A 56,340-nucleotide genomic window follows, 5' to 3' on the forward strand; every position below is an offset into this window, starting at 1 on the left:
GCCGGGTTCCCAGGCGCTGCGCGCCTGGGAAGTGGCCCGGCTCGCTGCGCTCGGCGGGCGGGGCTTAGCCCCGCTAAGGCCCGGCCTTTGGCCGGGTCCCCTGGCGCTGGGCGCCAGGGGAAGAGATCCCACCTCGCTGGGCTCGGCGCAGCGAGGCTTTGCCTCGCTAGGGCCTGCCCTTCGGGCAGGTTTCCCAGGCGCTGCGCGCCTGGGGGAAGCGAGGCTCTGCCTCGCCAGGGCCGGCCTTCGGCCGGGCCCAGCCGCTCCGCGGCTGGGAAAGGGCCCTGCTTCGCTGCGGGCTGGTGGGTTTCGCTTGGTGGGACTTGAGCTCCCGAGCTTGGAAGCCACGGGATCAGCCGAGTTGGCAGCGGGTTTCGTTGATAAGGGTGGGCTTTGGTGGGCCGTGGGGGTTGTTTTGTTGGGGGCTTCAGGTGGTCTCAGATGGTCTGTCAGTTCTGTGGTGTTGTCAGACACCGTCAGATTGAACGTTCGGTTTGTCATGGCTTGGGGGTTGGGGGTGTGAGGGGTTGGTGACTTTTAGTTACCTGAAGAGAGTGGGAGGAGAGGTGGTTGGACGGGGAGGAGGAGTTCTCTTGTTGTGGGATGGAGTGGGGGAATTAGCAGGTCAGGGTGGTAGAGCGCTTTGTGCTGGAGGGTTTTTGGAAGGGGTTGGGGGTTGGTTGGAGTTTGCTTGAGGAGTGCTCAGCGTTATCTCGGGGAGGGGTGTGGGGGTGTTAACGGCGTTAATGGTTTGGGGGGTAGTGCTTCAAAGTGATCTGGGGATAGAGATAGGAATCAGTCAGATTCTGCGTGGTTATGGACACGCTGTCCGGTGGTTGTTTGGCGGGGGTCTGGGTGTTGGGGGGTCAGGGGAGTGGCTCTGCTTGGGGGTTCACGACGGAGTTCAGTGCGCGCAGCGCGGCAGGGGACGGCCTATAGAGGGTACGGAGATGCGTTTGCGCAGGTCAGGCGGGGTGCGGGGGGAAAGTTATGTCCCCTCAGGAGGGACATAACTCGGGCGATGTGTCGCTGGTGGGGGGACAGAGCGACGGCAAAACGTCAGGGAGACTGACGGTTTTTGGGCTAAAACGTCAGGGAGGCTGACGTTCTTCCGGAGATGTGTCGGTGAACTGCGTCGGTGCAGGGGTGGGTTGGGGGAGGGGGCCCGGTGGGGGCTGAGGGAGGGGGGTGGCTGAGATGTGTCCCTCCTGGGGGGACACAAGACACGCCGAACGTCAACGAGCGTGACATTAGTGTCACCCTTGTTGACATACTCTCTCTGCAGATCAACGAAGTGGAGAGCATCCTCGTGTCATCAGAGCCACAGCGCCGCCGGCCGAGTCCGTCGCGCGCGCCGCGTCCTGATCTCCCCGTTGATGACGCGATTTCGGCGTGGAGTCAGCCGCTGGCTCCGGTCAAGGACCTGGACAGTCTTGCCAGGCGGTATCCGAGCCGGAAGCTCACGCTGGACGGCGAGCGCAAGCCGCTGGAGTTCTACGGGACGCAGAGTCAGCCAAATGCGTTTTCGATGGACAGCCTGGAGTTCTTCCTGGTCATCGCGCAGTACTTCCGTGAAGCGCTGCCGTTGAGGCTGATCCTGCTGCTCATTGCTTGCCAACGGGCGGGGGGGCGGATTCCACTTACCCAGGAGGAGATGGCTACGATCCTTGACGTCAGTCGGACAAAGACGTCGGAGGCGCTGCACACCGTCATGTCTCATGGGATCGTCTTCAAGGTGCGGCGGGGTGTGTACCAGTTCAACCCGCCCTACAGTTACCGGGTGGCTGAGTTCATCCCGGGTACGGAGACGGCGGGTGAGTTCGTGAAGGTGGAGCAGCACAGCACCATCTCGCAGATTCGCAGCGATACGAGCCTGCCCGACCTGGTGCGGTTCCCGTCGCTGGACCACATGCGGCAGGCAATCGAGGAACTGCGGGCCGAACGGTCCAAAGAGCGCGCTGCACGTCGGCTGAGCCGGGCGCAGCGCAAGGAAGAAGGGACAGCTCAGTGAGCACCTTGCGATTCGCTGCGGTCAACGCCGACGGGCTTCTCTCCGACCTCGACCTTCCGCCTGCGGCGTACCGCGTGCTGCTGAAGCTGCGTTCGCTGAGCGAGCCCGGGGGGCGGATCCTCATCGATCAGGCCACCATCGGGGGGCTGCTGGAGCTGAGCCGGCCGAGCGTCAACGCCGCGCTGCGGAGCCTGGAGCTCGCGAAGCTGGTGCGGAAGGTCAGGAACGGGGTCTACCAGATCAATCCGATGCTGGCCGGGTACAACTCGTTCGAGGACGCCGTGGCCGCGGTCAACGGGATGCCGGCCGAGGAGCGGTTGGACGCGCGCGGGTACGTCGCGAGCTACCACGAGGCGGTGGCGGCGTACCAGGACCAGTTGGCCGAGCAGCGGAAGAAGCGGGCGGCGCAGGCCGCGGCGAAGAAGGCTGCGGAGTCGAAGCGGCGCAGGACGTTGCACGCCGTCGGGTAGTGCGGTCGCTGAGGGCCTCTGAGGGGGTCTCAGCGGCGTTGGAGGGCCCCGGGTTTATCCCGGGGCCCTCCTGGGTTTTCAGGGGCGCAGACGGGCTTGTGGGCCCTTTGGGTCTGCCGGAGGGAACGTCAGAACGCGAAGTCGACGTAGTCGATGTCGGTGAACTCGACCAGGAGGGCCGTGGCGCGGGCGCCGTTGTCCTTGAAGTAGATCTCCTGGAGCGCTTCGGCCGTGATGTGGCGGAGCTGGGCCTCGGTGGCGCCGGTGTCCTGGGCGGCGAAGAGGCGGCTCGCGTACTCGGGGGGCAGGTGCTGGGTGATGCGGCGCATGCGGCCGTCGTCGGTGGTGCCGGGGGCGGCGGTGAAACCGAAGCGGGCGCGGGTCTCGATGACCAGTCCGGTCGTGGCCGCGGCCTTGGCGCGGGCGCGCTTGCGGACCAGGGGCTGCCAGCGGCGGCGTACCTCCGCCTCCAGGCGGGCCGCGAGTTCCGGCTTGGGCTGCTTCAGCTGGTTCTTGACGTAGCGCTCCACCGTGCGTTGGGAGATGCCCAGGAGGCTCGCCGCCGATTTCGTGGACTTGAGCTGTTTCACCAGGAAGCGCATCTGGGCGCCCGCGGACCTGGGGATCGGGCGGGTGAAGTGGAGTTCGTCGGCCTTGGTGAGGCTGTCGGAGATGTCGGACATGGATTACTCGCCGTCTGCTGCTGCGTCGTGGCCCTTGATGTGGCGGGCGGGGTTGAGGCGTTCGTCGAGCATCTGCACGGCCCACAGGAGGGGCTGGGTGCCTTCGTGCTTGACCATGCCGGGGCTGACGCCGAGGCGGAAGCCGCCGGGGAGGGGCTTGCCCTCGGGGGTGTGGGGGAGGAAGTCGAGGGGGCCGGGGCCGTCGGAGAGGTAGACCGCGCAGTCGGAGAGGACCGCGATGGGGTGCAGGCCGGCCGCGGTGGCGAGCTTCTGCATCTTGCGGTGCATGTTCACGCGGGCCGTGGAGATGACGGCCGCGCGGATGTCGGGGCGCCAGGTGGGGCGTTCGAGGGCGGGCCAGGCTTCGCCGGGGCGGTAGCCGGCGCCCTGGGGGCGTTCGCGGAGCTTGCCGATGCCGCCCTTGACGGTCGACTTGATGGCGGACAGGACGGCCGTGGCGCTGCCCCGGGGGTGTTCCTTGTACGCGGCCATGGCCCGGAGGAACTCGGGCTCGGTGAGGGCCGGGGTGACACCGAGGTCGGCCATGGTCGCCAGGTAGGCGTCGCGGAGCCGGGTGTACCAGGCGTCGAGGTAGGGGCCGTTCTCGGGGCGGATCCAGGCCTCGGTGGGGTGGACGTCGTGGCCGAGCTCCTGGGCGTAGGCGAGGGTCGGGGTCGCGTACCAGGCGGGGCCGGTGGGCCGCTTGCCGTGCGGGGTGAAGGGGCTGGGGAGGCGCGGGTCGAGCTCGATCGAGGAGAGGTCCGCGAGCCAGCAGCCGGGGAGTTTGGGGTCGAAGCGGGGGGAGGTGGTGTGGATGGCCGGGCCGGTGCCGACCGGGAGGCGGTTCGCGGCCGCCGCGAAGGCCATGTTGACGTCGATGCCGACCGCGTGCGTGCGGGTGCACTCGGCGTCGGTGAGGAGTTCCGGGTCGCGGATCCAGTCGTACGCCTCCTCGTCGAGGACCTCGTCGGGGGTGCGCTGGTGGGCGCGGGGGTACAGGGCGGCGACCACGGGGTGTTCGTCGGGGGCCTCCGGCGGGGCCGGGTCGACGGCGCGGGTGAGCGATCCGGCGACGGGGGCGGAGACCCAGGTACGGGTGGCTTCGTCTCGGGCGGCGCGGGTGGGAGGGCGCAGGGCCGTCATGAGTTCCAGGCCCGTGACGGCGGTCGAACCGCGGGGGGTCAGGACGCGGGCGGCGTAGGTGGTCAGCAGCTCGGCGAGTTCGGGCGCGGGGAGGTCCGGGGTGTCCTCGCCCCAGGCGCGGGCGTCGAGGGCGCCCCAGGGAAGGACGGCGAGCTGAACGCACTGGCGGCCGGTGCCGGGGGTGGCGGGGCGGTAGACGCGGGCCCAGGGGCCGAAGCCGCGGCGGGTGAGCTGCCACTTGGCCTTGGCGAGCTGCTTCACGACGGGGTGGTGGTCGGGGAGGCGCAGGGCGCGGCGGTCTTCCAGGGTGAGGGGGAGACCGAGGGCCTCGGTGGCGGCGGGAGTGAGGACGAGGAGGGGGTCGCCGTCCTTGCCGTTGCGGTGGAGGCGGGGCGCGCGGAGGTCGGCGTCCGGGCCGAGGGCCCAGGTGATGAGGTCGGGCAGGCCGGAGGTCGGGTGGGGGAGGACGAGACCGCCGACGGCGTGGGCGTGGCCGATCCCGTCGAGGACGGCCAGGGGGCCGTGGCCGTCCAGGGGGAGGGGAGGCTTGGGGCGGGAGGTCCGGGGTGCGGGTGCCTGCGGCGCTCGGGGGCGGGGTGCCTGCTGGGGGGCGGGGGCCGGTGAGGGGTGGGTGACCGGGGGTGCGGGGTTGAGGGCGTTAACGGCGTTAACGGGTGCCGGGCTGGGGGGCGGGGTGGGGGTTTCCGCGTTAACGGCGTTAACGCCGTTAACGGTGGGGTCCGGGGTGGGCTCGGTGGGAGCCGCGGCGTTAACGCCGTTAACAGGGATGGTGTTCGGGGTTGGCTCGGGGGGTGTGTCGATGGGGGCCGGGGCCGGGGCCGGGGTGGGTTCGGTGGGTGTGGTGTTGGCGGCCTCGCCGGGGGCGGGGGGTGTGGGGGTGGCGGTGTTAACGCCGTTAATGGGGTGGAGGGCGGCGAGGCCTTCGAGGAGGCGGGCGTAGGCCGCGCGCTTCGGGGGGCGGGGGGCGGTGCGGCCGGTCTCCCAGGAGGTGACCGTCTCGCGGCGGACGGACAGGGCCTTGGCGATCTGGTCCTGGCTCAGACCGGCGGCCTCGCGCAGGCGCTTGCGTTCGTCCGGGTGGGGAAGCCCGTCCTGCGCGGCCGCCTCTTCCAGCAGGGCGTCGACCGCTGCGAAGAGGGCGGTCTGTTCGTTCATCTCGCTCATCACTACCTCCGGGTGCAGCTTATTTGAACCGCACTGTTGAACGCACATGAAACGCACGTGGGGGCGTTAACGGCGTTAACGCCGTTAACGGCGTTACGGCGTCACCGCCCCCGGCGTGGGTGCCCGGCTCAGATGCGCTGCATGAGCAGTTCGGTGACGGCCTTCAGGTCGTCCGGGGTGAGGTGGGCGGTGAGGGCGTCCGCGATGGTCTCCGGGGAGTGGGTGGAGATCGTGATGCGGGGGGACGGGGCGGGGGCGGGAGCCGGCTTCGGGGCGTTAACGGCGTTAACGCCGTTAACGGTCGGGGGCACCGGGCGGGTGCGCTGGCGCGGGGGGTTAACGGCGTTAATGGTCTCGTCGGCGGCCGCGGCCTGGTCCTCCTGGGGGAGGCGGCCGATGCGGCGGGCCGGCTCGACCTTGAGCTCGCCCGTCTCCACCTTCTCCTGGAGGGTGGGGGTCAGGTTGAGCAGGGTCAGGCGCTGGGAGACCCACGCCGCCGTCTTCCCGAGCCGCTTGGCGACCTGGGCCTGCGAGCCGTGGACTTCCACGAGTTCCTGGAGGGCGCGGGCCTGGTCCATGGGGGCCACGTCGACGCGGTGCACGTTGGCGATCAGTGCCGATTCGAGGATGTCCGCCGCGGAGGCGGACAGGGAGTCGTTCACGTGGATGTGCATCGTCTTGAGACCGGCGAGGTGGGCGGCGGCCAGGCGCCGGTTGCCGTCGATGACCACGTACGGGGCGCGGCCCAGGCCGTCGGTCTGGCCCGGGTGCGCCTCCATGAACGCCATGCGGGTGGCGACCGCGAGGGGCTGGAGCTGGCCGCGCACCGTGAGGGACTGGGCCAGCTCGTCGAGGTCCGTGAGGTCCTCGCGGAGGTTGAAGGGGTTGTGGGCGAGGGCCTCGATGGGCACCTCCGACGGGGGGACGACCCCGGAGGTCGGGGCGCCCGTCGCCTCGGCGATGGCCGCGCGGCGCGAGCTGACGCCGACCGGCTGGGCCCGGGCGAACGAAGCCGAGACTCCGAGTTTGTCGGCCTTGCTCATGAGATCTCCCTGGCGAGCGCGCGCAGGGCGACGGCCTGGTCGCCCTTGGGTGCGTAGACGAACAGCGGCTGCTTCACACGTACGGCTTCGCGCTGTTCCTTGAGGTCGGGGACGATCGCCACGACCCGCGGATCCTTTATGTCCATCCAGGCCTGGAGGGAGGAAGTGGCGATGTAGCCGCGGCGGCCGTCGTAGAGGTTCACGACGAGGCCGAGGTAGTCGATGTCGAGGCTGAGGTCGTCGCGCAGATCGTTGATCTGGGAGGTGAGCAGATCGTAGGCGTCGGCCGAGGAGTCCTCGGCCTGTACGACGATCAGGGCCCCGGAGGCGCCCGGCTGTTCGGCGTCGCGGCGGCGGCCGTAGTAGATGGCGGCGTCCATGCTGAGGCCGAGGCTGGGCGGGCAGTCGATGAGGATGACGTCGTAGTCGGACTCGACGGGGGCGAGGGCCCGTTCGAGGGCGGCCTCGCGGGCGCGGACGGTGGAGAGGCGGACGTCGAGCAGGAAGGCGTCCGTGCAGGCGGGCAGGATGTGCAGCCGGTCGCCGAAACGCTCGTCGGGGATGGCGACGATCAGGTCGGAGAGGGGCCCCTTGGCCTCGCCCGCCATGTGGCAGGTGAGGCTGTCGCCGCCGATGGGCAGCGGCTGCTGGCCGAGCTGCTTGGTGAGGTGGCCCTGCGGGTCGAAGTCGACGAGCAGGACGCGCATGCCGAGGCCCGGCAGGTCTTCGAGGTCCAGGGGCGTGGTGGTGGGCACCGCCTGGTCCGGGTGTTCCTGGCCCTCGGCCGGGACGAGGCGCGCCAGCTGGCGGGCGATGCGGACCGGGTGGAGGGTCGAGGGATCCTCCGCGAGGGCCTCCGCGGTGCCCGCGGTGACGGCCGTCTTTCCGACGCCGCCCTTCTGGTTGCACACGACGATGCGGCGCACGACCGCCGGCCGCTGGACGGTGGGGGCCGGGTTCATCTCCAGCCAGAGGCGCACCGCCTGGGCGAGGCCCTGGGTGAGGGAGACGCCGCGGTCCTTGGAGTCCGTACGGAACGACTCCCATTGGCCGACGGGCAGCCACGTCGAGAACGACTCGGCGCCGGAGGTGTCGACGGGGGAGGGGGCGGAGGCGAGGGCGCTCCAGTGGGCGATGCCCTGGTGGACGGCGTCCTGGATGTCGATCCGCAGCTGGGCGGTGCGGATCTTCAACTCCTGACGGAGCCACGGGGGGAGCTTGGAGACGACCTTGTCTCGGTCGTTCTGGGACGAGGGCGAAGTCATGAGAGGGACTTTACTAACGTTCTTGGGTGTTCGTGAGCGCCACGCCAGAGTTTTGCTAACGAAGTGGGCAAAGATGCGACAGGGCGGCCTCGCACCCGCCGTAGCGAGCACCCCCGTGGTTCACCACGGCGTGTGCGAGGCCGCCCTGTCGTACCGTCTGTCGTTCCGCCCTGTCGTGTCGTCAGCCGACCGCGACCGCCCCGGGGTTCTGGGAGCGGGAGTGCGGGATGTCGTCGGCCGGCGGGCAGAGCAGGGCCCGGCAGCCGGGCGAGCCCGAGGGGTCGAAGCGGGCGATGCGGTCGGCGGGCACGATGCCGGGGAGGAGGTGGTTCCACAGGTCGTCGACCCGGGCGTGCAGGTCCTCGCGGCCGGTGCGGACGTGGGAGGTGACCTGGATGCCGGTGAACGAGCCGACGATGAGCGTCGAGAGGTCGTACGTGTTGAGCGAGGGCAGTACGTCGCCGCGTTCCTGGGCCGGCGTCAGACAACCGTGGCAGGTGTCGATCCAGGTGTTGTAGGGCGACGGGTCGGGGTGCGTGAACGATCCGAACTCGATGACGAGGCGGATCCCGGCGCGGACGCGGACGTTGCTGCGCAGCCCGGACGCCATCTGGTGGGTCAGGTCGATGACGGTCTGGAGACCCGGGTCCTCGATCTCGGGGACCCCCTCGGCCACCTGGAACTGCTCGTCGATCAGGGTGCGGGCGAGGGCTTCCTTGGACTGGAAGTGGAAGTACAGGGCGCCCTTGGTCACTCCGGCGTGCTTGACCACGTCGCTGAGGCTGGTGCCGCCGAAGCCGCCGTGATCGAAGGCGATGGCCGCCCCGTCGAGGATGGCCTGCCGGGTGATCTCGGCTCGTCCCTGCCTGACCCTCGCCACGTGGGTTCTCCTGATGCCAGTCCTGTCCGGTGGTACGGGCTCAATGTAGTGCTGCCGCCTCAAAGAAAACCAGTCGCCAAGTACTTTTATGGCAGCGGGAGGTGGGGGTTTGGGAGCGACTGGGAGGGTTTGCGGTGTTACTTATTGCTGGGCTTCCGGGCATGGGGGAGGGCCGGCGGTGTTAACGCCGTTAAGTGGGGGAGTGGGTTCCGATTAACGGCGTTAACGCCGTTAACGGTGATACGGGGGCGAGCGTTAACGGCGTTAACGCCGTTAACGGTGGGGGAGGGTCAGCGGGTGGTCCAGCCGCCGTCCACCGAGAGGGTGGTGCCGACGACGAACGACGCGCGTTCGCTGCAGAGCCAGGCCGCGGCTTCGGCGATCTCCTCCGGCTCCGCGATGCGGGGCAGGACGGCCGAGTTGAGGAGGATCTGCTCCATGTCCGGGTTCTGCTGGAGCCAGAAGTCGATCAGCTCGCTGCGGGTGGTGCCCGGCGCGATGGCGTTGATGCGGATGTTCTGGTCCGCGTACTCGGAGGCGGCGGCCTTGGTCAGGCCCAGGACCGCGTGCTTGGAGGCGATGTACGGGGACGCGGCGGGGGTCGCGACGAGACCCGCGGTGCTGCTGTTGTTGACGATGGCGCCGCCGCCGGACTCCAGCATGGCGCGGATCTCGTGGCGCATGCAGTGCCAGACGCCGCGGACGTTCGTGTCCATGACGGTGTCGTACGCCTCCTCGTCGAGGAGGTGCATGGGGGCGGGAACGGTACCCGTACCCGCGTTGTTGAAGGCGGCGTCCAGCCGGCCGAAAGCGGTCACCGCGGTCTCGACGGCGCGGGCCACGTCCTCGGAACGCGAGACGTCGCCGACGACGTAGCGAGCCTGGTGGCCCGCGGCGCGGAGCTCTTCGGTCAGCTCCGCCAGCTCCGCCTCGCGGCGGGCCATGAGGGTGACCGACGCACCCTCCCGGCAGAACACGCGTGCAGCAGCGGCGCCGATCCCGGCGCTCGCTCCGGTGATCAACGCAGATCTACCCGCAAGCGTTCCCGTGCTGTCCGTCGTCATCATCCGGTGAACGTAACACGGCAACCTTGAACAGAGTGATCCCTGGTCAGAAGCTATTACGTACCCGTTGACCGGTTGTGCGTTCAGGGGCTCCGGCGATAGTCCGGCCTGCCTCCGGCGGCGGCGCCGACTGTGGCCGCCTGGATCCAGAACCCCTGTTCCGGGGATGACCGCGAATGCGGCGAATGCGGTGTGTGGAGCCCCCAATGGTCAAGCAGGAGCGTGCGGCACGCACGCGGGAATCCCTGGTGCGCGCTGCCGCCGAGGTGTTCACCGAGGAGGGTTTCGCCACCGCCTCGATCGCCGGGATCAGCGGAAGGGCGGGGGTGACCTCGGGCGCCCTCCACTTCCACTTCAGCGGCAAGGACGAACTCGCCTCGACGGTCGAAGGGCGCGCCGCCGCCGCGCTGCGGGTGATCATCCGCACGGCCGGGGAACCGGGCCGCTCCGGCAACCCGCTGACCGTGCTGGTCGATTCGACGTACACGCTGATGGCGCTGCTCGCCGGGGACGTCGTCGTACGCGCCGGCTTCGCGCTGTCCGCCGACGTCACCCACCGCAGCCGGGTCGACCTGCGCGGCCAGTGGCGGGAATGGACCGGCGAGCTGATCGAGGCCGCCGGCCGGCGGGGGCTCCTCGCCGAGGGCGTCACCCCGCGGGACGTGACGCCGGCGGTGGTCGCCTCGCTCGTAGGGCTGGAGGTGCTGGGCACCGCCGACCCCGACTGGTTCGCGGCCCCCACCCTCACCCGGGTCTGGTCCGTCCTCCTCCCCGGCATCTCCGGGAAGGAACACGGACCGGAAGACCGCCCAGACGAGCACGAAACAAACTGAACGGTTTGATTTAATCCCCCTCTTGGGTGTTAGATGGCCCTGCTGAGAGCCGGTCCGAGAGGGGGAGCGTCCCCCGCGGAACGCCTGCGTTTCAGTTAAAACCCCAGGTCAAGGTCACTTTTCGAGCGTAACCGGAGTGCCTTCACGGGAAAAACGGCGCAACCGGTTTTGTATTGACAAACCGCTGGGACTGTTTTCTACTGAATCTTGCGACTCATCCAAGGACAGGGGAGTACGACGTGGACATCGATGTACTGGGCGCACTGGCCGTGCGGGAGAACGGAATCTCCATCACGCCGACCGCCCCCAAGCCCCGGCAGGTCCTGGCCCTCCTGGCCCTCCATGCCGACCAGGTCGTGCCGGTCTCGGCGCTGATCGAGGAACTGTGGGGCGTCGAGCCGCCGCGCAGCGCCCGCACCACCCTGCAGACGTACGTGCTCCAGCTGCGCGCGCTCATCGCGACCGCCCTGGAGGGCGGCGACGGCACGCGGACCGCGAAGGACGTACTGGTCACCCTGCCCGGCGGCTACCTGCTCAGCAGCGGCGGCGGGACCAGCGACGTGCGCGAGTTCGACCGCCTCGCCGGCATGGGATACCGGGCGATGGACGCGGGCGACGCCGCGGGCGCGGCGCGGCTGCTGCGGGAGGCCCTCGCCCTCTGGTCGGGGCCGGCCTTCGCCGACGTGCACGGCGGGGTACAGCTCGACATGGAGACGCGCCGTCTCGACGAGACCCGGCTGTGCGCCCTCGACCAGCGGATCGAGGCCGACATGAAGCTGGGCCGCCACCGGGAGCTCCTCGCCGAGCTGACCGTCCTGGCGAGCCGCTACCGCACGCACGAGAACCTGCACGGGCAGTTCATGCTCGCCCTGCACCGCTCCGGCCGCCGCGGCGAGGCGCTGGACGTGTACAAGCGGCTGCGCGCCACGCTCGTACGGGACCTCGGCCTGGAGCCGTCGCCCGCGCTGCGCCGGCTGCAGCGGTCGATCCTGATGGCCGGCCCGGAGGGCATGGCGCCCGCCGTGCCCCTGGCCGCCGGGACGGGAGCGCGGTCGGAGCGGCTCGTGCGGGCCTGAGCCGGCGCCGGTGCCGACCGGAGCCGGGGTGGGGACAGGGCGTGGACGCAGCGGGGGCGGAAGGAGACGGAGCGGTGCAGGAGAGGTCGGAGCGGACCCGTAGGCGGTTGGTCTTCGCCGGGGCCGAGATGTTCCACCGCAACGGATACGCCAACGCGACGCTCGGCGAGATCGCGGGCGCGGCCGGGGTGACGAAGGGGGCGCTGTACTTCCACTTCGCCTCCAAGGACGAGCTCGCCGACGCCGTACAGCAGCGCGGGTGCGGGCTGTTGCACGAAGCGGTGCGCGGCCTGCGGGAGAGCGGAGCCTCCCCCTTGCAGGCGCTGATCGACACGACGCACTGGCTGGCGCGGATGCTGCACGAGGACCCGGCGATCCCGGCGAGCTTCCGCATCACGAAGGAATGCGCGGGACAGCACCTGACGGCCGTGGACTTCCACGGGGCCTGGCTGACCGCGGTCAGCGAACTGCTGCGGATGGCGCGGGACACCGGCGAACTGCCGGTGGACGAACCCCCCGCCGGCATCGGTACCGGCGCGGGCGACGGGGACGGGATGCCGGCCGTGGACCGCTGGGAGAGCGCCGAGGCACTGGTGGCCGCCGCGCTCTGCGGGATCGAGGTACTGGCCGGAACCGGGCTGTCGTACTGGGAACTCCAGCGGAAGGTGGCCGCCCTGTGGGGGCTGCTGCTGCCGAGCCTGGTGGGCGAAGAGCGGGTCGGGGAGTACCGGACGGGCGCAGTCGGCGCGCGCACCCGCGCGATCGGTGTGGAAAGGCGCTACGAGTTCCTGGGGACCGGGGCGTAGCCGCCACCGCGGCCGTCCGCGCGGAGCCGGGCAATGAGTGATTGTTTTCGCAGGTCAAGGTAAGTCGGAAGCGATCGAGGCGACTCGACGGAGTGCGGAGGGGGAGACCGTGAGGATTCAGGTTCTGGGTCCGTTGAGCGCCGAGGTCAACGGAGATTCGATCGTGCCGACGGCGGGCAAGCCGCGGCAGATCCTGGCCCTCCTGTCGCTGTATCCGGGGCGGGTGATGCCGGTGCCGACCCTCATGGAGGAGATCTGGGGCCAGAACCTGCCGCAGAGCGCGCTGACCACCCTGCAGACGTACGTGCTCCAGCTGCGCCGCAGGCTCGGCACCGCCATGGGGCCCGGCCGGCCCGGGGGTGCCAAGGAGGTGCTCACGACACGGCACGGCGGCTACCTGCTCCAGGTGCCGCCGGAATCCGTGGACGTGCACTCCTACGACACGCTGGTCGCGCGGGGACAGGCCGCCTTCGACGACGGCGACGACGAGGGCTCGGCGAAACTGCTGCGGGAAGCCCTCGCGCTGTGGCAGGGACCCGCGCTCGTCGACGTACGCGTGGGGCCGGTCCTGGAGATCGAGGTGCTGCGGCTGGAGGAGAGCCGCCTGGTCACGATGGAGCGGCGCATCGACGTCGACCTGAGACTGGGCAGGCACACCGAGCTCCTCGCCGAGCTGACCGAGCTGACCGCGCGGCACCCGCAGCACGAGGGCATGCACTCGCAGATGATGGTGGCGCTGTACCGGTCCGGCCGGCAGGCGGCGGCCCTGGACGTGTTCCGCCGGCTGCGCCAGCGGCTCATCGGGGACCTGGGCGTAGAGCCGTCCCCGCAGTTGCAGCGGCTGCACCAGGCGATGCTCGCGGTGGACCCGGCGCTGGACGTCGCGGCGGGACCGAAGCGGGGCTCGACCTTCGACCTGTACGCGGCCTGACCCGGGCCCCGGGCCGCCGGGGCCGGGTGGCATCGTGGGGGCATGGAAGATCTTGGCGGGGAACTGGTTCCGTTCCGGCTCGACGTGCCGCAGGAGGACCTCGACGACCTCGCGGCGCGGCTGCGGCGCGTGCGGTGGCCCGACGAACTCGACGGGGCCGGGCGGGACTACGGGATCCCGCTGGCCGAGGTCCGCGAGCTCGTACGGTACTGGCGCGAGGAGTACGACTGGCGGGCCGCCGAGGCACGGCTGAACGACTGGCCGCAGTTCACCACCGTCATCGACGGCACCCGGGTGCACTTCGCGCACCTGCGCTCCCCCGAACCGGACGCCACACCGCTGCTGATGACCCACGGCTGGCCCGGATCGTTCGTCGAGTTCCAACGGGTCGCGGGCCCGCTGACCGATCCGCGGGCGCACGGCGGGGACCCCGCCGACGCCTTCCACCTGGTGCTCCCCAGCATTCCCGGCTTCACCCTGTCCGGACCCACCACCGAGCGGGGCTGGGAGTTCAAGCGGGTCGCCCGCGCCTTCGCCGTACTGATGGAACGGCTCGGCTACCCGGCGTACGGGGTCCAGGGCGGTGACTGGGGAGCCGCGATCTCGCGCGAACTCGGCCGCATCCGGCCCGAGCGGGTCATCGGCGTGCACCTCAACCTGATCCCCGGCGCCGGCGCCACCACCGAGCCCACCGAGGCGGAACTGGCCCCGCTGAGCCCCGCCGAACGGGACCGCACGCGGGCCTCCTGGGAGCGGTACCGCGTCTGGGCGCGGGAACGGCAGGGCTACGCCGACATCCAGGCGACCCGGCCGCAGACCCTCGCGTACGCGCTGAACGACTCCCCGGCCGGGCTGCTCGCCTGGATCGGCGAGAAGTTCGCCGAGTGGAGCGACCCGCGCTGCCTCCTCGACCGGGACCGCACGCTCACGAACGTGATGCTCTACTGGCTCACCGGGACGGCCGGTTCCGCCGCCCGCATCTACTACGAGCGGGCCCACGCGGACCACCACGGGAAGCCGCCCGAGGTGTCGGCCACCCCGACCGCGCTCGCGGACTTCCCCCGGGACAACTTCATCCCGCTGCGGCACGTCGCCGCGCGCACCGACTCGATCGTGCGCTGGACCTCCTACGACCGGGGCGGGCACTTCCCCGCCATGGAGGTGCCGGACCTGCTGGTGGACGACATCCGCGGCTTCTTCCGGGAGCTCGCCGCGTCCGGCCGGACGTCCGGCATGTGAAACTCCGCGAGGGGCCGCCCGTACGGGTGTGATCATCACCCGGTGAACGACGAACAGCGGACCCGGCCCGTACTGACCGGCGACGAACGCGAGACCCTCACCAGCGTCCTGCAGTGGCAGCGCGACACCCTGATGATGAAGTGCGCGGGACTGACCCCCGAGCAGCTGCGGCGCAAGGCCGTGCCCCCGTCGGAACTCAGCCTGCTCGGGCTGGTACGCCACCTCGCGGAGGTCGAGCGCGGCTGGTTCCGCAACGTCGTGGGCGGCGAGGACGTACGCGGCTACTTCCCGCAGAACGAGGCCGGGGAGCGGACGGAGTTCCACGTCGAGGACGCGGACCCGCAGGAGTCCTTCAGGATCTGGGAGGACACCTGCGCGCGCTCCCGGGCCGTCGTGGCCGCGGCGGAATCCCTCGACGTGCAGGGCCGGTACGAGGACCAGGGGTACTCCCTGCACTACGTGCTGGCGCACATGATCGAGGAGTACGCCCGGCACAACGGGCACGCCGACCTGCTGCGCGAGGCGATCGACGGGACCACCGGGGAGTAGCCGCCGGCGGGCGGGCCGCCCCTCAGAACCGGGGGCCCGGGCGGTGGGCCCGTCAGGCCGGGGCGGTGCCGGTGCGGTCCACGGCGTCCAGCGCCACCTGCCAGGGGAAGTGCGGCGGGGCGTCCGGTCCGGCCGGGCCGGGCACGAACCCGCCCTCACCGTAGAGGAGTTCGGCGCCCGCGCCGCGCAGCACCGCCAGCGACTGCTCGAACTGGGGATGCGCGGCGAGCGCGGCGTTCGTACAGGGCATGGCGACCACCGGGGTGCCCTTGCCGAGGGCCTCGGCGGCGACGCCGACGACGAAGCGGTCGGTGAGGCCGAGGGCCCAGGCGTTGACGGAGTTGAAGGTGGCGGGCGCGAACAGCAGGGCGTCCGCGGCCGGCCACACGTCCGGCTCCCCGGGCATCTTGTACTGCCAGCGCACCGGATTGCCGGTCAGCGCGGCGAGACCGTCGAGGCTCCCGGACACCCACCGCGCCGCCGTCGGGGTCAGGCCCACGCACACGTCCCAGCCGCGCGACTGGGCGTCCTCGATCACGTGGGCCACGTCGAAGACGGGCGGGGCGGCGGAACAGAGCAGGTAGAGAGTCCTCGTCATACGGACATGTGATCACATTCCTTGTCCGCGGCCGCCCTTGAGGGGGCACCGGAGCAAGTTTCCGGAGCCGCGCGAAGTTTTCGCCGCGGCACCGATGAGTTCCGGGCGGAGGGCCGGTCATACATCCGAGAGCGGCGGACGAACCGCGCGCGCAGCGGAAGGAAACCGGACGTGACCGAGCCTGTGAAGGGCCCCGCGAGCTACTTCCCCTCCATCGAGAAGAAGTACGGCCGTCCCGTCGAGGAGTGGAAGACGCTCATCCGCTCTTCGCCGCTGACCCGGCACATGGAGCTCGTCTCCTGGCTCAAGGCCGAGCACGGCATCGGGCACGGCCACGCCAACGCGCTGGTCGCCCACACCCTCGCGGAGGAGGGGCAGCACGCGGAGCGGTAGCGGCGTGCGGGGCGGTGGACGCACGCGTATGCGGGTGAGCTCCTCGGCCATGTTCCGTCTCGCGGAGCGGCGGTTGACTGAGGGCATGACGAAGAACGAGAACGAGACGACGAACGAGATGACGAACGACCTCACCGCCGCTGACGCTTCCGTCGGAGGGCCGCTCACCCTCGTCATCGGGGGCAACGGCAAGACCGGCCGGCGGGTCGCGCAGAAGCTGTCCCTCCAGGGCCGGGCGGTCCGCATCGGGTCGCGCGGCGGCGCACCCGCCTTCGACTGGCACGAGCCCGCCACCTGGGGGCCGGCGCTGGAAGGCGTCGACCGGGTGTACGTCACCTACCACCCCGACCTCGCCTTCCCCGGGGCGGCCGAGCAGGTCGGCGCGTTCGCCGAGGTGGCCGTGGCCGCCGGAGCCGGCCGGCTGGTGCTGCTGTCCGGGCGGGGCGAGGAGGCCGCCGAGCACAGCGAACACCTGCTGAAAGCCTCCGGCGCGGACTGGACCGTGGTCCGCGCCAGCTGGTTCAACCAGAACTTCGACGAGAGCTTCTTCCTGGACGCCGTACGGGCCGGGGAGATCGCCCTGCCGACGGCCGACGCCGTCGAACCCTTCGTCGACGCCGACGACATCGCCGACGTGGTGGTGGCCGCGCTCACCGACGACCGGCACGTCGGCAGGACGTACGAGCTGTCCGGACCGCGCCTGCTCGGCTTCACCGAGGTGGCCGCCGAACTGTCGCGGGCGACCGGCCGGGAGATCGCCTACGTCCCGGTGCCGGACGCCGAATACCGGGCGGTGCTGCGCGAGCACGGTCTGCCCGAGGACTTCGCCGACCTGTTCGCGCTGATCCTGGACGGGCGCAACGCGCACCTGGTCCACGGTGTCGAGGAGGTCCTGGGGCGCGCGCCGAAGGACTTCGCGGACTACGCCCGCGAGGCGGCCGCCACCGGCGTCTGGGACGTCTGAGCCGGTGAGGGCGGAGCGCGCGACGGGGAGGATGGGGGCATGGACACGCTGACCGGACTGCTCGACGGGCCCAAGGCCCGCGGCGCCTTCCTGCTGAAGTCCGTCTTCGACCCGCCCTGGTCGCTGCGGGTCGAGGACCGGGCCCCGCTGTCGGTGATGACACCGGTGCGGGGAGCGGCCTGGCTGCTGCCCGACGGGGGCGAGCCGGTCCTGGTCGGGCCGGGTGACGTGGCCGTCGTACGCGGACCCGTGCCGTACACCCTCGCGGACGCCCCGGACACTCCGGTGCGGGTCACCGTCGGCCCCGACCAGCGGTGCAGCACCGGGGACGGCGAGGACGTCACCGACAGCATGGCGCTGGGCGTGCGCACCTGGGGCGCACCGGCCGTCGGCCCCCGGTCGGTGGTGCTGCTGAGCGGTACCTACCAGGCGCCCAGCGAGATCGGACGGCGGCTGCTGGGCGCCCTGCCCACGGTGCTGGTACGCCCCGCGGGCACCGCGGACGCCACCTTGATCACGCTGCTGGCCTCGGAGGTGTCCCGGGACGAGCCGGGTCAGGAGATCGTCCTCGACCGGCTGCTCGACCTGCTGCTGATCGGGGTCCTGCGGGCCTGGCTCGCCGCACCCGGAGCGGGGGCTCCGGCCTGGTACCGGGCCCAGGGCGACCCCGTCGTGGGGGTGGCGCTGCGGCTGCTGCACGAGAACCCCGCGCACGGCTGGACGGTCGCGGAACTCGCGCGCAAGGCCGGGGTGTCGCGGGCCTCGATGGCCCGCCGCTTCACGGGACTCGTCGGGGAGCCGCCGGTCGCCTACCTGACGGGCTGGCGCATCGCACTGGCCGCCGACCTGCTGCGCGAGCCGGACGCCACGGTCGCGACGGTGGCCCGCCGGGTCGGCTACGGCAGCCCCTTCGCGCTGTCGGCGGCCTTCAAGCGGGTACGGGGGGTCAGCCCGCAGGAGTTCCGGGCGGGGGCGGCTCCGCTCACGGCGGTACCGGGGCGCACCGTGGTGCTCCCCTGAGGAGTGCCGTCCGCCCGTGTCCTCTGGCGGTCAGACGAGGGGGAGGACGCCCACCGTCTGGTCGCCGCTGAGCTCGCCCGTCACCTGGAAGCCCAGCCCCAGGTAGAAGGGCTCGGGCGTGCCTTCGGCACCGCTCCAGCAGACGTAGGCCTCGGCCGCGCCGCGGTCACGGAGCTCCCGCAGGACGGCCCGCACCGCGAACCGGCCGTAGCCCTTGCCCTGGTGGCCGGCGGCGACGTTCAGCCGCCAGATGCCGGAGCGCCGTTCGTCCGGGTCCTTCGCGGGGTTCCACACGATGTCGACGAAGGCCATGACGAAGCCGACCACCTCGTCGCCGTCCACGACGGCCCGCGGCCAGGCCACCGGTCCGTGGACGTAGGCCTCCGCCAGCGATTTCACGACGGGGGAGACGAGGTGCTCCTGGGCCGGGGCGACGCGTACCGCGCACACCGCTTCGAAGTTCTCCTCGGTGACGGGCACCAGACGGAGTGATGAGCTGATCATGTTCTCAGCGTACGGTCCGGCGCGGGCCGCCATAAACTGGTGACCTGGCACCACGGCACCGGCGGAAGGCAGCAGTTGACACCCGAGCGGATCCTCGTGACGGGCGGCGCCGGCTTCGTCGGCTCCCACGTGAGCGCCCTGCTGTCGGCGGGCGACGGGCCCGCGCTGCGGCTGCTCACCCATCACCGGCACGCACCGGCCGGCGCGGACGCAGCCGAGGTCGTGACCGGCGACCTCACCGATCCGGCCTCGCTGCGCGGGATCTGCGAGGGCGTCACCACCGTCCTGCACCTCGCCGCCCGCATCGGCGGCACCGAGGAGGAGTGCCGGGCGGTCAACGCCGAAGGGACCCGCGCGCTGCTGGCGGAAGCCGCGCGGGCCGGCGTACGGCGCTTCGTGCAACTGGGCACCGCCGCCGTGTACCGGGACGTTCCGCACCGGGGCGAGGCCGAGGGGGAGCTGGAGGAACGGCCCTCCTCCGCGACCAGCGTCACGCGGCTGGAGGGCGAGCGGATGGTCCTCGCGGCGGGCGGAACGGTGCTGCGTCCGCACCTCGTCTACGGTCGTGGCGACATCTGGCTTGTTCCCGCACTGGTGCAGCTGATGGGAAGGCTGCCGAACTGGGTGGACGGCGGCCGTGCGCGGATCTCGATGATCTCCGTGGACGCGCTCGCGGGAGCCGTCGCGGACCTGGCCCGGCTGCCCGAAGTGCCCGGTGGGCAGGTGCTGCACGCGAGTCATCCGGAGCCCGTGACCTCCCGGGAGCTGATCACCACCGTCGGGCGGGCGCTCGGAATGCCCCTGCCGGAGGGCGACATCACCCTCGACGAGGCGCTGGAGCGGATGGGGGCGGCCGGCGATCCGGCCACCCGGCGCAGGCTCTCCCTGCTGACCACCGACCACTGGTACGACAGCGGGGCGCTGTGGAAGCTGGTCGGTGCCGGACCCGGGCCGCGGCTTCCGGACGGGTTCGAGGCGTACGCCCCCTGGTACAGGGAGCGGCTGGGGCTCTGACCGGTCCGTGGGGGGCGGGGCCGCGGGGGTTCAGACGGTTCCGGTGACGGTGGCCTCGAAGGTCTTCACCTCGCCCTGGTACCCGGTGACCTGGACCACGCGGACGGCAGGGTCCGTCGAGTGGGCGAGCTCGGTCTCGATCCAGCAGGGGAGTTCGAGCTCGGCGTAGTTGTGGAAGAAGGTGTCGATGCCGGTCGGCTTGAAGGGTTCACCTTCCAGGACACCGCAGGACGCCTGGCGGGCGGCCTCGATCAGGACCATGCCCGGGTGGTGGTCGTTGGGGTGCTCGAAGAGGACCGGGTGCCCGAAGTTGGGGCTGAGCAGCCAGCGGCCCGGCCGGTCGCCGGCGGAGAGGACCACGTCGGACGGGAAGACCCGGCCGGCCAGCTCGGCGGGGACCGGGGCCGGGCGCGGGTCCGAGCGGAGCGCCGCGGAGGACGCGGTCGCGTAGTCCCCGCGCAATCTGCGGTAGACCGCCGGGGACACGCAGCTGAAGAGCCCCGTACCGGTGGCGGCGATCCGGTCTCCCCTCCGGATCGTCACCTCGATGAAGCCCGAGAAGCGGTTGCCCTGCCAGGCGAAGTCCCGGCAGACCACGATCATTTCGAGATCGCTGGGGCTGGCGCCTATGAGCATTTCGGCGGGTTCGGTCTTGAAACCGAGGCTCCAGACCAGTGCGTTGTGGGTGAGGGGCACGCCGTACTCGGCGTGGGCCAGCAGGAGGGCCGACTGGCGGATGGTCTCCGCGGCCTGCACCGGGTCGTGGCTGAGACCGTCCGCACTCGTGAAGAAGGTGTGGGCCCGGGGCCACTGGGCGCTCACCCGGAAGACGTCGTCGCCGATGCGCTCGTAACCCGTCAGGAACACCTCGGCGACCGCGCTCCGGTGGACGTACTCGCGGGGAACGGTGCTGGTGAGCGGCTGGGTGTCGTTACAGCGCGTCGTCCACTGACCGCCCGCCGTGCGCGGGGTAGCCGGTGCGGTGATGTTGTTCTCGAACGTGAGCAGGGTCATGGACCTCTCCGCAGAGCCGAGGTGACGGATGAAACGAGCACTCTGAAGACGTAAGATACGTACTCTCCGGTTTTATTTGCAAGGAAATACGGCGTTCCACTTATCGAACGCGCCCCCGTCGAACCCGGGCGGGGACGGCGGCCCGCATGCCACGCCCGCACTTCGGCCGCAGGCCGCACAGGGGTAACTGCGGGGTAGGAGGCCTATCAGAGGGGTGGTCGAGAGGGGGGTAAATCAAGCCATGTGGGCCAGATAAAGAACCGACCAGGCGGTTGTTTCACAGGGTGACTGCGAGTCATCTTCGAGCGGGCACCCGGCGCCGGTGGGCCTTCATGATCAACAAACCCGTCACCGCGCGTGTCCTTCAGGGGGAGTGGAGGGTGGCTCGCGCGCGTGTAGGCGTTATGGTTTGCGGGTTGATAAAATACGGACCTTCTGGTTGGTTTCAATGGGGGGAGGGGGTCCTCTAGGGGATCCGTCCGTAGTTCACCCACTGTGTATCGGAGGCATCGTGGCACGTCAGGAGCGTGCAGTGCGCACGCGTCGTGTGATCTTGGAAGCGGCAGCGGCAGTCTTCGACGAACGGGGCTTCGAGGCCGCGACCATCGCGGACATCCTCGCCAAGGCCGGGGTCACCAAGGGCGCGCTCTACTTTCACTTCGCCTCGAAGCAGGACCTCGCACGCGGCATCCTCGACGAGCAGTTCACCGAGGGGACCGTCCCGCCGCGCGAGGTCAAGCTCCAGGAACTCTTCGACCTCGGCATGGTGCTCGCGTACCGGGTGCGCCACAACCCCCTGCTCAGCGCGGGTACCAGGCTGTCCCTCGGGCCGGACATGCGCGAGATCTTCGGCGGCGGATCCGTGCCCGGCTGGATCCAGGTGACCGAGGACGTGATCCTCCAGGCCAAGGCACAGGGGGAGCTGCTCCCCCACGTGAACACCGCCGAGGCGGCCTGGGCCCTGTCCGCCGGCTGGGCGGGGGTGCAGATCTACTCGCAGACCCTGACCGACCGCGCGGACATCGAGTACCGGGTCTCGGTCTTCTACCAGCACTTCTACCCGAGCATCGCGGTGCCCGCCGTGCTGGCGAGGCTGGATCTGGGGGCCAACCGGGGTTCGCAGGTGGCGGCGGAGATCAGGCTGCTGGACGAGGCGGCCGCGGCCGCGTCGGTCGAGGAGCACGCCCACACCTGAGCCGGGCTCGAGGAGGACTCAGATCCGCTTCGACGATCGGCACAGAACATGGGCGGACGTCCAGCCCACGGCAAACCGCTAGGGCGGTTTGTGGAGTTCTCATGGTCAAGCAGGAACGTGCTGCCCGCACGCGTGAGGTCCTGGTCCGTGCCGCCGCCGAGGTGTTCGCCGAGGAGGGGTTCGTCACCGCCTCCATCGCGGCCATCAGCAAGCGCGCCGGCGTCAGCGCCGGCGGGCTGCACTTCCACTTCGGGAGCAAGACCGCGCTGGCGGAAGCCGTGGCGCACCGCGCCTCCGCGACCCTGCGCACGATCACGGTGTCCCGGAGCTCCGGCGGCAACGCCCTCCAGGCGCTCGTCGACTCCACGCACGAGCTCATGGAGCTGCTGGCCCGCGATCCCGTCGTCAGCGCGGGCTTCGGGCTCTGCGCGGGCACCGGGGCGGTCACCCTGACCGCCCGCGGCGGCGGAGCCGGATGGGACCTGCGCGTGCAGTGGCAGCGCTGGGTCGAGTCCATGTTCCGGGCCGCCCACGAGGAAGGCCGGCTGGCCGACGGGGTGTCCCCGCGGTCGGCGGCCGCCGCCGTCGTGGCGGCGATGGTCGGTTTCGGGGTCCTCGGAGCCGGCGAACCCCACCGCTTCGGACCCTCTTCCGTCACCCGGTACTGGCAGCTGGTGCTCCCGCGGATCGCCGCGCACGGCTCGCTCGGGGAGCTGCTCCCCGCCGGATCCGGCTCGGCCCGTACGTCCCACGCGACCTAGATCAATGCGACCGGATGGCCGGACCAGTCGGTTGGTTCTGGCGCCCCCATACCCCTCGGCGATCTTCCCGAGGGGTTTTTTTCTTGGATCTGAGTGCCCCTGAAAGCGGCTCCAGAGCCCCTTCTGAAGGCTGAATCCGCAGGTCAGAGCTTGTTTTGGTCGTTTTGCGTGACCACAGGCCGAGAGAAACGGCACAGCCGGTTTGGTATTGACAAACCGGCTCAGCTGTTTTTTGCTCATTCCAGCGAAAGTCAAGGGCTCATCCATGGACGAAGCAGGGGAGTACGGCGTGGACATCGATGTACTGGGCGCACTGGCCGTGCGGGAGAACGGGGTCTCCATCACGCCGACCGCAGCCAAGCCCCGGCAGGTGCTGGCACTGCTCGCCCTCCACGCGGACCAGGTCGTGCCGGTCTCGGCGCTGATCGAGGAGCTGTGGGGCGCCGAGCCGCCGCGCAGCGCCCGCACCACCCTGCAGACGTACGTGCTCCAGCTGCGGGCCCTGATCGCGACGGCGCTCAAGGACACCGACGGCAGCCGGACGCCCAAGGACGTGCTCGTCACCCTGCCCGGCGGCTACATGCTGAACAGCGCCGGCGGGACCAGCGATGTCCGTGAATTCGACCGGCTGGCCGGATTGGGCTACCGGGCGATGGACGCGGGCGACGCGGCGGGCGCGGCGCGGCTGCTGCGCGAGGCCCTCGCCCTGTGGTCGGGGCCGGCCTTCGCCGACGTGCAGGGCGGGGTGCAGCTCGACATGGAGACGCGCCGCCTGGAAGAGACCCGGCTGTGCGCCCTCGACCAGCGCATCGAAGCCGATCTCAAGCTCGGCCGGCACCGGGAGCTCCTCGCGGAGCTGACGGTCCTGGCGAGCCGCTACCGCATCCACGAGAACCTGCACGGGCAGTTCATGCTCGCCCTGCACCGCTCCGGCCGCCGCGGCGAGGCGCTCAGCGTCTACCAGCGGCTGCGCGCCACGCTCGTGCGCGAGCTCGGCATCGAGCCGTCCTCCGCCCTGCGCAGCCTCCAGCGGTCGATCCTGATGACCGGCCCGGAAAACCCGGCGGCGACCCCGGCGGCCGCCCGAAAGCGGCTCGCCCAGGTCGGCTGATCCAGTAATCGAAGATCGCAGTCCGCTTAATTGCCGCGGCGGTGTGCCGGACTGCTTCGAAAGTGTGGTGAAAAATCCTTCAAAGGAATTTTCGAGGCGTGAACCGGAAGGGTGTGACCCAGGCTCTCACGCCTGTGATTCCGGGGGTTTGAATCTTAACCGGAATCATGTGGGTGGAATCCGTCAAATGTTCGCGTGCTGCGGAGTTCTGCTCGACGTCGGCTTGAGATCTCGGTGATGAGGCCCCGTGCTGACTTATCGTCATCCGGTCGAATGCTGAAAACCGAGAGTATGTCGACGAAATACGGAGGGGAGACGGGAGACCGTGAAGATTCAGGTTCTGGGTCCGTTGAGTGCCGAGGTCAACGGGGCATCGATCGTTCCCACGGCAGGCAAGCCGCGTCAGATCCTGGCGCTTCTCGCGCTCTACCCGGGCCGGGTGATGCCCGTGCCGACCCTGATGGAGGAGATCTGGGGGACCAAGCTCCCGGAGAGCGCCCTGACCACCCTGCAGACGTACATCCTCCAGCTGCGCCGCCGGCTGGGGACCGCGATGGGGCCGGGCGCCCCGGGCACGGCCAAGGACGTGCTCGCCACCCGGCACGGCGGGTACCTGCTCCAGATCCCGCCGGAGTCCGTGGACGTGCACGCCTACGACGCCCTCGTCGCCGGCGGCCAGCAGGCCTTCGACGACGGTGACGACGAGCGCGCGGCGGACCTGCTGCGCAAGGCGCTGGGCCTGTGGCAGGGGCCCGCGCTGGTGGACGTGCGCGTGGGACCGATCCTGGAGATCGAGGTGCTGCGGCTGGCGGAGAGCCGCCTCGTGACGACCGAGCGGCGCATCGACGTAGACCTGAGGCTCGGCCGGCACACCGAGCTCCTCGCCGAGCTCACCGAGCTCATGGCCAGGAACCCGCAGCACGAGGGCCTGCACTCGCAGGCGATGGTCGCCCTGTACCGCTCGGGCCGGCAGGCGACCGCGCTGGACGTGTACCGCAGGCTCAGGGCCCGGCTGATCGGCGAACTGGGAGTCGAGCCCTCGCAGCAACTGCAGCGCCTGCACCAGGCGATGCTGCGGGTGGACCCGGCACTGGACGTGGTGGCCGGACCCCGCCGCAGCTCCACCTTCGACCTGTACGCGGCCTGAGGCCGCACTCCGTGACGGCGGGGCGGCCGACGGGCGCGCTCCAGCGGGACTGGGCCCGGAGCCCAGTGACTCTCCACCGTGCCGGGCCAGGCTCGCGGCGAGCCGGTCTGCGCCCGAGCGCCGGCGGACGAGGAGAAAGGCAAGCCATGGACCGGCTGGAACTCACCGACCTGACTCGCATCCTGCGGGCCTGGGGAGGCGAGGACGAGTGCGTCGAGCTGAGCGAGGAAGTCCAGGACATGTACTGGGAGGAGCTCGGCTACGACAGCCTGTGCGTCCTGCAGACCATGGGCTCCGTCGAGCGGCGGTTCGACGTCCTCCTCGACGGGGAGCTCCTCGAACTGGCCGACACCCCGCGCCGTTTCCTCGCCGTGGTCAACGGCGTGCTGGGCAGCCGGGCGGGGGTCTGATCCACGGCGGCCGGCCCGACCGGCCGCCCGAGGCGCAGGATGCCGGGCCGTCGCGGAACTCCACCCGTGCTCCACGCGGATTCCAGCGGACCAGTACAGGCTCTGCGTCAAGCGTTGAGAGAGGTGTCTGATGTCTGTCGAGCGAGCACACCGGATGTCACACGCGGTCGACGCGGCCGCGCCGGCCGCAGTCCTGTACGCGCTGGTGGCCGACACCACGCAGTGGCCGCTGCTCCTGCCGGACAGCATCCACGTGGAGCGTCTCGACTTCGACGGGACCACGGACCGGTACTACCAGTGGGCCTTCGTCGACGGGACCCCGCAGCCGTCGCTGTGGCGGCGGACCCTGGACGCGCGGCGCCTGCGCGTCGACTTCCGCGAGGAACGGTCCGCGTCCCCCGTCACCACGACGGGCGGCAGCTGGAGCGTGGAGGAACTGGCCCCCGGCTGGTCCCGGCTGACGCTGGAGCAGGACGTCACCGTCACCGCGGAGCGGGCGGCCGACGCCGAGCGGATCCTCGCGTCCGCGCGGGCCGGTGCCCGCACCGCGCTCGACCGGCTGCGGACCGCGGCGGAGGGCTGGGGGCGCCTCGACGGGGCGGCGCTGTCCTTCGAGGAGTCCGTACGCGTCCAGGGGCCGGCCGAGCCGGTCTACGAGTTCCTCTACGGGGCGGCCTCCTGGCCCGGGCGGGTTCCGCACGTCGTACGCGCCGAGGTGACCGAGGACAGCCCCGGCGTCCAGCACACCACCCTGGTCAACCTGGCCGGTGACGGCTCCGCCTACACCACCGAGGCCGTACGGGTGTGCTTCCCCGCGGCCGGCCGGATCGTCTTCAAGCAGCTGCGGCCGCACGCCCTGCTGAGCGCGCACACCGGCGAGTGGTCGGTGGAGCCGGACGCGACGGGCGTCACCGTGGTCGCCCGGCACGACGTCCTGCTGAACGAGCGGACGGTGGAACGGGTCCTCGGCCCCGACGCCGACCTGGCCCGGGCGCGCCGGTTCGTCCGCGAGGCGCTCGGCGCCGAGAGCAGGGCCACCCTCGGGCCGGCCCAGCAGCACGCGCGGGAATCCGTACGGAGCCTGCGCTCGGTGTGAGGGGCGGGCCCGGCGGCCCCGGCGCGACGGGACGACCGCCCCGGCGCCGGGGCCGCCGGGCGCGTGGGGCCGGGCGGGGCGGCGGTCCGGGTCCGGCCGTGGCCGACCCGGGTGGAGCCGGACCGGAGCCGTACTGGACCCGAGCCGGACCGGAGCGGGTCTACCGCGTCCGGCCGGCGGATCCCGGGGTGTCGCGGGCGGGCAGGACGGCGGGGCCGACCAGACACGGCATGACCACCCGCCAGAAGTCGGCCAGGGTCCGGCGGGAGAGCCACTGCGGGTCGTCCCGGCCCAGGACCGCGAAGCCGTAGGTGGCCGCCACCACCGTGGACACGACGCCCCGGTCCGACAGGCCGGCGGCCAGCGCGCCTTCCGCACGGGCTTCGGTGAGCAGCCGGCGGACGTACGCGTGCCACTCGCCCAGCAGGGCGGACGCCGACACGTACGCGGGTTCCCGGGCGAGCTGGAGGCCGGTCCGGGCCACCACGTCGTACAGGAGGACCCGGGCCAGCGCCTGCGTGCTGTCGGCCAGCGCCTGGAGGGCCGAGGTCCGCTCCGCGTACACCTCGCGGGCGACGGCGCGCAGGGCGCGGGCGGCGGCGGCCTCGACGGCCGCGCCGACCGCCGCCTTGTTCTCGAAGTGGAAGTGGAGCGCGCCCGGGCTGACCCCCGCTCCGGCGCTGATCATGCTCAGTGTCGCGTCCGCGTAGCCGCGCTGCCCGAACACCGCCGCCGCTGATTCGACCAGTGCCCGGCGGGTTCGGACGGCGCGTTCTTGTTTCATCACGCATTGCTCCTGTATCAGTTTCCTATCGATATTAAACCGTCCCGTTGGTATTGGATAGCGCGTGGGGTGGCCTCCGTGGCTGAATGACGGGATATCTGAGCGACCGTTGGCCCGATTTGGAGGGTATGTCGCGCGGGAGAGGAACACTTACAGCCTTTGACAAACCGACGAAGCGGTTTGTATCTTCTTGACGTTGGCTCAACCGAGCTTGAGGGAGGGGGGCAGATGAACCAGCGTTCCTACGCTGTGCTGGAACCTCACACAGCCGCCGCGGGAGTGAACGGCGGGTTCTCGCTTGCGGAGGGTCTGAGGGGGCCACAGAGCGGTCCGGTCCAGTCGGCGCTGTGGCGGATCCTCATCGTCGAGAGCGACGCGGTCGAGGCCGAGACCCTGGCCCGCGGCCTGCGCCGCCACGGCCACGAGGTCGACATCGTCGCCACCGGCAGCGAGGCGCTGCGCAGCTACGCCGACGCCGACCTGGTGCTCCTCGACCTCGAACTGCCGGACCTCGACGGCCTGGAGGTCTGCCGGGGCATCCGTTCCGCACACGAGATCCCCGTGATCGCCGTCACCGCCCGGGGCAGCGAGCTGGACCGGGTCCTGGGCCTCCAGGCCGGAGCGGACGACTACCTGGCCAAGCCCTACGGCTTCCGCGAGCTGATGGCCCGGATGGAGGCGGTCATGCGCCGGTCACGGCCGGCCCGGCCCGTCGCGGCCACCATCACCAGCGGGCCGCTGCGGATCGACGCGGGAACGCGGGAGGTGACCCTGCACGGGGAGCCCGTCGAGACCACGCGCAAGGAGTTCGACATGCTCTACCTCCTCGCCTCCCACCCCGACACCGTCATCCCCCGCAAGATGCTGATGCAGCAGGTGTGGGGGGACTCCTGGTCCCGCCGCACCGTCGACACGCACGTCAGCACCCTGCGCAACAAGATCGGCGCCGGGTGGATCATCACGATCCGCGGCGTCGGCTTCCGCTTCGGCCAGGGCTGAGCCGGCGGACCGACCGGATCCCGAGCCCGAGTCGGCACGACCGCGGACCTGAAGCAGGACCATAAGCAGGGCCAGAAGACCAGAAGCAGGACCAGTAGCAGCGAGCAGAACCAGAGGGCGGAACCGCCTCCGCGGCCGGCGGGGGGACGACGGCCGACCGGGGCGAACCGAGGGGGGAAGGACATGACGGTGACGGCGCTGTGCCACGGGGAGGGCTGCCGCGGCGGCCGCGGCGACGGCCGGACCCGCCGGCGCACGCTCCAGGGCAGCCGGCTGTGCCGGGCCTGCCGGGACCACTTCGCCGCGGGCCTGGGCGAACTGGCGCACCTCTACGAGGAGTGCGGGCGGATGCTCGGCGGCGGAGCCCCCGGCAGCCTGCGCGAGCGGACCACGGGAGGCGAACTCCCCGGACTGCCCTTCAACACGGCCGCGGCCGACGTCCGCTCCCGGATGGTGTCCGTACTCGGCTCCTGGAGCGGCCTGGTCGCGCAGCAGCGCGGCGTCACCTCCCCGCCGCGCACCGTCGCCGCGCTCACCGCCTTCCTGCTGCGCAACGCCGACTGGCTCGCGGCCCATTCGGCCGCCGCGGAGGCCACCGAGGAGATAGCCCGGCTGGTCCGGGCCGGACGGCGCGCCGCCTTCCCCGACCCGGCCCGCGCCGTCCGGATCGGCGTCTGCCCCGAGCCCGGCTGTCCGGGCGGACTGGCCCTGGCCGTCCGTGAAGCGGCGCGGGCCGACGGTCCGGCGATCGTGTGCGACGCCGCCGCGGAGCACCGCTGGACGAGCGACCGGTGGAGCGAACTCAGTCACTGCATGGAGTCGGCGGATCCGGCCGGCACCGCCCCGGCGGCCACGGCCACCGAACGCTGGCTGACCGCCGCGGACATCGCGCGGCTGTGGCACGCGCCGACGGGCACCGTCTACCGGCTGGCGAGCGAGGAGCGCTGGCGCAGGCGCAACCGCGCGGGCCGCACGTACTACAGCGAGACCGATGTCCGTGCCTGCTTCAGCCGCCGTGCGGCGCGCGGCTGACACCCCTCGCGCACGACGACGCGCAGGACCGCGCACGGCATCCGGCGGGGCCCGGGTCGAGCCTTCTGACCTGTACTTGACCTGCGCTTGGCCGCGTTCCGACGCAGCGGACCGGCCCTTGTGGAACCTGACCGAGTCCTGAATCCGGCGCCATTGAATGCCCTCTCGTCTCCGAAGAACCTTGTAGTCAAGATCCGGTGCACTGTCTCCGGAGGCGAATTCGAGGAGACCTGATGGACGCCCCTGTGATCGTCGTCGGCGCGGGCCCGGCGGGCATGACGCTCGCCGGCGAACTGCGGCTGGCGGGAGTCGCCGTCGTCGTCCTGGAACGCCTGGACCGGCGTACGGGCGAATCGCGCGGCCTCGGCTTCACCGCACGCACCCTGGAGACCTTCGACCAGCGGGGCCTCCTCGGGCGGTTCGGCGAGATCGAGAAGAGCACGCTCGGTCACTTCGGCGGTCTCCCCCTCGACTTCGGGGTCCTCGACGGCGCCTGCCAGGCGGCCAAGACCGTGCCGCAGTCCGTCACCGAGACCCACCTGGAGGACTGGGCCACCGGCCTCGGCGCCGACGTCCGGCGCGGCCACGAGGTGCTCTCGGTACACGACGACGGGGACGGCGTCGACGTCGAGGTGCGCGGACCGGACGGACACCACACCCTGCGCGCCGCCTACCTGGTGGGGTGCGACGGCGGTCGCAGCACCGTGCGCAAGGCGGCCGGCTTCGACTTCCCGGGCACGGCGGCCACCATGGAGATGTACCTCGCCGACGTCAAGGGCATCGAGCTGAAGCCCCGCATGATCGGCGAGACCCTGCCGGGCGGCATGGTCATGGTGGGCCCGCTCCCCGGCGGCACCACCCGCATCGTGGTGTGCGAGCGCGGCACCCCGCCGCGGCGGCGCGAGAGCCCCCCGTCCTTCGAGGAGGTCGCCGCCGCCTGGCAGCGGCTGACCGGCGAGGACATCTCGGCCGCCGAACCGGTGTGGGTCAGCGCCTTCGGCGACGCGACCCGGCAGGTCACCGAGTACCGGCGCGGCCGGATCCTGCTGGCCGGGGACGCGGCGCACATCCACCTGCCCGCCGGCGGGCAGGGCATGAACACCGGGATCCAGGACGCGGTCAACCTCGGCTGGAAGCTCGCCGCGGTGGCCCGCGGCACGGCTCCGCCGGCCCTGCTCGACACGTACCACTCCGAGCGGCACGCGGTCGGCCGGCGGCTGCTGATGAACACCCGGGCCCAGGGCCTGCTGTTCCTGAGCGGCGCGGAGGTACAGCCGCTGCGGGACTCGCTGCGCGAGCTGATGGAGTACGAGGACGTGCGCCGCCACCTCGCGGCGATGGTGACCGGACTGGAGATCTCCTACGACGTGGGCAAGGGCGGCCACCCGCTCCTCGGCCGGCGCATGCCGCACCTGGAGCTGAGCGGCCCGGGCGGCCGCACCTCCAGTACCGAACTGCTGCACCCCGCCCGCGGCGTCCTCCTCGACCTGGCGGACAACCCGCGGCTGCGGCAGCGGGCCGCCGCCTGGGCCGACCGGGTCGACACCGTCACGGTCCGGCCCCACGAGGCGTCCGCAGCCGACGGCACGGACGACACCACCGCCCTGCTGATCAGGCCGGACGGGTACGTGGCCTGGGCGGCGCCGGGCAGCCACCACGACCTTCCCATGGCGCTCGAACGGTGGTTCGGCGCCCCCTGACGACCGGCGCCCGGCGGCCGCCCCCGACGACCGGCCGCCACGGTAGGCCCGCGCGACGGCCGGCCCTCCCGATGCCCGGTACCCCCTGACGACCGGCGCATCCGGCGGTCGGACGAGCACGTCACGAGGAGAGACCCACATGGCAACGCCGCATGCAACGATCGCGCGCCCCGACGCCGGACACGGCGCGGACCGCCGCGATCCGGCCGAGGAACGCCGCGGCATCGTCCGGGCCGCCCGGACCGTCCTGGCCCGCGAGGGCTGGACGCGCTGCACCGCCGAGGCGACGGCGGCCGAGGCGGGCGTGGCGCCGGGCGCCGTGAGACGGCACTTCCCGGAACAGGAACAGCTGCTGCTGAGCGTGCTGCTGGACAGCTCCGTCACCGTCGCCGCCGCGCTCGCGGCGGTGGCCGACAGCTACCTGGAGGAGATCACCGACCTGGAGCAGGACCTCGTCGCGCTCGGCCGGGCGTGGCTGGCGCCGCTGGAGGCCTTCCGCGAACACTTCGCGATCGTCCGCCACATCAGCGCGGAGGTCACCCGCCTCCCGGTCGAAGCGGTCCAGAAGTGGCAGGACGCCGGACCCCGTCAGGCACGCCGCGAGCTCGCCCGCCGGCTCCAGGGCGTCGCGGCCCGCGGCCTGCTCGACATCCCCGACGCCGACCAGGCGGCGGAACGTTTCATCCTGCTGGTCCCCTCCACCGTCGTCCAGCGCTCCTTCCTGGGCGCGCTGCCGCTGCCGGAGGCCGAGGCCGACGCACTCATCGCGGACGGCGTGGCCGACTTCATCCGCCTGTACCACGCCTGAAGAACGCCCCCCTCACGGAAGAGAGAGAACGGATGCAGCACAGCAATCTGATCGTGGCCCGGATGGACAGCATGTCGAAGGACCAAGTCGCCCACCTGTTCACGGAGTTCGACAAGACCGACATGCCGGAGCGGATGGGGACCCTGCGGCGCCGGCTGTTCATGTACAAGGGCCTCTACTTCCACCTCCAGGACTTCGCCGACGACGACGGCGGCCAGCGCATCCAGGACTCCCGCACGGACCCGCGGTTCATGAAGATCAGCCACGACCTGATGCCCTTCATCCAGCCCTACGACCCGGCGACCTGGCGCACCCCCGCCGACGCCATGGCCACCCGCTTCTACGACTGGACGGCCTCCTGATGACGCTCCGCCAGGCCGACACGAGGGGAGGGCAGCACCGGTGGCTCGCCGGGTAGTGATCACGGGGATCGGAGTGCTGGCGCCGGGAGGCATCGGCACCAAGGACTTCTGGAGCCTGCTGAGCTCGGGACGTACGGCGACACGGGGGATCACCCTCTTCGACCCCGCCCCGTTCCGCTCCAAGGTGGCCGCCGAAGCCGACTTCGACCCCGAAACGCACGGGCTGACCCCGCAGGAGATCAGCCGCATGGACCGCGCCGCCCAGTTCGGCGTGGTGTCGGCCAGGGAGGCGCTCGCCGACAGCGGCCTCGACCTCGCCGGCTTCGACCCGTACCGGACCGGGGTCAGCCTCGGCACCGCGGTCGGCGCCGTGGGCAGCCTCGACCGCGCGTACCGGCTGGTCAGCGACGACGGCCGGCTCGCGCCCGTCGACCACGGCTACGCGCCGCGCCACCTGTACGACCACTTCGTGCCCAGCTCGTTCGCGACGGAAGTGGCGTGGGCCGTCGGCGCGGAAGGCCCGGCCACGGTGGTCTCCACCGGCTGCACCTCCGGCATCGACTCGGTCGCGCACGCCGTCGACCTGATCCGCGAGGGCACCGCCGACATCATGATCACCGGCGCCGCCGACGCCCCGATCACGCCGCTCACCCTGGCGTGCTTCGACGCGATCAAGGCGACGACCACGCTCAACGACCAGCCGGAGACCGCCTCGCGGCCCTTCGACGCCTCCCGCAAGGGGTTCGTCCTCGGCGAGGGCGCCGCGGTGTTCGTCCTGGAGGAGCTGGAGAGCGCCCGCCGCCGCGGCGCGCACGTCTACGCGGAGATCGCCGGGTACGCCTCGCGCTCCAGCGCCTTCCACATGACCGGACTGCGCCCCGACGGCCGCGAGATGGCGGAGGCCATCACCGTGGCGCTGGACGAGGCACGCCTGAACCCCGCCGACATCGACTACGTCAACGCGCACGGCTCGGGCACCAAGCAGAACGACCGGCACGAGACGGCCGCGTACAAGCTGGCCCTCGGCCCGCACGCGTACGGCGTGCCGGTGAGCTCCGTGAAGTCGATGATCGGGCACTCGCTCGGCTCCGTCGGATCCATGGAGATCGCCGCCTCCCTCCTCGCGATGGAGCACCACGTCGTGCCCCCCACGGCGAACCTGCACACCCCCGACCCCGAGTGCGACCTCGACTACGTCCCGCTCGTCGCGCGGGAACACCGCACCGATGCCGTCCTGACCGTCGGCAGCGGATTCGGCGGGTTCCAGAGCGCGATGGTGCTGGCCCGGCCCGACAGGAGGACCGCATGAGCGGCAGGACCCTGGTCACCGGCATCGGCGTGGCCGCGCCCAGCGGGCTCGGCGTCGAGGACTTCTGGGCGGCGACCCGCATCGGCAAGAACGCCATCGGGCCCGTCACCCGCTTCGACGCCTCGCCCTACCCGTCACGGCTCGCGGGCGAGATCCACGGCTTCGACGCCAAGGACCACCTCCCCGGCAGGCTCGTCCCGCAGACCGACCGGGTGACCCAGCTCGCCCTGGTCGCCGCCGACCAGGCCTTCGCGGACGCCGGGGTGGCGCCGGGCGACATCGACGCGTACGACATGGGCGTGGTCACCGCGGCCGGCTCCGGAGGCTTCGAGTTCGGCGAGAACGAGCTCCGCAAGCTCTGGGGCGAGGGCCCCAACCACGTCAGCGCCTACCAGTCCTTCGCCTGGTTCTACGCCGTCAACAGCGGACAGATCTCCCTCCGCAACGACCTGCGTGGCCCCGTCGGCGTGGTCGTCGGCGACCAGGCGGGCGGCCTGGAGGCCCTCGCCCACGGCCGCCGCCAGCTCCGCAAGGGCGGCAGGCTGATCGCCACGGGCGGGTTCGAAGCGTCGGTCTGCTCCCTCGGCTGGGCCGCCCACCTCGCCGGCGGCCTGATGTCCACCGGCGACGCACCCGAGCGGGCCTACCTGCCCTTCGACGAGGCCGCCTGCGGCTACGTACCGGGTGAGGGCGGGGCGCTGATCGTCCTGGAGGACGAGGACAGCGCCCGGGCCCGGGGCGCCCGCACCGTCTACGGCGAACTCGCGGGCTACGGAGCCACGCTCGACCCCCGCCCGGGCAGCGGACGCGAGCCCGGCCTGCGGCGGGCGCTGGAGACCGCCCTCGCGGACGCGGACTGCGATCCGGCCGAGGTCGACGTGGTCTTCGCCGACGCGGCGGGCACCCGGGACCTCGACCGGCAGGAGGCCGACACCATCACGGCGGTCTTCGGCCCGCGCAGGGTCCCGGTCACCGCGCCCAAGACGATGACCGGCCGGCTCAACGCGGGCGGCGCGCCGGTGGACGTGGTCTCGGCGGTCCTCGCCATGCGGGAGGGCCTCATCCCGCCGACCACGAACGTCGAGCTGTCCCCCGCCTACGACCTCGACCTGGTCGCCGGCCGGCCGCGGACCGCGTCCGTGCGCACGGCGGTCGTCCTCGCACGCGGCCGCGGAGGCTTCAACTCCGCCGTCGTGGTGCGCGCCGTCGACTGACGGCTCCCGAACCGGCGCCCGTCTCCGGCACCCCGGGAGGCGGGCGTTCTCTGTGCCCCGCGGCCATGTCCCGGTCGCGGCATTCCGATGAAGGGATCCATTTTGTCCAAGCAGGAATTCACCTTTGAGGACCTCAAGCGCATCCTCCTGGAGGGCGCCGGGGCCGACGAGGGCGTCGACCTCGACGGCGACGTCCTCGACACCGACTTCGAGGCGCTGGGCTACGAGTCGCTGGCACTCCTGGAGACCGGGGGCCGGATCGAGCGCGAGTTCGGCATCACCCTCGACGACGACGTCTTCGCCGACCACACCACGCCGCGTTCCCTGGTCGGGGCCATCAACGAGAGCCTCAAGGCCCTCGTCGACGCCTGACCGGGACGGCCGCGGGCCGGCCGGCGCTTCGACGGAGCAGCGTTCGGACCGGCCCGCGCCCGGCCACCCGGGCGGCCGCCGCCCGCGCGCGGCGGCCGCCCTTCCTCACCCTCCCCCCTTCCTTCTTTGGAGAAGAGACACATGTCGGATCAGCGCGAACGGGTCGCCGTCGTCACGGGTGCCACGAGCGGGATCGGGCTGGCCGTCGCCCGTCTCCTGGCCGCGCAGGACCACCGGGTGTTCATCGGTGCCCGCAGCGCCGACGCGGTCGCGAAGACCGTCGAACAGCTCCGCGGCGAAGGCCTCGACGTGGACGGCGCCGTCGTCGACGTCCGCTCCACCGAGGACGTCCGTACCTGGATCCAGGCCGCCGTCGACCGCTTCGGCGGCATCGACGTCGTCGTGAACAACGCCGGCCGTTCGGGCGGCGGCGTGACGGCCGACATCGCGGACGAGCTGTGGCACGACGTCATCGACACGAACCTGAACAGCGTCTTCCGCGTCACCCGCGAGGCCCTGACCACGGGCGGCCTGCGGGAGAAGAACCGCGGGCGCATCATCAACATCGCCTCCACCGCGGGCAAGCAGGGAGTGGTCCTGGGCGCCCCGTACTCGGCGTCCAAGCACGGAGTGGTCGGCTTCACGAAGGCGCTGGGCAACGAACTGGCGCCCACGGGCATCACCGTGAACGCCGTCTGCCCCGGATACGTCGAGACCCCCATGGCCGAACGGGTCCGCCAGGGGTACGCCGCGGCCTACAACGCCACGGAGGAAGCCGTCCTGGAGAAGTTCCAGGCCAAGATCCCCCTCGGGCGGTACTCCACCCCCGAAGAGGTCGCCGGTCTCGTCGGCTACCTGGCTTCCGACACGGCCGCCTCCATCACCTCGCAGGCCCTCAACGTCTGCGGCGGCCTCGGCAACTTCTGATCGCCCCGCGATCGGCCGACCCCGTACGCCGTATCCCGTATCCCGTCCGAGTTCCGACCCGAGTTCCGAATCCGAGTTCCGAGGAGTCATCAGCATGTCGCAGCCCGGCCTGCGCGAGGTGGAGCACGAGATCACGATCTCGGCCCCGGCCGCCGCCGTCTACCGCCTGATCGCCGAAGTCAGGAACTGGCCGCGGATCTTCCCGCCGACCATCTACGTCGACCAGACCCCCGACGGCCCCCACCAGGAACGCATCCGCATCTGGGCCACGGCCAACGGAGAGCCCAAGAACTGGACCTCGCGCCGCACCCTGGACCCCGAGGGCCTCGTCATCACCTTCCGCCAGGAGATACCCGCACCCCCCATCGCGGCCATGGGCGGCACCTGGATCATCGAGCCCCTGGGCGAGGACGCCTCCCGGGTACGTCTCCTGCACGACTACCGGGCCGTCGACGACGACCCCGGCAGCCTCGCCTGGATCGACAAGGCCGTCGACCGCAACTCCCGCACCGAACTCGCCGCCCTCAAGACCAACGTCGAGCTCGCCCACGCCGCCGAGGACCTCACCTTCTCCTTCGAGGACACCGTCCAGATCGACGGCAGCGCCAAGGACGTCTTCGACTTCGTCAACGAGGCCGACCTGTGGCCCCAGCGGCTCCCGCACGTCGCCGTCGTCCGCCTCACCGAGGACACGCCCGGCCTCCAGGAACTGGAGATGGACACCACCCACTCCAAGGACGGCTCCACCCACACCACCAAGTCCTACCGGGTGACCTTCCCCCACGAGAAGATCGCGTACAAGCAGACCGTGCTGCCCGCCCTGATGACCCTGCACACGGGCTACTGGACCTTCGCCGAGAACGACCGCGGCGTGGCGGCCTCCTCGCAGCACACCGTCACCATCAACACCGACAACATCGCCAAGGTGCTCGGTGAGCAGGCCACCGTCGAGGACGCCCGCGAGTTCGTCCGCAACGCCCTCAGCACCAACAGCCGCGCCACCCTCGGCCACGCCAAGCGCTACGCCGAAGAGGGCGGCCGGGCCGGACACACAGAGAACAAGGGCTGATCATGTCTGGGGACTACACCGACACCCAGGTGATCGTGGTCGGCGCGGGCCCCGTCGGGCTGCTGCTCGCCGGGGAACTGCGGCTGGCGGGCGCGGACGTGGTGGTCCTCGACAAGCTCACCGCGCCGACCACCGAATCGCGGGCGTCCACCCTGCACGCCCGCACGATGGAGATCCTCGACACCCGGGGCCTGCTCGACGCGCTGGGCGACGTCCCGAACGATCCCGCCGGCCACTTCGGGGGGATCCCCTTCGGACTCGCCCTGCCCGGCCCCTACCCGGGGCAGTGGAAGGTGCCGCAGACCCGACTGGAGGAAGTCCTCGGGCAGTGGGCCGAAGACCTCGGCGCCGACGTCCGGCGCGGCCACGAGGTCACCGGCCTCACCACGGCCGGGGACCGGGTCGTCGTCGACGTCCAGGGCCCCGACCAGGCACCCGCGCGCCTGCGGGCCGCCTACGTGGTCGGCTGCGACGGGGAGGACAGCGCCGTGCGCCGGCTGGGCGGCTTCGAGTTCCCCGGCACCGACGCCACCCGCGAACTGCTGCGCGCGGACGTGACCGGCATCGACGTACCCGGCCGCCGCTTCGAACGGCTGGAGGGCGGACTCGTCGTCGCCGCCCGGCGCCCCGACGGGGTGACCCGGGTGATGGTGCACGAGTTCGGGGCCGCACCCCGGCGCGGACAGCCCTCCTTCGAAGAGGTCGCCGACACCTGGAAGCGCATCACCGGCGAGGACATCGGCGACGGCACCCCGCTGTGGGTGAACTCCTTCGGTGACGCCTCCCGGCAGGCCGCGCACTACCGCCGCGGCCGGCTCCTGCTCGCGGGAGACGCGGCGCACCAGCAGATGCCGATCGGCGGCCAGGCCCTCAACCTCGGGCTCCAGGACGCCTTCAACCTCGGCTGGAAGCTGGCCGCCACCGTCACCGGCCGCGCCGGCGACCACCTCCTCGACACCTACCACGAGGAACGCCACACGATCGGCCAGGCCGTCCAGAGCAACATCAGGACCCAGGCGCTGCTCCTGCTCGGCGGGGGCGAGGTCGACGCGATCCGGGAGGTCTTCGCGGAACTGACCGGGCACGAGGACGTACGGGCCCACCTGGCCGGCATGATCTCGGGCCTGGACGTCCGCTACGAGGTGGCCCCGGGCGGCGGTCCGCTGCTCGGCCTGCGGCTCCCGAAGACCGGGGCGATGGCCGCCGTCGGCGCCACCACCACCTCCGAACTGCTGCGGTCGGGGCGGGGCCTGCTGCTCCTCGCCCCGGACGACGAGCCACGGCGGGCGGCGCTGCGCGCCGCCGCCGAGCCCTGGGCGGACCGGGTGACCGTGGCGGCGGCCGCCCCCGCGGAGGGCGCCGGCGCGACGGCCCTGCTCGTCCGGCCGGACGGCCACGTCGTCTGGGCGGACGACTCCGGCGGCGAGGAGCTCACCTCCGCCCTGGAACGGTGGTTCGGGCCGCTCCCGTCCCGGGCCCCGCAGCGGAGCGCCGCCGTGCTCGGGCCGGTGGCGGCGTCGCCGGCCGTGCGGGTGCCGAGGGACCGCAGGAGCGGTGCGGACCGGCTGACGGGCCGGACCGCGCTGGTCACCGGTTCGAGCCGGGGCATGGGCCGGGCGGCCGCGGTACGGCTCGCGGAGGAGGGCGCGCTCGTCGCCGTCCACTACACCAGTGACGAGGCGGCCGCCCGTTCGGTCGTCGCCGAGGTCGAACGCGACGGCGGGCGCGCCTTCGCGGTACGGGCCGAACTGGGGGTCCCCGGAGACGTGGACGGCCTGTTCGACTCCCTGGAACGGGACCTGCTGGACCGCACCGGCAGCACCGACCTCCACGTCCTCGTCAACAACGCCGGGGTGATGGGGGGCGTGGGACCCGCCGACATCACCCCCGACCAGTTCGACCGGATCTTCGCGGTGAACGCCAAGGCGCCCTTCTTCCTGATCCAGCGGGCGCTGCGGAACATGCCCGACGGCGGCCGGATCATCAACATCTCCTCCGGCCTGACCCGGTTCGCGAACCCGGACGAGATCGCCTACGCGATGAGCAAGGGGGCGCTCGAACAGCTCGCCCTGCACTTCGCGAAGGCGCTGGGCCCGCGGGGCATCACCATCAACTCGGTGGCGCCCGGCATCACGCGCAACGACAACCCGGTGTTCGACGTACCCGAGGCCGTCGAGCAGATGGCGGCCCTGTCCGCCTTCAACCGCGTGGGCGAGCCAGAGGACGTCGCCGACGTGGTGGCCTTCCTCGCGACCGACGAGGCGCGCTGGATCACCGGCTCCTTCGTCGACGCCACCGGCGGCACGCTGCTCGGCTGACCCGCCCCGTCCGCGCGCACGCCCACCGCGCGGACGGCCACAGACCGCCGGCGCACATCCCGCGCCGCGCCGGCGCCGGGGCGGGCGCCGGGGATCCCTCCCCGGCGGCCCGCCCCTCCCCTTTTCCTCCCCTTTTCCTCCCCTTTTCCTCCCCTTCGAGCGAAACGCGAGCATGCAGTCCTCGACGCCATCCGCGCCCTCCGGCGGGCGGCCCCGGGCCCGCTGGGCCCTGGTGGCCGTCCTCGCCGCGAACATGCTGGTCGACGCTCTGGAGGTGTCCGCGACCCTGGTGGCCCTGCCGTCCGTCGGCGCGGACCTGGGCCTGTCCGTACCCCGCGTGCAGTGGGCCGTCAGCGGATTCGCGGCGGGTTTCGCGGGGTTGCTGCCGCTGGGCGGCCGGCTCGTCGAACGGTTCGGCCGCCGCCGCGTCTACCTCGCCGCGCTGTTCGTCTTCGCCGTCGCCTCACTGGCGGGGGCGCTCACCGACACCGCGGCCCTGCTGACCGTCACCCGGGTCGTGAAGGGCGGCTGCGTCGCGCTGACCGCGCCGACGGGACTCGCCATCATCGTGTCCGCCGTGCCCGAAGGCGCCGCCCGCCGCCGGGCGATGTCGCTGTACTCCTTCTTCGGCGCCGCCGGGTTCTGTTCGGGGCTGCTGCTGTCCGGGCTGCTCACCGAGGCCGACTGGCGCTGGACGCTCGCCTTCCCGGCCCCCGTCGCGCTGCTGCTGCTGGCCGCCGGTACGCGGCTGATCCCGCGCGAAGGCGCCGCGCCCGCACCGTCGGCGCCGGACCCGTCCGGGCGGTACACGGTGGCCGCCGGTCTAGGCCTGACCGCCGTGGTCCTGCTCCTCGTGTACGCCCTGGCGCACGGGTACGGCCCCGGCCGGGACCTGCCCGCGGCGGCCGCCGCCTCGGCGACGGCCCTGCTGCTCGGGGCGGTCCTGCTGCGGGCCGAACGGCGCGCGGACCGCCCTCTGGTGCCCGTCGAACTGCTCCGCCACGCACCGCTGCTGCGCTCCGCGGCCGCCGCCGCCGCGCTCAACGGCTCCTACGTCGCCTTCCTCCTGATCGCCGCCCTCCAGCTGCGGGGAGCCGGCTGGGGCCCCTGGCAGACGGCCCTCGCCTTCCTGCCGGCCGGTGTCCCGCTCGCCCTGACGGCGCTGCACTCCGCCCGGATCGCCGCCCGGCTGGGTCCCGCGCGGGCCGTCGCCGCCGGCGCGGCCGCCGCCCCCGTCGGCTACGCCCTCCACCCGCGGGCCGTGGACGCCGCCACGGGCTACACCGACCTGCTGCCGGCGACGGCCTTCGTCGGCGCCGCCTTCGTCCTCGCCTTCACCGCCCTGCACCTCCAGGCGACCGGCTCCGTCCCCGCCGCGCTCCAGGGCGCCGCCGGGAGCCTCTACCAGACCTGCGTGCAGCTGGGCGCCGCCCTCACGGTCGCGCTCGCCTCCGCGCTGTACACGGCGGGTCCGGGCCGCGCGCTCGGGCTGGTCACCGTCGTCGGAACGGCCGGCGCCTGCGTCGCCCTCGGCGGCCTGCACCGGCCCGCCGGGCCGCCCCGCCCACAGAGTTGTCCACGAAAGGAAGCACCACCATGTCCACTGAGCCCCTGCGCCTCGCCGTCATCATCAGCAGCGTCCGCGAAGGCCGCTTCGGACCCGTCCCCGGCTCCTGGTTCGCCGAGCAGGCCCGCCGGCGCGAGGACCTCGTCGTCGACGTGATCGACCTGACGGAGCACCAGCTGCCGGCCGCCCTGTCGAGCGAGCCCTCCCCGGAGGCCGTCGAGGCCCTCGCCGCCGTCTCCCCGCGGCTCGAACAGGCCGACGCCTACGTGGTCGTGACGCCGGAGTACAACCACAGCTTCCCGGCCTCCCTCAAGCACCTCATCGACTGGCACTACACGCAGTGGCGCGCCAAGCCGGTCGGCTTCGTCTCCTACGGCGGCCTCGCCGGCGGCCTGCGCGCCGTGGAGCAGCTGCGCCCGGTCTTCGCCGAGCTGCACGCGGTCACCGTCCGCGACGCGATCAGCTTCCACTCCGCGTGGGAGCAGTTCGGCGAGGACGGGCAGCCCAAGGATCCGCAGGGCCCGGCCAACGCCGCCAAGGTGCTCCTCGACCAGCTCGCGTGGTGGGGCACCGCCCTGCGCGACGCCCGGGCGAAGAGCCCGTACCAGGCCTGACGCCAGGCTCCCGGCCCCGCAGTCCCGACCACGGGCGGACGGGGACGCAACCTCCCCGTCCGCCCCGAACCGGAAAGCCTCATGAACACACTTCACATGTCACAGACCTACGAGACCGACACCGGCCTCGTCCACATGACCCGGCCCGACATGACGGTGCTGGCCACGGCCGGACTGCGCGAACGCACCCGGATCCTGGAGCAGTACGTACGCGAGGAGCTGGGCCGCATCCTCGGCATCGAACCCCACCTCGTCGACACCACCGGCCGCCCCATGGGCTGCCTCGGCATCGGCTCGATCTCCGGGATCGAACTCCAGTACCGGATGGAGTCGACGCTCGGCGTCGACGTGAACCTGCAGCGCCTGCTGCTGGCCAACAGCGCCCAGGAACTCATCGACTGCCTCGCCGGCCAGCTCGGTCCGGAGGCACACCTGCACGGGGCCCCGGTGCCGGCATGACCCTGACGACGCTGCTGCCCGTCGGGCGTCCGGTGGTGAACCACCAGGAGCTCGCACCGCCCGACTTCACCCTGTCCGCCGACCGGGTCGACCTGTGGCTCGTACGCCGCCCCATCGGCGACGACGCCGAGGCCCTCGCGATCGGCGAGCTCGACGCCAAGGAGCAGGCGCGCACCGAGTCCTTCATGCGCCGCGCCGACGGCCTGCTCTACGCCGCCGCCCACGTGGCGGTGCGCCGGCTCCTCGGACGCTACACGGCCACGGCCCCCCAGGACGTGCGCTTCATGCGGGAGCCCTGCCCGGGCTGCGGCGAGCCGCACGGCCGCCCCGCCCTGTCGCCCCCGCCGCCCCCGCTGCACTACTCGCTCTCGCACAGCGGGGGAGTCGCGATGGTCGGCGTCGCGACCGTGCCCCTGGGCGTCGACGTGGAGAAACTCCCCGGAGCCGAGACCGTGGACATCTGCTCCCGGGCCCTGCACCCGGACGAGCAGAAGGAGATCGCCGAGGCCGAGGGCGGCGAGGCGCGCCGGCAGCTGTTCGGGCAGATCTGGACGCGCAAGGAAGCGTTCCTCAAGGGGCTCGGGACAGGGTTGAGCCGATCCCCCGCCGAGGACTACCTCGGCACCGACCACGACCGTCATCCGGACGGCTGGACCATGGTCGGCGTTCCCGCCGACGCCACCCACGCCGCCGCCGTCGCGGTGGCCGGACCGGCCCCGTCCGTGGTCGACGTCCGCTGGGTGCCCGACGCCTGGCTGTCCGTCGGCCACACCGTGTGCGGCGCCCCGGCCCCGGAGCAGGACCGTACGTCTCCCGCCAGTCGACCGTAGAAAAGGACGTGACCGGATGACCCGCACCGCCTTCCTCTTCCCGGGCCAGGGCTCCGAATGCGCCGGCATGGGCAGGGAACTGCTCGCCCTGCGGCCGGACCTCGCCGACACCTACTACCGCACCGCCGACGACCTCCTCGGGATACCCCTGGCCCGGATCTGCTGGGAGGGCTCCCCACAGGACCTGGAGGACCCGGCGGTCGCGCAGCCGGCCGTCTTCCTGACGAGCCTGGCCGTACTGGAGGTGCTGCGCGGCGAGGGCGTGGAGCCGGACGCGGTCGCCGGGCACAGCCTGGGCGAGTACGCGGCGCTGGTGGCCGCCGGCGTCCTGGAGTGGACCGAGGCGCTGTGGCTCGTCCGGCTGCGCGGCGAACTCGTCGCCACGGTCGGGGACCGCATCGGCAGCGCCACGGCCGCGGTGATCGGCCTGCGCCGCACGGACCTGGCGCGGATGTGCGCCGAGGCCCGGGCCGCCACCGGCGAGATCGTCGAGGTGGCGGGGGAGAACGAGCCCCGGCAGACGGTGGTGTCCGGGCAGGCCGAGGCGGTGGCCCACGTCGCCGCGGCCGCCGGCGCGGCCGGGGCGCGGGTGGCGCGGCTGCGCACCGGCGGCCCGTTCCACTCCAGCCTGCTGGGCGAGGCCGAGGCGGAGTTCACCGAGACGCTGATCGCCACCGAGTTCCGCGACCCGGCCGTCCCGCTGGTCTCCGGCGTCACCGGAGGCTGGGTGACGACCGCCGCGGAGGCCGTCGTCGCCCTGCGCACCCAGCTCACCAGCCCGGTCCGGTGGACCGGGGCCGTCGGGACGCTCGCCGCCTCCGGCGCGGACCGGTTCGTGGAGGTGGGCCCCGGCCAGGTGCTGGGCGGTCTGGTCCGCCGGATCCTGCCCGGCGCACACGTCCACTCGACGCACACCGCGGAGCGGCTGGCGCGGGTCGTGGACGCGCACACCGCCACCACAGTCTGACCATCGACCCACAGAAAGGGTGGGAGAACCATGCCCACAGCGGACGACACGATCCGGTCCCGGATCGACGAGCTCAGCGGGATCAAGGAGTCCGCACGCGACGGCGACGGGGACGCGACCTCGCGCCAGCACGCGAAGGGCAAGCTGACCGCCCACGAACGCATCGCGCTGCTCCTGGACAAGGGTTCCTTCACCGAGGTGGAGCCGCTGCGGCGGCACCGCGCCACCGGGTTCGGCCTGGAGGCGAAGAAGCCCTACAGCGATGGTGTGATCACCGGCTGGGGCACGGTCGACGGCCGGACGGTCTTCGTCTACGCCCACGACTTCCGGATCTTCGGCGGGGCGCTCGGCGAGGCCCACGCCGAGAAGATCCACAAGATCATGGACATGGCCGAGAAGGCCGGCGCCCCGCTGGTCTCCCTCAACGACGGCGCGGGCGCCCGCATCCAGGAAGGCGTCTCCGCCCTCGCCGGGTACGGCGGCATCTTCAAGCGCAACACCCGGGCCTCCGGGGTCATCCCGCAGATCTCGGTCATGCTCGGCCCCTGCGCCGGCGGCGCCGCCTACTCCCCGGCGCTCACCGATTTCGTGTTCATGGTCCGCGAGACCTCACAGATGTTCATCACCGGCCCCGACGTGGTCAAGGCCGTCACCGGTGAGGAGATCACCCAGAACGGCCTCGGCGGCGCCGACGTCCATGCGGGGACCTCCGGCGTCGCGCACTTCGCGTACGACGACGAGGAGACCTGCATCGCCGAGGTCCGCTACCTGCTGGCCCTGCTGCCCTCCAACAACCGCGAACTGGCCCCCGTCGAGCACTCCGGAGACCCGGCCGACCGGCCGAACGAACCGCTCCTCGACCTGGTCCCCGTACAGTCCGGGCAGGCCTACGACATCCGCAAGGTCATCGAGGAGGTCGTCGACGACGGCGACCACTTCGAGGTCCACCCCGCCTGGGCGCCGAACCTCGTCTGCTCGCTGGCCCGCCTCGACGGGCACGTGGTCGGCATCGTCGCCAACAACCCAGCCGCGATGGCCGGCGTCCTCGACATCGAGGCCTCCGAGAAGGGCGCGCGGTTCGTCCAGTTCTGCGACGCCTTCAACATCCCCCTCGTCACGCTCGTGGACGTACCCGGCTTCCTGCCGGGCGTCGACCAGGAGCACAACGGCATCATCCGGCGCGGCGCCAAACTGCTGTACGCCTACTGCAACGCCACCGTCCCGCGCATCTCCCTGGTCCTGCGCAAGGCGTACGGCGGCGCGTACATCGTCATGGACTCCCGCTCGATCGGCGCCGACCTGGCGCTGGCCTGGCCCACCAACGAGATCGCCGTGATGGGAGCGGAAGGCGCGGCCAACGTGGTCTTCCGCCGCGAGATCAACGCCGCCGAGGACCCGGAGGCCGCCCGCGCGCAGCGGATCGCCGAGTACAAGGACCAGCTCATGCACCCGTACTACGCGGCGGAGCGGGGCCTGATCGACGACGTGATCGATCCGCGCGACACCCGGTCGGTACTGATCCGGTCCCTGGCCATGCTGCGCGCCAAACACGCCGACCTGCCCGCCCGCAAGCACGGAAACCCGCCGCAGTGAGCGCCGGCGGCACGGCACGGAACGAGGAGCCCATGGACGCGCCACAGCTCGGCCACCTCATCCGGGTGGTGAAGGGACGGCCCGACGCCGAGGAACTGGCGGCGCTCACCGCCGTCGTACTCGCCCGGGCGGCGGCCCACGAGGGCCAGCACGGCGGTACGGCCGGCGGCGGGCCGGCCCTGGCCGGCTGGAACCGGCCCGAACGGGTCCGCGGCTTCCTCGGTCCGCGCACCTGGCGCGACAACTCCCACGAGGCGCGATCCGCCTGACGGCGCCCCCACCCCACCCCTTCCTCGTCCTTCCCCCGCAAGGAGACACGAACATGACACCCCTCGTCCCAGAGGTCCTCGACCGGACGCCTCGCGAGGTGGCGGCATGAGGCTGCTCGTCACCGGCGGCGCCGGATTCATCGGCTCCCACTTCGTCCGGACCCTGCTCGACGGCGGATACACCGGCCACGAGGCGACCCGGGTCACCGTCCTCGACAAGCTCACCTACGCGGGCAACCTGGACAACCTGCCGGTCGAGCACCCCCGGCTGGACTTCGTCCGGGGCGACGTCTGCGACGGGGCACTGCTGCGCGAGCTGCTGCCCGGCCACGACGCGATCGTCCACTTCGCGGCCGAGTCGCACGTCGACCGTTCCGTGGACTCCGCCGCCGAGTTCGTCCGCACCAACGTCGGCGGTACGCAGACCCTGCTCGACGCCGCGCTCGCCACCGGCGTACGGCGCGTCGTGCACGTCTCCACCGACGAGGTCTACGGATCGATAGCCGAGGGCGCCTGGACGGAGGAGTGGCCGCTGCTGCCCAACTCCCCGTACGCCGCCTCCAAGGCCTCCTCCGACCTGATCGCGCGCTCGTACTGGAAGACGCACGGACTCGACGTGTCGATCACCCGCTGCTCCAACAACTACGGGCCGTACCAGCACCCCGAGAAGCTGATCCCGCTCTTCGTCACCAACCTGCTCGAAGGCCTCCAGGTCCCGCTGTACGGCGACGGGCGCAACGTCCGCGAGTGGCTGCACGTCGACGACCACTGCCGGGCCATCGCCCTCGTCCTCGAAAAGGGCCGCGCCGGCGAGGTCTACAACATCGGCGGCGGCAACGAGCGGACCAACGCACACATCACCGAACGGCTCCTCGCCCTGTGCGGCGCGGACGCCTCCGCGGTCCGCCGGGTCGCCGACCGCAAGGGACACGACCTGCGCTACGCCCTCGACGAGACCAAGATCCGCGAGGAGCTCGGCTACGCACCGCGCGTCCCCTTCGAGCAGGGCCTGGCCGACACCGTCGCGTGGTACCGCGACAACCCCGGCTGGTGGAAGGCCGCGAAACACCAGAGCGACGACATCGGCCGACAGCGCCGGGAAGGAACCACGTCATGAACGTCCACAAGGGGCTCATCCTCGACGAGACCGCGAAGTTCCACCAGGACGCCCAGGACCAGCGGCCCTTCGTCCCCGGAACCACCGAGATCTGGCCGGCCGGCGCGGTCCTGGACGAGCGCGACCGCACCGCCCTGGTCGAGGCGGCACTGGAGATGCGCATCGCCGCGGGGCCCAGCTCCCGCAAGTTCGAATCGCGCTTCGCCCGCAAGCTGGGGCACCGCAAGGCGCACCTGACCAACTCCGGTTCCTCCGCGAACCTGCTGGCCATGACGGCCTTCACCTCACACCTGCTGGAGGACCGGGCCCTCAAGCGGGGCGACGAGGTCATCACGGTCGCCGCGGGCTTCCCCACCACCGTGAACCCGATCATCCAGAACGGCCTCGTCCCGGTCTTCATCGACGTCGAGCTCGGCACCTACAACACGACCGCCGAGCGGGTCGCCCGGGCCATCGGCCCCAAGACCCGCGCCATCATGATCGCGCACGCCCTCGGCAACCCCTTCGAGGTCGCCGAGATCGCGCAGCTGGCGCAGGACCACGACCTGTACCTCATCGAGGACAACTGCGACGCCGTCGGCTCCACCTACGACGGACAGCTCACCGGCACCTTCGGCGACATGACGACGGTGAGCTTCTACCCGGCCCACCACCTCACCATGGGCGAGGGCGGCTGCGTCCTGACCTCGAACCTGGCGCTCGCGCGGATCGTCGAATCACTGCGCGACTGGGGCCGCGACTGCTGGTGCGAGCCGGGCGAGACCAACAAGTGCCTCAAGCGCTTCAAGTACCAGATGGGCACCCTCCCCGAGGGCTACGACCACAAGTACATCTTCTCCCACGTCGGCTACAACCTGAAGGCCACCGACATCCAGGCGGCCCTCGGCCTGACCCAGCTCGACAAGCTCGACGACTTCTGCGACGCCCGCCGCCGCAACTGGCGCCGGCTGCGCGACGGACTCGACGGAGTGCCGCACCTGATCCTCCCCGAGGCCACCCCGCGCAGCGACCCGAGCTGGTTCGGCTTCGCGATCACCGTGGACCCCGAGGCGCCCTACACCCGGGCCGCCCTCGTGGACTTCCTGGAGGACCGCAAGATCGGCACGCGCCGCCTGTTCGCCGGCAACCTGACCCGCCACCCGGCCTACATCGGCCAGCCGCACCGCATCGTCGGCGACCTCACCAACAGCGACATCATCACCGACCAGACCTTCTGGATCGGCGTGTACCCGGCCCTGACCGACGAGATGCTCGACTACGTCATCTCCTCCGTCAAGGAGTTCGTGGGAGGCCGCTCGTGACGGGCCCCGCCACCGCCTCCCCGGTACGTTCCGCACCCGTCCTGGGCCGCCGCGCCGACGAGGGCCTCCCGGCGCGCCTGGCCCGCTCGGCCCGCGCCCTCCAGGGCGCGGTGGCGCACACCGCCGACGTCCACGACTGGCTGGCGGAGCGCCGCCGGGCGCACCGCTTCCGGGTGGACCGCATCGCCTTCGCCGACCTGGACGGCTGGTCCTTCGACCCGGACACGGGCAACCTCGGACACCGCAGCGGGAAGTTCTTCACCGTCGAGGGACTGCGGGTCACCGCCGCCTCCGACGGCCGCGAGCGGACGTGGCACCAGCCGATCATCCGCCAGCCCGAGGTCGGCATCCTCGGCATCCTGGTCAAGGAGTTCGACGGCGTCCCGCACTTCCTGATGCAGGCCAAGATGGAGCCCGGCAACCGCAACCTGCTCCAGCTGTCGCCGACCGTGCAAGCCACCCGCAGCAACTACACCAAGGCCCACCAGGGCGCCGACGTCCGCTACATCGAGTACTTCACCCAGGCCGGCCGCGGCCGCGTCCTCGCCGACGTGCTCCAGTCCGAACACGGCTCGTGGTTCTACCGCAAGAGCAACCGCAACATGCTCGTCGAGGCGGTCGGCGACGTGCCCGAGCACGACGACTTCCGCTGGCTGACCCTCGGCGAGATCGGCGAGCTGCTGCGGCAGGACAACGTGATCAACATGGACGCGCGCACCGTACTGGCCTGCGCGCCCCTGCCCGACGCCGATGCCGTCTCCCTGCACTCGGACACCGAACTGCTGTCCTGGTTCACCACCGAGCGCTCCCGCCACGACGTCAGCGCCGAACGGGTACCGCTCGCCGGCATCCCCGGCTGGAAGCGCGGCGAGCGGTCCATCGACCACGAGGAGGGCCGGTACTTCGGCGTCGTCGCGGTCGGCGTCCAGGCAGGCAGCCGCGAGGTCGCCAGCTGGACGCAGCCGCTGTTCGAACCGGCCGGGGTGGGCGTCACCGCCTTCCTGACCCGCCGCATCGCCGGCGTGCCCCACGTCCTGGTCCACGCCCGCGTCGAGGGCGGGTTCGCCGACACGGTGGAACTCGGCCCCACGGTCCAGTACACGCCGGGGAACTACGACCACCTGCCGCGCGACGAGCGCCCGCCCTTCCTCGACCTCGTCCTCGGCGCCGATCCCGCCCGGATCCGCTACGAGGCACTGCACTCCGAGGAGGGCGGCCGGTTCCTGAACGCCGAGAGCCGCTACCTCTTCCTCGACACCGACGAGGACCAGGCCCCGCTCGACGCGCCCCCCGGCTACCTGTGGGCCACCCCGGCGCAGCTCACCACCCTGCTGCGGCACAACCACTACCTCAACGTGCAGGCGCGCACGCTGCTGTCCTGCCTGGCCTCGGGGGCGGTAACGCTCTGATGGAGCCCGTTCGCATCGGCGTGCTCGGCTGCGCCGACATCGCCCGCCGCCGGATGCTGCCCGCCCTGCGGGCGGCGTCCGGCACCGCACTCGTCGCGGTCGCCAGCCGCGACGCCGCCAAGGCCCGCGACACGGCCGCCGAAGCCGGCTGCGAGGCCGTCACCGGCTACGGGGCCCTGCTGGAGCGCCCGGACGTCGACGCCGTGTACGTCCCGCTCCCCGCGGCCCTGCACGCCACGTGGGTGGAGGCGGCCCTGCGCGCGGGCAAACACGTCCTCGCGGAGAAACCGCTCACCACCGACCTCGCGGACACCCGGCGGCTCACGGCACTCGCCGGGGCCGCCGGCCTGGTGCTGCGCGAGAACGTGATGTTCGTCCACCACTCCCAGCACGCCGCCGTCCGCGCCCTCGTGGCCGGCGGAGCCATCGGTGAACTGCGCTCCTTCAGGGCCGAGTTCACCGTCCCCCGGCTGCCCGACTCGGACATCCGCTACGACGCCGCCCTCGGCGGCGGCGCCCTGTGGGACACCGGGGTCTACCCCGTCCGGGCCGCCCTGCACTTCCTCGGCGACCGGCTGGAGACCGAGGCCGCCGTCCTGGTCCGGGGCGGCCCCGGCCGGGCCGTCGACACGGCCGGCACGGCCCTGCTCCGCACCCCCGAAGGGGTCACCGCGCAGCTGTCGTTCGGACTCGACCACGGCTACCGCAGCGCCTACGAGATCACCGGCAGCGAGGGGCGCGTCACCGTCGAGCGGGCGTTCACCCCGCCCGCCGGACACCCGCCCACCGTCCGCCTCGAACGCCGCACCGGCGTCGAGGAGATCGGCCTCGCCCCGGACGACCAAGTGCTCCGCACCGTCGCGGCCTTCGCGGCCGACGTCCGCGCCGCCGCCGGCCCGGAAGCGTCCCTGCTGCGTCAGGCGGAGCTGCTCGACCGGATCCACCGGAGCGCCCACGTCGTGTGAGGGCGCCACCCCGCGGGGGCGCGGCGGACCACGGTCCGCCGCGCCCCCGCCCCCGTACTCCGCCCATCTGGAGAGGCCATGCCTTCGACCTACGACGACATCGCGGACCTGCGCGCACAGGTGAGGATCCTGCGGGACCGCGCCGACCTGCGCGAGCTGTTCGACCGGTACGTCACCGCCCTGGACACGTACGGGGAGGCCGAGCACTACGGGCCCGGCTTCGCCGAGCTCTTCACCGAGGACGTCACCTTCGCCTTCCCGATCGGCACGGCAGCGGGGATCGAGGGCTTCACCGCCTTCCAGCGGGAGGCCGGGGCGCGGTGGGCGCGCACGCACCACCTCAGCGCCAACCACTCCATCGACCTCGACGGGGACCGGGCCACCCTGCGCGTGCAGCAGCTCACCGCCCACGTCCACCGCGGCGGGCCCGGCTCCGCGCGGCGGTTCGAGGTCGGCGGGCACTGCGTGGCCGGCGCCGTACGGACCGACTCCGGCTGGAGGCTGAACCGCGTCGCCTTCCACGTCGTGTGGGACTCCGGCGACCGGCTGCCCGAGCTCGACGGAGCGCGGCTGTGAGAACCCGGTGAACGCCGTGCAGATCGCCGGCTACTGGGTGCCCGCCCGGGAAGCCGTACCCGAATCCGTGCACGCGGCGTCACGGCAGTGCGCGCCGCCGCTGACCGCGCTCCTGCGCCGCCGGGCCCTGTGGGCGCTCGCCGTCGCCCGGGGACGGGCCGCGCGCCGCCGCTGACCGTCCCTCTCCTTCGACCCGCGCCCGGTCCGCCGGTCGGCCGGTCCGCCGGTCGGCCGATCCGCCGATCCGCCTGGAGGTTTCCGCATGGCCCCTGCACCGCCGCCCGGCGCGCCCGGAGTCCGGGCCGTCACCCTCGACGCGGACGGGATCCCGTTGTCCGGGCTGCTCGCCCTGCCCCCGGGGGCCGCGCCCCGGGCCCTGCTGGTCGCCCTGCACGGCGCCGGGATGAGCGCGGGGTACTTCCACAGCCGGGCCCGACCCGGACTGTCCCTGCTGGAGCTCGGCGCCTCGCTCGGACACGCCGTACTCGCCCTGGACCGGCCCGGGTACGGGGCCTCGGCCGCGGTCCTGCCCGAGGGGCAGGACCTGGCGGGGCAGACCGCCACCCTGCTCGCGGCCCTGGACGGCTTCGCCCGCGTGCAGGACTTCGGCGCGGGCACGTTGCTCGTCGCGCACTCCAACGGCGGCCGCCTCGCGCTGTCCGCCGCGGCCGCACTGGGCACGGACGGACCCGGCGGCGGACCCGGACCCGGCGGCGGACCCGGACCGGGCGGCCTGCTCGGCGTGGACGTGTCCGGCATCGCCCGGCGCTTCGCCGTGGAGCCCGGGCAGCTGCCCGTCTCCGGCGGCCGGGTGCAGTGGCGCCGCCACTGGGGGGCGCTGCGGTTCTACCCGCCGGACGCCTTCCGGCTCGGCCAGGAACTGCTGCGGCCCGTGCCCGCGGTGGAGGCCCGGGAGATCCTGCGGTGGCCCGAAACGTACCCCTCCGTCGCGGCCCGGGTGCGGGTCCCGGTCCGCTTCACCTTCGCCGAGCAGGAGCAGTGGTGGAGGCACGACCGAGCGGCAGTGGAGGAATTACTCGCTCCGCTGTCGATGGCGTCCACTGAAGTGGCCCGCCAGCCCGGAGCCGGCCACAACATCAGCCTCGGGTGGGCCGCCCGCACCTACCACCTGCGGGTTCTGTCCTTCCTGGAGGAGTGCCTGCTCGCCCGGGACGTCGCCCGTACCCCGGTTCCGGCGCCCCCTGACAGAGACCTGAAGAAGGTTGACGTGGATCTGACATAAAGCCCGTTGACCCGTGGATCGGTACCTACGAGGCTTTTCGTGAGCATCCCGTGACGTGTAACGAAATCCGTCATACCGGGACACGTCTACTCGTTCTGCCGGTACCCGTTTGATTCATCCTGATTCATCCCGAAAAGGAACACACATGAGTGACGTGAAGGACCTGGTGCAGGTCGCCGGAATCATCGACGCCGAAGAGGCCAAGCTGCTGGCCGAGGAGGGTGTCGACTGGTTCGGTTTCCCGCTCCGCCTCCCGTCGGGCAAGGACGACATATCCGAGGCCGCGGCCACGGAGATCATCGCCGGCCTGACCGCCCCTCAGGAGGGCGTCCTCATCAGCTACCTGACCGACGCGGACGAGATCAGCGCGTTCACCACCCAGCTCGGCGTCAAGGCCGTCCAGCTCCACGGTGACGTGGAGCCGGAGCAGCTGCGCAAGCTCAAGGCCAACCGCCCCGACCTGTACGTTCTGAAGAGCCTGGTCGTGAAGGAGGACAACGCCGAGGAGCTGCTCCAGCTCGTCGACGACGTCGCCGAGTGGGTGGACATGTTCATCACCGACACCTTCAACCCGGCCACGGGTGCCAAGGGCGCCACCGGCCTCACCCACGACTGGAACGTCAGCGCGGAGCTCGTCCGCCGCTCGCCCAAGCCCCTGATGATGGCCGGCGGTCTGAGCCCGGAGAACGTCGCCGACGCGATCCGCTTCGTCAAGCCCGCCGCCGTCGACGCCCACAGCCTCCTGGAGGGCCCCGACGGCCGCAAGGACCGCGCCAAGGTCGCGAAGTTCGTGGCCGAGTCGCGCCTCGCCTTCGCCGAGATCGCTTCCTGACCTCGGCGGCACCCCCCGACCACGTGGCTGTGGCGGCCCGGGGGACCCTCGCGGGTTCCCCGGGCCCGGGCCGCAGTCCGTCTCCACCGACCGACGAGAAGCAGGTTCTCATGGCGACCGGCCACCACAACGTCCACCCGCTGCCGCAGACCAACCAGCTGCGGGCGATGCACACGATCATCCGCGACCGCGGGGCCTCCCGCGCGGACTTCGTGTTCTACTCCCGGCGCATCATCCGCCTCCTCCTGGAATCGGCGCTCGACCAGCTGCCGTTCGACAAGCACGAGGCCACCACGCCGGTCGGCGAGACCTACGACGGACTGAAGTTCGCCGCGAAGCTCTGCGCGGTCCCCGTGATCCGGGCCGGCGACTCCATGCTGGACGAGCTCCGCAACGTCGTGCCCGACGTCCGCGTCGGAAAGATCCTCATCCAGCGGGACAAGACGACCAAGCTCCCGCACCTCTACTACAAGAACTTCCCGGACGACATCGCCGACCGGCACATCCTGCTCCTGGAGCCGATGCTCGCCACCGGCGGCAGCGCCAACGCCGCCATCGAGGTGCTGCTGGAGGCGGGGGTCCGCGAGGAGAACATCGTCTTCGTCAACTTCATCGCCGCGCCCGAGGGCATCGAGGCCGTCCACCGCGTGCACCCGGCCGTCAAGATCGTCACCTCCTCGGTCGAACAGCGCCTCAACGAGAACGCGTTCATGATCCCGGGCATCGGCGACTTCGGCGACCGCTACTTCGGCACGACGGACTCGGCCGTGGTCCGATGAAGAGCAGCCGCACGCTCGCGGACTCCGCGCTCACGGCGCTCGCGCCGGCGATCTGGGGTTCGACCTACCTGGTGACCACGGAGCTGCTCCCCGAGGGCCGCCCGCTGCTGGCCGCCGTGCTCCGCGCCCTGCCCGCGGGCCTGGTACTGGTGCTCATCGGCCGGACGCTGCCGCGCGGCATCTGGTGGTGGCGGGCCCTGGTCCTGGGCGTCCTGAACATCGGCGCCTTCTTCTACCTGCTCTTCGTCGCGGCCTACCACCTGCCGGGCGGCGTCGCCGCGCTGGTCATGTCCATCCAGCCGATGCTGGTGCTGCTGCTGGGCGCCGTACTGCTGAAGGACAAGATCAAGCGGGTCCACGTCATCGCCTGCGTGCTCGGCGCCGCCGGCGTGGCCCTGCTGGTCCTCCAGCCGAACGCCGGCCTCAACGCCACCGGTGTCATCGCCGGTCTGCTCGGCGCGGTCAGCATGGCCTCCGGCATCGTGCTCACCAAGCGGTGGGGCCGCCCCGAAGGCGTGGGCCTGCTGCCCTTCACCGGCTGGCAGCTGACCGTCGGCGGACTGGTCCTGCTCCCGATCGCGCTGATCGGCGAGGGCCTGCCCGACGAGATCACCGCCGACAACCTGTGGGGCTTCGCCTACCTGGGCATCATCGGGGCCCTGTTCGCCTACGCGATCTGGTTCCGCGGTGTGCAGCGGCTGCCCGCCCTGGCCGTCTCGTTCCTGAGCTTCGCCTCGCCCCTGGCGGCCACCCTGCTCGGCTACTTCGTCCTCGACCAGTCGCTCTCGCCGCTCCAGATCGCCGGAGCCCTGACCGTGGTCGCGGCCGTGATCCTGGCCCAGCCGAGGTCCGGCAAGCCCAAGCCGGAGACCGAGGCCGAGCCCGCCCCCTCCAGCCCGCGGGAATCCGTCCAGGCCACCTAGGCCCGGCTTCCCGCTCCCCGAAGCTCCCCGCCCGGCCCCCGCCCCCCGGGCAAGGGCGCGGAGTGGTGGTGGCACACCGCGGCCTCCCCCGTCCGCGGTGTGCCGCCCACCCCATGACCAGCCGTGACACGACGACCCGTGAGAGGACCGAGTCCGTGCCCCACATCCACGTCAGGCACTACCCGAGGGACTTCACGGCCGAACAGCTCAGGGCGATCGACGAGGCGGTCACCGCCGCCGTGACGCGCACCTTCGCCACCGGCGAGGACACCGTCTCGATCTCCCTGGAGCCGGTCACACCGGAGGACTGGGAAACCCAGGTCCTCGACGAGATAGCGGCCCGCCGGGATCTGCTCCTCAAGCCGCCCGGCTACTGGAACGAGAGTTGAGAGAACCCCGATGAGCGCAAGCAGCGGCATCCCCGTCGTCTACACCGAGGAGGTCCGCGAGGCCCTCCACGACGGCGCGGCCGTCGTCGCCCTCGAGAGCAACGTCATCACGCACGGCCTGCCCTACCCGGACAACGCGGCCACCGCCCGCAAGGTGGAGGACGCCGTACGGGCCGGCGGCGCCGTGCCCGCGACGATCGCCCTGGAGGCCGGCGAGATCCGGGTCGGCATGTCCGAAGCGGACATCGAGCGCTTCGCCTCCCTGCCGGGCATCCCCAAGGTGTCCAGCCGGGACATGCCCGTCGTCCTCGCGCGGGGCGGCCTGGGCGCCACCACGGTGGCGACCTCCGTCGTCGCGGCCGAGCTCGCCGGTATCCCCTTCTTCTCCTCCGCCGGCATCGGCGGCGTGCACCGCGGCGCCCAGGACACCTGGGACGTCTCCTCGGACCTCATCCAGTTCACCCGCTCCAAGGTCGCCGTCGTCTGCGCGGGCGCGAAGATGATCCTCGACCTCGGTCTGACCCTGGAGTACCTGGAGACGCAGTGCGTCCCCGTCGTCGCCTACCGCTCGGACGACTTCCCCGCCTTCTACTGCCGGACGAGCGGCCACCGGGCGCCCCACCGCCTGGACGACGAGCAGGAGATCGCCCGCGCCGTCGAGGCCCACTGGGCGCTCGGCAACAACAGCTCCTTCCTGATCACCACCCCGGTCCGGGAGGAGGACGCCATCGACTCCGCCGAGGTCGACACGGCCATCCGCGCCGCCGTCGCCGAGGCCACCCGCGACGGGGTCTCCGGCCAGGGCATCACCAAGTACCTGATGCGCGCCGTCGACGCCGCCACCGACGGCCGTTCCGCCCGCGCCAACATGGCCGTCCTCGCCACCTGCGCCGAAGCGGCGGGCCGACTCGCCGTCGCCCACTCCCGGCACCTCGCCGAGCGCGCGGGCCGCTGATCCGCCGCGCCCTTCCGGCGTTCCCGAACCACCTCCGTACCACGCGTTGAACCTGAATCTGGAGAGACACATGTCCGAGAAGCTGTTCGAGCCGGTCACTCTGGGGAAGCTGGCCCTGAGCAACCGAGTGGTCATGGCACCCATGTCCCGCAACCGCGCCACCGCCGAGGGCCTGGCGACCGAACTGATGGCCACCTACTACGGCCAGCGGGCCGGAGCCGGCCTCATCATCAGCGAGGGCATCCAGCCCAGC

At 71.9% G+C, this 56,340-nt stretch carries 59 protein-coding genes (1 of these 59 only partly in view); 49 read left to right on the plus strand and 10 right to left on the minus strand.

The features are described from left to right. Positions 1-1,294 precede the first annotated feature (1,294 nt). Positions 1,295-2,011 carry a hypothetical protein gene (locus tag ABZZ17_RS26895; RefSeq protein ID WP_030242136.1) on the plus strand — a complete coding sequence of 239 codons (717 nt, stop codon included), beginning with the start codon at positions 1,295-1,297 and terminating at the stop codon, positions 2,009-2,011. Then, positions 2,008-2,481: a MarR family transcriptional regulator gene (locus ABZZ17_RS26900; protein ID WP_356879392.1), complete on the plus strand. Its 474-nt coding sequence runs from the start codon at positions 2,008-2,010 to the stop codon at positions 2,479-2,481. Before ABZZ17_RS26895 ends, ABZZ17_RS26900 begins: the two co-directional genes overlap by 4 nt. A gap of 128 nt (positions 2,482-2,609) precedes the next feature. Here the strand turns inward: ABZZ17_RS26900 and ABZZ17_RS26905 are convergent, their stop codons facing one another. The 6 genes from ABZZ17_RS26905 to ABZZ17_RS26930 form a co-directional block, all read right to left on the minus strand. Further along, the gene (locus tag ABZZ17_RS26905) at positions 2,610-3,164 is read right to left on the minus strand and encodes an XRE family transcriptional regulator (RefSeq protein WP_356879393.1); all 555 of its coding nucleotides are present in this window, start codon (positions 3,162-3,164) and stop codon (positions 2,610-2,612) included. A gap of 3 nt (positions 3,165-3,167) precedes the next feature. Beyond that, positions 3,168-5,483, minus strand: a complete 2,316-nt coding sequence (locus ABZZ17_RS26910; RefSeq protein WP_356879515.1) for a helix-turn-helix domain-containing protein — start codon at positions 5,481-5,483, stop codon at positions 3,168-3,170. Positions 5,484-5,620: 137 nt separating this feature from the next. Next, positions 5,621-6,535: a ParB/RepB/Spo0J family partition protein gene (locus tag ABZZ17_RS26915; protein WP_356879395.1), complete on the minus strand. Its 915-nt coding sequence runs from the start codon at positions 6,533-6,535 to the stop codon at positions 5,621-5,623. Continuing rightward, a complete protein-coding gene (locus tag ABZZ17_RS26920) occupies positions 6,532-7,800 on the minus strand; it encodes a ParA family protein (RefSeq protein ID WP_356879397.1) in 1,269 nt (422 codons plus the stop codon). Before ABZZ17_RS26920 ends, ABZZ17_RS26915 begins: the two co-directional genes overlap by 4 nt. Before the next feature lie 181 nt (positions 7,801-7,981). Next, the gene (locus ABZZ17_RS26925) at positions 7,982-8,680 is read right to left on the minus strand and encodes a ScbR family autoregulator-binding transcription factor (RefSeq protein ID WP_356879399.1); all 699 of its coding nucleotides are present in this window, start codon (positions 8,678-8,680) and stop codon (positions 7,982-7,984) included. 290 nt (positions 8,681-8,970) lie between these two features. Further along, a complete protein-coding gene (locus ABZZ17_RS26930) occupies positions 8,971-9,744 on the minus strand; it encodes a glucose 1-dehydrogenase (protein ID WP_356879517.1) in 774 nt (257 codons plus the stop codon). A gap of 206 nt (positions 9,745-9,950) precedes the next feature. On the opposite strand from ABZZ17_RS26930, the gene ABZZ17_RS26935 reads away from it, so the two are divergent. From ABZZ17_RS26935 to ABZZ17_RS26960, 6 genes are all read left to right on the plus strand, one after another. After that, positions 9,951-10,577: a ScbR family autoregulator-binding transcription factor gene (locus ABZZ17_RS26935; RefSeq protein WP_356879401.1), complete on the plus strand. Its 627-nt coding sequence runs from the start codon at positions 9,951-9,953 to the stop codon at positions 10,575-10,577. A gap of 239 nt (positions 10,578-10,816) precedes the next feature. After that, positions 10,817-11,653: an AfsR/SARP family transcriptional regulator gene (locus tag ABZZ17_RS26940; RefSeq protein ID WP_356879403.1), complete on the plus strand. Its 837-nt coding sequence runs from the start codon at positions 10,817-10,819 to the stop codon at positions 11,651-11,653. A gap of 74 nt (positions 11,654-11,727) precedes the next feature. Further along, complete coding sequence (locus ABZZ17_RS26945; protein ID WP_356879405.1) at positions 11,728-12,459, plus strand: ScbR family autoregulator-binding transcription factor; 732 nt, start codon at positions 11,728-11,730, stop codon at positions 12,457-12,459. A gap of 109 nt (positions 12,460-12,568) precedes the next feature. Continuing rightward, positions 12,569-13,390: an AfsR/SARP family transcriptional regulator gene (locus ABZZ17_RS26950; protein WP_356879407.1), complete on the plus strand. Its 822-nt coding sequence runs from the start codon at positions 12,569-12,571 to the stop codon at positions 13,388-13,390. 42 nt (positions 13,391-13,432) lie between these two features. Next, positions 13,433-14,629 (plus strand): epoxide hydrolase family protein, encoded by a 1,197-nt coding sequence (locus ABZZ17_RS26955; RefSeq protein ID WP_356879409.1) that lies wholly within the window; start codon positions 13,433-13,435, stop codon positions 14,627-14,629. Between the two features lie 42 nt (positions 14,630-14,671). Then, positions 14,672-15,178 (plus strand): DinB family protein, encoded by a 507-nt coding sequence (locus ABZZ17_RS26960; protein ID WP_356879411.1) that lies wholly within the window; start codon positions 14,672-14,674, stop codon positions 15,176-15,178. Positions 15,179-15,230: 52 nt separating this feature from the next. On the opposite strand, the gene ABZZ17_RS26965 is transcribed toward ABZZ17_RS26960, so the two are convergent. Next, positions 15,231-15,776, minus strand: a complete 546-nt coding sequence (locus ABZZ17_RS26965; RefSeq protein WP_356879413.1) for a flavoprotein — start codon at positions 15,774-15,776, stop codon at positions 15,231-15,233. 171 nt (positions 15,777-15,947) lie between these two features. On the opposite strand from ABZZ17_RS26965, the gene ABZZ17_RS26970 reads away from it, so the two are divergent. From ABZZ17_RS26970 to ABZZ17_RS26980, 3 genes are all read left to right on the plus strand, one after another. Continuing rightward, positions 15,948-16,169, plus strand: a complete 222-nt coding sequence (locus tag ABZZ17_RS26970; RefSeq protein ID WP_356879415.1) for a DUF4287 domain-containing protein — start codon at positions 15,948-15,950, stop codon at positions 16,167-16,169. A gap of 118 nt (positions 16,170-16,287) precedes the next feature. Further along, positions 16,288-17,133, plus strand: coding sequence for an NAD(P)H-binding protein (locus ABZZ17_RS26975; protein WP_356879519.1), 846 nt, complete (start codon positions 16,288-16,290; stop codon positions 17,131-17,133). A gap of 39 nt (positions 17,134-17,172) precedes the next feature. Further along, positions 17,173-18,153 (plus strand): AraC family transcriptional regulator, encoded by a 981-nt coding sequence (locus ABZZ17_RS26980; protein ID WP_356879417.1) that lies wholly within the window; start codon positions 17,173-17,175, stop codon positions 18,151-18,153. Positions 18,154-18,183: 30 nt separating this feature from the next. Here ABZZ17_RS26980 and ABZZ17_RS26985 read toward each other — a convergent pair whose 3' ends face one another. Continuing rightward, on the minus strand, positions 18,184-18,657 hold the full coding sequence (locus ABZZ17_RS26985; RefSeq protein ID WP_356879419.1) for a GNAT family N-acetyltransferase: 474 nt from the start codon (positions 18,655-18,657) through the stop codon (positions 18,184-18,186). Between the two features lie 39 nt (positions 18,658-18,696). Between ABZZ17_RS26985 and ABZZ17_RS26990 the strand changes: the two genes are divergently transcribed. After that, positions 18,697-19,671 (plus strand): NAD(P)-dependent oxidoreductase, encoded by a 975-nt coding sequence (locus tag ABZZ17_RS26990; protein ID WP_356879421.1) that lies wholly within the window; start codon positions 18,697-18,699, stop codon positions 19,669-19,671. Between the two features lie 30 nt (positions 19,672-19,701). Here the strand turns inward: ABZZ17_RS26990 and ABZZ17_RS26995 are convergent, their stop codons facing one another. Next, positions 19,702-20,685 carry a ScbA/BarX family gamma-butyrolactone biosynthesis protein gene (locus ABZZ17_RS26995; RefSeq protein ID WP_356879423.1) on the minus strand — a complete coding sequence of 328 codons (984 nt, stop codon included), beginning with the start codon at positions 20,683-20,685 and terminating at the stop codon, positions 19,702-19,704. 532 nt (positions 20,686-21,217) lie between these two features. Between ABZZ17_RS26995 and ABZZ17_RS27000 the strand changes: the two genes are divergently transcribed. From ABZZ17_RS27000 to ABZZ17_RS27025, 6 genes are all read left to right on the plus strand, one after another. Continuing rightward, complete coding sequence (locus ABZZ17_RS27000) at positions 21,218-21,880, plus strand: ScbR family autoregulator-binding transcription factor (RefSeq protein ID WP_356879425.1); 663 nt, start codon at positions 21,218-21,220, stop codon at positions 21,878-21,880. Positions 21,881-21,981: 101 nt separating this feature from the next. Next, on the plus strand, positions 21,982-22,641 hold the full coding sequence (locus ABZZ17_RS27005; RefSeq protein WP_356879427.1) for a ScbR family autoregulator-binding transcription factor: 660 nt from the start codon (positions 21,982-21,984) through the stop codon (positions 22,639-22,641). A 289-nt stretch (positions 22,642-22,930) separates the two neighbouring features. Next, the gene (locus ABZZ17_RS27010; RefSeq protein WP_356879521.1) at positions 22,931-23,752 is read left to right on the plus strand and encodes an AfsR/SARP family transcriptional regulator; all 822 of its coding nucleotides are present in this window, start codon (positions 22,931-22,933) and stop codon (positions 23,750-23,752) included. A gap of 325 nt (positions 23,753-24,077) precedes the next feature. Next, positions 24,078-24,899, plus strand: coding sequence for an AfsR/SARP family transcriptional regulator (locus tag ABZZ17_RS27015; protein WP_356879429.1), 822 nt, complete (start codon positions 24,078-24,080; stop codon positions 24,897-24,899). A gap of 146 nt (positions 24,900-25,045) precedes the next feature. Further along, entirely contained in the window at positions 25,046-25,309 is a 264-nt protein-coding gene (locus tag ABZZ17_RS27020) for an actinorhodin polyketide synthase (protein ID WP_356879431.1), read from the plus strand. A gap of 130 nt (positions 25,310-25,439) precedes the next feature. After that, positions 25,440-26,405, plus strand: coding sequence for an SRPBCC family protein (locus ABZZ17_RS27025; protein WP_356879433.1), 966 nt, complete (start codon positions 25,440-25,442; stop codon positions 26,403-26,405). A 160-nt stretch (positions 26,406-26,565) separates the two neighbouring features. Here ABZZ17_RS27025 and ABZZ17_RS27030 read toward each other — a convergent pair whose 3' ends face one another. Further along, positions 26,566-27,189: a ScbR family autoregulator-binding transcription factor gene (locus ABZZ17_RS27030; RefSeq protein WP_356879435.1), complete on the minus strand. Its 624-nt coding sequence runs from the start codon at positions 27,187-27,189 to the stop codon at positions 26,566-26,568. Positions 27,190-27,417: 228 nt separating this feature from the next. Here ABZZ17_RS27030 and ABZZ17_RS27035 point away from each other — a divergent pair, with 228 nt between their 5' ends. The 31 genes from ABZZ17_RS27035 to ABZZ17_RS27185 form a co-directional block, all read left to right on the plus strand. Beyond that, positions 27,418-28,188, plus strand: a complete 771-nt coding sequence (locus ABZZ17_RS27035; protein ID WP_356879437.1) for a response regulator transcription factor — start codon at positions 27,418-27,420, stop codon at positions 28,186-28,188. Between the two features lie 183 nt (positions 28,189-28,371). Further along, the gene (locus ABZZ17_RS27040; RefSeq protein WP_356879439.1) at positions 28,372-29,220 is read left to right on the plus strand and encodes a hypothetical protein; all 849 of its coding nucleotides are present in this window, start codon (positions 28,372-28,374) and stop codon (positions 29,218-29,220) included. Positions 29,221-29,453: 233 nt separating this feature from the next. Beyond that, positions 29,454-30,920, plus strand: coding sequence for an FAD-dependent monooxygenase (locus tag ABZZ17_RS27045; RefSeq protein WP_356879441.1), 1,467 nt, complete (start codon positions 29,454-29,456; stop codon positions 30,918-30,920). 139 nt (positions 30,921-31,059) lie between these two features. Continuing rightward, positions 31,060-31,728, plus strand: coding sequence for a TetR/AcrR family transcriptional regulator C-terminal domain-containing protein (locus ABZZ17_RS27050; RefSeq protein ID WP_356879443.1), 669 nt, complete (start codon positions 31,060-31,062; stop codon positions 31,726-31,728). Between the two features lie 32 nt (positions 31,729-31,760). Beyond that, positions 31,761-32,090, plus strand: a complete 330-nt coding sequence (locus ABZZ17_RS27055) for a TcmI family type II polyketide cyclase (protein WP_356879445.1) — start codon at positions 31,761-31,763, stop codon at positions 32,088-32,090. 40 nt (positions 32,091-32,130) lie between these two features. Beyond that, complete coding sequence (locus ABZZ17_RS27060) at positions 32,131-33,399, plus strand: beta-ketoacyl-[acyl-carrier-protein] synthase family protein (protein WP_356879447.1); 1,269 nt, start codon at positions 32,131-32,133, stop codon at positions 33,397-33,399. Next, positions 33,396-34,613: a ketosynthase chain-length factor gene (locus tag ABZZ17_RS27065; protein WP_356879449.1), complete on the plus strand. Its 1,218-nt coding sequence runs from the start codon at positions 33,396-33,398 to the stop codon at positions 34,611-34,613. Before ABZZ17_RS27060 ends, ABZZ17_RS27065 begins: the two co-directional genes overlap by 4 nt. A 102-nt stretch (positions 34,614-34,715) precedes the next feature. After that, a complete protein-coding gene (locus ABZZ17_RS27070; protein WP_356879451.1) occupies positions 34,716-34,985 on the plus strand; it encodes an acyl carrier protein in 270 nt (89 codons plus the stop codon). A gap of 141 nt (positions 34,986-35,126) precedes the next feature. Beyond that, a complete protein-coding gene (gene fabG / locus ABZZ17_RS27075; RefSeq protein ID WP_356879453.1) occupies positions 35,127-35,912 on the plus strand; it encodes a 3-oxoacyl-ACP reductase FabG in 786 nt (261 codons plus the stop codon). Between the two features lie 94 nt (positions 35,913-36,006). Continuing rightward, positions 36,007-36,981, plus strand: a complete 975-nt coding sequence (locus tag ABZZ17_RS27080; protein WP_356879455.1) for an aromatase/cyclase — start codon at positions 36,007-36,009, stop codon at positions 36,979-36,981. Between the two features lie 2 nt (positions 36,982-36,983). Continuing rightward, positions 36,984-39,299: an SDR family oxidoreductase gene (locus ABZZ17_RS27085; RefSeq protein ID WP_356879457.1), complete on the plus strand. Its 2,316-nt coding sequence runs from the start codon at positions 36,984-36,986 to the stop codon at positions 39,297-39,299. Between the two features lie 172 nt (positions 39,300-39,471). Next, complete coding sequence (locus ABZZ17_RS27090) at positions 39,472-41,022, plus strand: MFS transporter (RefSeq protein WP_356879459.1); 1,551 nt, start codon at positions 39,472-39,474, stop codon at positions 41,020-41,022. Continuing rightward, positions 40,929-41,480 (plus strand): NAD(P)H-dependent oxidoreductase, encoded by a 552-nt coding sequence (locus ABZZ17_RS27095; RefSeq protein WP_356879523.1) that lies wholly within the window; start codon positions 40,929-40,931, stop codon positions 41,478-41,480. Before ABZZ17_RS27090 ends, ABZZ17_RS27095 begins: the two co-directional genes overlap by 94 nt. A gap of 96 nt (positions 41,481-41,576) precedes the next feature. After that, a complete protein-coding gene (locus ABZZ17_RS27100) occupies positions 41,577-41,939 on the plus strand; it encodes an acyl carrier protein (RefSeq protein WP_356879461.1) in 363 nt (120 codons plus the stop codon). Beyond that, positions 41,936-42,769: a 4'-phosphopantetheinyl transferase superfamily protein gene (locus tag ABZZ17_RS27105; RefSeq protein WP_356879463.1), complete on the plus strand. Its 834-nt coding sequence runs from the start codon at positions 41,936-41,938 to the stop codon at positions 42,767-42,769. Before ABZZ17_RS27100 ends, ABZZ17_RS27105 begins: the two co-directional genes overlap by 4 nt. A 16-nt stretch (positions 42,770-42,785) precedes the next feature. Further along, positions 42,786-43,736: an ACP S-malonyltransferase gene (locus tag ABZZ17_RS27110; RefSeq protein WP_356879465.1), complete on the plus strand. Its 951-nt coding sequence runs from the start codon at positions 42,786-42,788 to the stop codon at positions 43,734-43,736. A 30-nt stretch (positions 43,737-43,766) separates the two neighbouring features. Beyond that, positions 43,767-45,329: an acyl-CoA carboxylase subunit beta gene (locus ABZZ17_RS27115; protein WP_356879467.1), complete on the plus strand. Its 1,563-nt coding sequence runs from the start codon at positions 43,767-43,769 to the stop codon at positions 45,327-45,329. 32 nt (positions 45,330-45,361) lie between these two features. Next, positions 45,362-45,598: an acyl-CoA carboxylase subunit epsilon gene (locus tag ABZZ17_RS27120; RefSeq protein WP_356879469.1), complete on the plus strand. Its 237-nt coding sequence runs from the start codon at positions 45,362-45,364 to the stop codon at positions 45,596-45,598. A gap of 106 nt (positions 45,599-45,704) precedes the next feature. After that, positions 45,705-46,715: a dTDP-glucose 4,6-dehydratase gene (gene rfbB, locus ABZZ17_RS27125; RefSeq protein WP_356879471.1), complete on the plus strand. Its 1,011-nt coding sequence runs from the start codon at positions 45,705-45,707 to the stop codon at positions 46,713-46,715. Continuing rightward, entirely contained in the window at positions 46,712-48,016 is a 1,305-nt protein-coding gene (gene rfbH, locus ABZZ17_RS27130) for a lipopolysaccharide biosynthesis protein RfbH (protein ID WP_356879473.1), read from the plus strand. Before rfbB ends, rfbH begins: the two co-directional genes overlap by 4 nt. Before the next feature lie 41 nt (positions 48,017-48,057). Next, positions 48,058-49,425, plus strand: coding sequence for an NDP-hexose 2,3-dehydratase family protein (locus ABZZ17_RS27135; RefSeq protein ID WP_356879525.1), 1,368 nt, complete (start codon positions 48,058-48,060; stop codon positions 49,423-49,425). Next, positions 49,425-50,390, plus strand: a complete 966-nt coding sequence (locus ABZZ17_RS27140) for a Gfo/Idh/MocA family oxidoreductase (protein ID WP_356879475.1) — start codon at positions 49,425-49,427, stop codon at positions 50,388-50,390. The genes ABZZ17_RS27135 and ABZZ17_RS27140 overlap by 1 nt, the downstream gene beginning before the upstream one ends. 78 nt (positions 50,391-50,468) lie before the next feature. After that, entirely contained in the window at positions 50,469-50,966 is a 498-nt protein-coding gene (locus ABZZ17_RS27145) for a nuclear transport factor 2 family protein (protein ID WP_356879477.1), read from the plus strand. Between the two features lie 7 nt (positions 50,967-50,973). Continuing rightward, entirely contained in the window at positions 50,974-51,141 is a 168-nt protein-coding gene (locus ABZZ17_RS27150) for a hypothetical protein (RefSeq protein ID WP_356879479.1), read from the plus strand. A gap of 87 nt (positions 51,142-51,228) precedes the next feature. Then, a complete protein-coding gene (locus tag ABZZ17_RS27155; RefSeq protein ID WP_356879481.1) occupies positions 51,229-52,209 on the plus strand; it encodes an alpha/beta hydrolase in 981 nt (326 codons plus the stop codon). A 145-nt stretch (positions 52,210-52,354) separates the two neighbouring features. Next, positions 52,355-53,041: a phosphoribosylanthranilate isomerase gene (locus ABZZ17_RS27160; protein ID WP_356879483.1), complete on the plus strand. Its 687-nt coding sequence runs from the start codon at positions 52,355-52,357 to the stop codon at positions 53,039-53,041. A 110-nt stretch (positions 53,042-53,151) separates the two neighbouring features. Beyond that, positions 53,152-53,820, plus strand: a complete 669-nt coding sequence (gene upp, locus ABZZ17_RS27165) for a uracil phosphoribosyltransferase (RefSeq protein ID WP_356879485.1) — start codon at positions 53,152-53,154, stop codon at positions 53,818-53,820. Continuing rightward, a complete protein-coding gene (locus ABZZ17_RS27170; protein ID WP_356879487.1) occupies positions 53,817-54,743 on the plus strand; it encodes an EamA family transporter in 927 nt (308 codons plus the stop codon). The genes upp and ABZZ17_RS27170 overlap by 4 nt, the downstream gene beginning before the upstream one ends. Positions 54,744-54,898: 155 nt before the next feature. Next, positions 54,899-55,132: a tautomerase family protein gene (locus tag ABZZ17_RS27175; RefSeq protein ID WP_356879489.1), complete on the plus strand. Its 234-nt coding sequence runs from the start codon at positions 54,899-54,901 to the stop codon at positions 55,130-55,132. A 10-nt stretch (positions 55,133-55,142) separates the two neighbouring features. Beyond that, complete coding sequence (locus tag ABZZ17_RS27180; RefSeq protein ID WP_356879491.1) at positions 55,143-56,087, plus strand: pseudouridine-5'-phosphate glycosidase; 945 nt, start codon at positions 55,143-55,145, stop codon at positions 56,085-56,087. Positions 56,088-56,157: 70 nt separating this feature from the next. Next, a protein-coding gene (locus tag ABZZ17_RS27185; protein WP_356879493.1) for an alkene reductase crosses the window boundary here: on the plus strand, positions 56,158-56,340 show its 5' end (the start). The gene runs 900 nt beyond the window's last position; the window shows 183 of its 1,083 coding nt (coding positions 1-183); its start codon is at positions 56,158-56,160; its stop codon lies beyond the right edge, outside the window.

The sequence above is a fragment of the Streptomyces sp. NPDC006512 genome, assembly GCF_040611935.1.
GTDB lineage: Bacteria > Actinomycetota > Actinomycetes > Streptomycetales > Streptomycetaceae > Streptomyces.

Coding starts and splice junctions, on each gene's coding strand:
- ABZZ17_RS26905 (WP_356879393.1), bottom strand. CDS start 3,164: ATGTCCGACATCTCCGACAGCCTCACCAAGGCCGACGAACTCCACTTC.
- ABZZ17_RS26910 (WP_356879515.1), bottom strand. CDS start 5,483: ATGAACGAACAGACCGCCCTCTTCGCAGCGGTCGACGCCCTGCTGGAA.
- ABZZ17_RS26915 (WP_356879395.1), bottom strand. CDS start 6,535: ATGAGCAAGGCCGACAAACTCGGAGTCTCGGCTTCGTTCGCCCGGGCC.
- ABZZ17_RS26920 (WP_356879397.1), bottom strand. CDS start 7,800: ATGACTTCGCCCTCGTCCCAGAACGACCGAGACAAGGTCGTCTCCAAG.
- ABZZ17_RS26930 (WP_356879517.1), bottom strand. CDS start 9,744: ATGACGACGGACAGCACGGGAACGCTTGCGGGTAGATCTGCGTTGATC.
- ABZZ17_RS26935 (WP_356879401.1), top strand. CDS start 9,951: ATGGTCAAGCAGGAGCGTGCGGCACGCACGCGGGAATCCCTGGTGCGC.
- ABZZ17_RS26955 (WP_356879409.1), top strand. CDS start 13,433: ATGGAAGATCTTGGCGGGGAACTGGTTCCGTTCCGGCTCGACGTGCCG.
- ABZZ17_RS26965 (WP_356879413.1), bottom strand. CDS start 15,776: ATGACGAGGACTCTCTACCTGCTCTGTTCCGCCGCCCCGCCCGTCTTC.
- ABZZ17_RS26975 (WP_356879519.1), top strand. CDS start 16,288: ATGACGAACGACCTCACCGCCGCTGACGCTTCCGTCGGAGGGCCGCTC.
- ABZZ17_RS26980 (WP_356879417.1), top strand. CDS start 17,173: ATGGACACGCTGACCGGACTGCTCGACGGGCCCAAGGCCCGCGGCGCC.
- ABZZ17_RS26985 (WP_356879419.1), bottom strand. CDS start 18,657: ATGATCAGCTCATCACTCCGTCTGGTGCCCGTCACCGAGGAGAACTTC.
- ABZZ17_RS26995 (WP_356879423.1), bottom strand. CDS start 20,685: ATGACCCTGCTCACGTTCGAGAACAACATCACCGCACCGGCTACCCCG.
- ABZZ17_RS27005 (WP_356879427.1), top strand. CDS start 21,982: ATGGTCAAGCAGGAACGTGCTGCCCGCACGCGTGAGGTCCTGGTCCGT.
- ABZZ17_RS27020 (WP_356879431.1), top strand. CDS start 25,046: ATGGACCGGCTGGAACTCACCGACCTGACTCGCATCCTGCGGGCCTGG.
- ABZZ17_RS27025 (WP_356879433.1), top strand. CDS start 25,440: ATGTCTGTCGAGCGAGCACACCGGATGTCACACGCGGTCGACGCGGCC.
- ABZZ17_RS27030 (WP_356879435.1), bottom strand. CDS start 27,189: ATGAAACAAGAACGCGCCGTCCGAACCCGCCGGGCACTGGTCGAATCA.
- ABZZ17_RS27035 (WP_356879437.1), top strand. CDS start 27,418: ATGAACCAGCGTTCCTACGCTGTGCTGGAACCTCACACAGCCGCCGCG.
- ABZZ17_RS27040 (WP_356879439.1), top strand. CDS start 28,372: ATGACGGTGACGGCGCTGTGCCACGGGGAGGGCTGCCGCGGCGGCCGC.
- ABZZ17_RS27045 (WP_356879441.1), top strand. CDS start 29,454: ATGGACGCCCCTGTGATCGTCGTCGGCGCGGGCCCGGCGGGCATGACG.
- ABZZ17_RS27050 (WP_356879443.1), top strand. CDS start 31,060: ATGGCAACGCCGCATGCAACGATCGCGCGCCCCGACGCCGGACACGGC.
- ABZZ17_RS27055 (WP_356879445.1), top strand. CDS start 31,761: ATGCAGCACAGCAATCTGATCGTGGCCCGGATGGACAGCATGTCGAAG.
- ABZZ17_RS27065 (WP_356879449.1), top strand. CDS start 33,396: ATGAGCGGCAGGACCCTGGTCACCGGCATCGGCGTGGCCGCGCCCAGC.
- fabG (WP_356879453.1), top strand. CDS start 35,127: ATGTCGGATCAGCGCGAACGGGTCGCCGTCGTCACGGGTGCCACGAGC.
- ABZZ17_RS27080 (WP_356879455.1), top strand. CDS start 36,007: ATGTCGCAGCCCGGCCTGCGCGAGGTGGAGCACGAGATCACGATCTCG.
- ABZZ17_RS27085 (WP_356879457.1), top strand. CDS start 36,984: ATGTCTGGGGACTACACCGACACCCAGGTGATCGTGGTCGGCGCGGGC.
- ABZZ17_RS27090 (WP_356879459.1), top strand. CDS start 39,472: ATGCAGTCCTCGACGCCATCCGCGCCCTCCGGCGGGCGGCCCCGGGCC.
- ABZZ17_RS27100 (WP_356879461.1), top strand. CDS start 41,577: ATGTCACAGACCTACGAGACCGACACCGGCCTCGTCCACATGACCCGG.
- ABZZ17_RS27105 (WP_356879463.1), top strand. CDS start 41,936: ATGACCCTGACGACGCTGCTGCCCGTCGGGCGTCCGGTGGTGAACCAC.
- ABZZ17_RS27110 (WP_356879465.1), top strand. CDS start 42,786: ATGACCCGCACCGCCTTCCTCTTCCCGGGCCAGGGCTCCGAATGCGCC.
- ABZZ17_RS27115 (WP_356879467.1), top strand. CDS start 43,767: ATGCCCACAGCGGACGACACGATCCGGTCCCGGATCGACGAGCTCAGC.
- ABZZ17_RS27120 (WP_356879469.1), top strand. CDS start 45,362: ATGGACGCGCCACAGCTCGGCCACCTCATCCGGGTGGTGAAGGGACGG.
- rfbB (WP_356879471.1), top strand. CDS start 45,705: ATGAGGCTGCTCGTCACCGGCGGCGCCGGATTCATCGGCTCCCACTTC.
- rfbH (WP_356879473.1), top strand. CDS start 46,712: ATGAACGTCCACAAGGGGCTCATCCTCGACGAGACCGCGAAGTTCCAC.
- ABZZ17_RS27140 (WP_356879475.1), top strand. CDS start 49,425: ATGGAGCCCGTTCGCATCGGCGTGCTCGGCTGCGCCGACATCGCCCGC.
- ABZZ17_RS27145 (WP_356879477.1), top strand. CDS start 50,469: ATGCCTTCGACCTACGACGACATCGCGGACCTGCGCGCACAGGTGAGG.
- ABZZ17_RS27155 (WP_356879481.1), top strand. CDS start 51,229: ATGGCCCCTGCACCGCCGCCCGGCGCGCCCGGAGTCCGGGCCGTCACC.
- ABZZ17_RS27160 (WP_356879483.1), top strand. CDS start 52,355: ATGAGTGACGTGAAGGACCTGGTGCAGGTCGCCGGAATCATCGACGCC.
- upp (WP_356879485.1), top strand. CDS start 53,152: ATGGCGACCGGCCACCACAACGTCCACCCGCTGCCGCAGACCAACCAG.
- ABZZ17_RS27170 (WP_356879487.1), top strand. CDS start 53,817: ATGAAGAGCAGCCGCACGCTCGCGGACTCCGCGCTCACGGCGCTCGCG.
- ABZZ17_RS27180 (WP_356879491.1), top strand. CDS start 55,143: ATGAGCGCAAGCAGCGGCATCCCCGTCGTCTACACCGAGGAGGTCCGC.